Here is a 57,671-nt window from a genome sequence, read left to right as displayed (position 1 = left end):
CGAGTTGGAGAACCGCGCGGTCGCGTATCAGTACTGGAACTGCTCGAACGGCGTCACCTACGAGGCGCGATGGCTGGCTGGCCTCTCACCGGACGGCCGCGGCGAGTTCACCGTCGTCAGCCCCGCCGAGCCGATGGGCGAGGAACCCTATCCGGGTGCTGTCGATCCCCGCCTCCACGGTACGCCGCGCGGTCCGATGACACCAACGGCGTAGGGCGGCCAACGACGATTGCAGCGCTGCCGTTCGCGCGTCGCGCGCGCGACGTCCTACCCCGGGCCGTTCACCGCCGCCGCACCCACCGAACGTCGACACCCTCGCTCGCGCCGAGCGCACGCGTCAGCAGGTCCGCTGTCGCCGCGTTGACGCCCGCGGCGCGCAGCATGTCGATGGTGGGCTGATCGATGTAGACGTCCGTGTCGTCCACCGACTCGAGCTCGAGATGGCGCGTCAGCTCGGCGAGCTGCGCGTCGGTGATTCGGCCAATCACCGCGCCCGTCCGGGAGTCGACCAGCTCGAGCGCGCCATCCGATGCGCCAGCCGAGCGGGCCGTCGGACCAGGCCCGACCGGCGCCGCGGGCAGCGGTGGCTGCTCGTCGGCCGCTATCGCAATCGGCCCGGAGATCACGGGAGAGAGCAGCGTGGTGATGATCTCGCGCGCCCGGCCCTCGTCTTCCTCCCGCACCAGCACGGAGAGCGGCGGAGCCGTTTCACCGACGGTGAGCGTCGATCGATGGCCGATCAACTCGGACGCGAGCCCGCGATCCTGGACCATGTACTCGATCCCCGCCTGCTCGAGCGCCGCGAGCACGTGTGGAACGACGGTCGCCTCGGTCGTGCGCCAGACGGGAATGAGGGCCTCTTGCGGATCGGGTTGGTCGTGGTCGGATGTCATCTGAGGAGCCTCCTTCGGCATCATCGGCGCCGCTCGCGGCGACGGACTTCCGCGATCGCCTCGCGTTCGGCCCGGTCGTCGGCGCTCGCCGCCGGCAGCGTGTCGTGCTCGTCGATCTCGTGGACAGCCAGATCGGCGGCATCGCCAGGCAACGCCTCGACGTTCAGGTCGTCGCGCGTCGTGCCGGGCGCGCCTTGCCGGACGGCGGCGTCGTACCCCGCATTCTGCTCTGGCCGGTCCTGCACGTCATCCGGAAGTTCCTGCCCGCCGCGGCGTCTCGGCGGCGGCTGCTCGGCATCGCCTTCGCTGCCGTGCGGCGCCCTATCAGTGGAACGTGGGTGCACATCGCGTTGCACACGGTTCGCCATGCTTCCCTCCGCACCTCATGGTGCAAGAGCCTCGCCAGCACGAGACGCGCATGGCCTGTCTGCGGGCCAGCGGCGGTGAGCCGCCGTGCGATGCGACTACGCAATCAAATCACGCAGCCGTTGCGGCTCCTCGCCCAGCCAGGACGGGTGCGTGGCGGTCGCGTCGAAAAGCGACGAGACCTTGAACGGCTCGTACGCGCCGTCAGCGGCGGCCGCCACCGTTCGAGCCAGCAGCGACCGCACGCTCGCATCGTCGAGCGGCCTGAACGACCGCGCGACGTCACAGGCCTGGTCGAGCATCGCCATCGACTCCATCCCGGTGACGACGACCGACGTGGGGAGGTTCAAGGCGTACTGCAGGCATTCGACGGCCGACACGATTCCCGAGCGCAGGATGATGCCGTTGGCCATCGACTTCATGCCGAGCACGCCGACGTTGTCGCGCAGCAACGCCGGCAGCACGAGCCTCTCGAAGCTCCGATAGTGCGCGTCCATGACGTTCAGCGGCATCTGGACGGCATCGAAACGCACCCCGTGCGCCCGGGCGACGTCGAGCGTGTGCAGATGGATGGCGGGATCCTTGTGACCGGTGAAACCGACGTACCGCACCTTGCCCGCTCGCTGCGCGTCCGTCAGCGCGCGGTGGGCCCCCTCATCGTCGAAGATCCGGTGAGGGTCCTCGAAGCGGATGACCTCGTGATGCTGAACGAGATCGAGGTGGTCGATCCCCAACCGTCTCAGCGACTCGTCGAGCTGTCGAGCGGCTTCGGAGCGCGACCGCCCGTCGACCTTCGTCATGACGAACGCCTTCTGGCGATAGCCATCCCTGAGCGCCAGGCCCATTCGCACTTCGCTCAGCCCGTCGTTGTAATCCCACGCGTTGTCGAGGAAGTTGACCCCGCGGTCGAGCGCCGTCCGGACGATCCGGATCGCGAGCGCCTCGGACACGTCCTTCAAGCCGAGATGCCAGCCGCCGACGCCGATGGCCGACACGGATTCCCCGGTGTGGCCGAGGATGCGATGCGGAATCTCTGCGCTCATGCTCCAGTCCCTCCCCGCTCACGTATCATCACCTGAGTCGCTCCTGCACACGCATCGCCAAGGCGGATTCCGTGATTCCCTACCACGACGAGAACCAGACGCTGCGCACCGCGTGGGTCACGATCGCGCTCGTGGTCCTCACCGTGTGCACGTGGGTCTTCGTGCAAGGGGCGGGCGCGCCGATGCCGTTGGCCGCGTCCGTCTGCAATCTCGGGCTGATTCCCGGCGAGCTGACGCTTTCCGCCCCCGTGGGCTCGGAATTCCCGATGGGCGACCGCGTGGTGTGCGTCACCGATCCCGGCCGCCAGATGTCGACGCTCGTCACGTCCATGTTCCTCCACGGGTCGTGGATGCACCTCATCGGGAACATGTGGTTTCTGTGGCTCTTCGGCAACAACGTCGAGGACTCGATGTCCCGGCCGCGCTTCCTCGCCTTCTACTTGCTCTGCGGCCTCGCGGCCGCGATGGCGCAGGTGCTCGCGTCGCCGTCCTCGATCACGCCCATGGTCGGCGCATCGGGCGCCATCAGCGGCGTCATGGGCGCGTACTTGATGCTCTTCCCGCGCGTCCGGGTGTTCACGCTCGTGCCGCTCGGCTTCTTCATGTACTCGATGGCGCTGCCGGCCTGGGTGATGCTGATCTACTGGGCCGTGCTGCAGTTCTTCGGCGGCGTCACCAGCATCGCCTCGAACGAGGCCGGCGGCGTGGCGTTCTGGGCCCACGTCGGCGGCTTCCTCGCCGGCGTGGTGCTGGTGAAGATCTTCCAACGACCCGATCGCACGCTCGCGCACAGGTCGCATGTCTGGCGGCCCCAGCAAGCGGGCTGGCGGTGAGCCAGCGGCGCACGCCGCCCGTCATCGCACGACGATCGTTCCTTTGAGCATGTCCATCCCGCAGGCGAACGACAGCTCGCCCGCGGACGGCGTGATCTCGATCGCGACCGGCTGGTTGAGCGGCAACTCCCGCCGAATCGCAAGCGAGGGAAACACCACGGCCGTGGCGCAGGTCTGATCCGTCGTCCGGATGAACGTGAGGCGCGCCGGCAGCCCGGCACGCAGCGTGAGACGCGCGGGGCTGAAGCCGTCCGGCACGATTCGCACGGTGGCTTCCTGCACGGACGGTCCCGCGGCGGCGCCGGGCCCGCCGGCATCCGTCGCGGGCCGGGCCGACGACGATCCCGGCGAGGCGGACGGCGCGGCCGGCCCGAGCCCCAGCCGCTCCCGTTCCGCGCGGAGAAAGAAGCTCCCGCCGCTCACGACGACGTCCGTACGTTGCACGCCGGCTTCGATTTCGATCTCGTCCGCCCCGACTCGACCGATCGAGACGTCACGTTCGACGAACCGGCCGGGCGCGGACGCGTTCGCCAGGTACACGACCGTGCGGCCCCCGATGTGCTGCACCGCGCCGCGCGGCACGACGACCACGTCCCGCGGCTCGCTCGTGCCGACGACCACGTCGGCATACATGCCGAGCCGCAGCTCGCCGCGGGGATTCGGCACCTCGATCCGCAACCTGGCCGTTCGCGTTTCGCGATTCACTTGCGGATCGATGTAGCCGACCCGCCCGTGCAGCGACCGACCCGGATACGCGTTCGTCGTCACCGTCGCGGCGCTGCCGATGCGGACGTGCGCGAAGTCGCGCTCGTAGAGATCCGCCATCACCCACACCGTGGACAGATCCACGACGGTGAACAGCTTCATCGACGGGTCCACGTTGAGCCCGGGATTCGCGACGCGTTCGGTGACGATGCCGTCGATGGGCGCCGGCACGGTGGTCGTGGCGTCCACGGGCCTGCCCGGCGCCAACGCATCGAGCGCCGGCTCGGACATGCCGAGCAGCGCGAGCTTCGTGCGCGCGGTCTGCACGGTGGCGGTCTGAGCCGTGTGCTCGGCATGGATGCGCTCGAGCTCCTGCCGGCTGGCGGCGCCGATCGCGACGAGACGCTCCGTGCGCTGCAGCGCGCGATCGTGCGCCTCCAGCTCGGCCTTCGCCGAGACATACCGCGTCTGCGCCTCGGCGAGCTCGGGGCTGTAGACGTCCGCCATCGTCTGCCCGCGCCGCACGCGATCGCCGAGATCGACGGCGACGGACGTGACCCGGCCTGCGACGAGCGGCGTCACGGCCACCTGCCGGTACGCGTTGGCTTCGACGACGCCCGGGATCCTGATGGCGCTCGACGCGCGCCGCACGGATGCGCGCGTCGTCGTGATGCCCGCGCGGGCCGCCGCCTCCGGAGACAACGGCACGACCACGTCCGGAAGCCGTTGCTCCTCGGCAGGCGTCGACGCGGGCGACGCGCCCCGCGGCTCGGATGTCGACGCTGACGGAGCAGGCGCCGGCACCGACGTCGGCGCGGTGCTCGCGGACGGCCCGACCGTGACCGGCGGAGCCACCGGCACCTCGTGCCGGCCGATCAGAAGGAGGTAGGCGCCGACAGCTCCCACCAGCAGAAGCGCCGCGGCGGCGCCGGCCGCCACCACAGGATGCAGGCTCACGCGCCGCTCGCCGTTCATCGCGCCCCTCCCACGGCGCGCATCAGCGCCGTTCGCGCCTCGAACGCCGCGCGCAACGCCGCGGTGTAGGCGCGCTCGACGTCGAGGAACCGTCGCTGCTCCGCCAGAACGTCGAACACCGTCATCCGGCCGAGCGCATAGCTCTGCGTGACGACCGACAGCGTCTGCCGGGCCAGCGCGCTGGCGCGATCGCGGAAGAGCGCGACGGCGGCATCGGCCTGCGCCGCCTGGGCGCGCGCCGCGGCGATCTCGGCGGCAGCCGTCAGGCGTGCGGCCTCGTAGTCGGCCGCGGCCCCGTTCCTCGCGGCGCGAGCGGCCGCGACCGCACCCTGATTCCGATCGAGGATCGGCACGGTGACGGCCGCACCGAACGCGACGTAGTGGAAGACGCCCCGAATCGGCTCCAGCCGATCGTCGGCCGTGAATCCCCGCTGAGGGAACCCGGCGTCCATCCGCATGTAGCTGGCGAACAGGCGGGCGTCGATGCGCGCTTCGCGCCGCAGCACGTCGATGCGCGCATCGGCGAGGCCGACGCGTGCCCGTGCCTCCTGAACATCGGCACGGTCAACGCCGGCCCGCGCGTCGTCGACGCCTGCGGCGACGGCGGGCCCGCCGCCGACGGCGTCCTCCAACTGCTCGCGCAGCTTCACCGCGGCGTCCGGTAGGAGACCGAGCATCCGCTTGAGCTCGATCATCGCGAGATCCGCGCGGCCGACCTGGATCGCCCGGTCGGACTCGAGACGTCTGAGCTCCAGTTCGACGAGGTCGCGGTCGAGCGGTGGCGACGCGCCTTCCTCCACGCGCGCGCGCAGCAGCTCGAGCTGCCGCGCGGTCGTGGCGACGAGATCGTCGAGAATGCCCAGCTCGCGGACCGCGGCGAGCACCTCGCCGTACCGCGCGCGGACGTCGGCCGCGAACAGCCGCTCGCGGTTCGCCACCTCCAGCGCCGCGCCGCGGACTTGCTCGTCGGCAACGCGCGCCCGGCCGGCACGCCGGAACAGATCGAGCGGCCACTCCACGCTCCCGGTCGTCTGCCGATCGCGGCCGGCGGGCTCGGTCCGCTGCTCGAACGACACCGACGGGTTCGGCCGCAATCGCGCCTGAGCGCGCTGCCCGCGGGCCACGTCGACGACCGTCCGCGCGGCCTGCAGCCCCGGCTCGCGCGCGCGAGCGTCGGCAATCGCCTGTTCGAGCGACAGGCCGTCGACCGGATCGACATACCGCAGTGCCGACGGCGTCACGTGCGGCGCCTGCGCCGCCGGCGCGGCCGCAGAGAGCACGACGGCGCCGGCCATCGCGGCGATCCAGCGCGCGCTCATTGCACACCTCCGTCGAAGCTCGCGGTGCCCCGGCCGCCGGGCCCATCCCACTCCACGGCGAAATGCCACGTGCCGGCCATGCCGAAGTCGCCGACGATCGCGTAGCGTCCCGGAACGCCGGTCCGCCGCACTTCGAGCCCGCCCGACATCGTCATGCCGGGCATCGACATGCCGGCGCTCGCGTGCACCGCACCGACGTCGCGCAAGACGCCGCCGTCCGCCTCGCGGAACTCGATCACGAAGTCGTTGCGGCCCTGGCGGAGTGCGCCGGCCGGACTCCGCAGCACGACGTCCAGGTCACCCGCGCGCACGGTCGTCACGACCGCGCCGGATCCTTCAGTCGGGCTCGCCGCGTCGTCGCGGAGCGCCATCCAACCCCACAACGCCAGGACCACGCCACCGATCACCGCGGCGGCCCGCCACCGGCGCGGAACGCGGCGTTCGTGTACCGCCGGCGTCGCCGGCTCGGGCTCGAGCCGAAGGCGACGCGCGTGCAGCCAGAAGAACAGCACGGGCGTGACGATGAGCACGTGCAGCAGCGACGACACCATCCCGCCGAGCACCGGCGCGGCGAGCGGCTTCATCACCTCGGCACCCGCGCGCGTGCTCCACATGATCGGCAGCAGGCTGGCCACGATGGTCGACACCGTCATGACCTTCGGCCGCAGCCGCAGGAGCGCGCCCTCGACCACGGCGTCGCGCAGGAGCGCGCGCGTGAGCACGCCGCCGTGCGCCGCGCGCGTTCTCGCCACGGCCTGGTCGAGGTAGATCACCATCACGACGCCGGTCTGCACGGCGGTGCCGAACAGCGCGATGAAGCCGACCCACACGGCGACCGAGACGTTGTACCCGATGAGCCAGACGAAGTAGATCCCGCCGGTGAGCGCGAACGGCACCGCGAGCAGCACGTGTGCCGCCTCGGCGAACGATCCGTAGGTGAGAAAGAGCAGCACGAAGATGACCACCAGCACGAGCGGCACGACGAGCCCGAGCCGCTCGCGCGCGCGCACCTGGTTCTCCCACCGTCCGCTCCAGCCCAGGTAGTAGCCGGCCGGGAGCGGCACGGCCGACACGGCCGCCTTCGCGTCCTCGACGAACCCGCCGACGTCGCGTCCCTGGACGTTGAGCAGAACGGTCGCGAGCAGCAGCCCGTTCTCGGACGAGATCATGGCGGGGCCGCGCACGTGCTCCAGGCGCGCGACCTGCGCGAGCGGCACCTGTGCGCCGCCGGGAGCCGGCACGAGCACGCGGCCGAGCGCCGCCGGATCGCCGCGGAATTCCGGGCCGTACCGCACACGTACGGGAAACCGCCGCCGGCCTTCGATCGTCATCGTCAGCGTCGTCTCGCCGACGGCCGTGCCGAGCACGTCCTGGATTGCGCCAACGCCGATGCCATGGCGTGCCGCCGCGGCCCGGTCGATCGTCACGTTCAGGTACTGGCCGCTCGTCACCTGCTCCGGGTACACGTTCGCCGCGCCGGGCACGCGACGCAGCACGCCGGCAATCGATCGCGCCGTCCGTTCCAGCTCGTCGAGGTCGGTGCCGAAGATCTTCACGCCGACCTCGGAGCGGATGCCCGTCGTCAGCATGTCGATGCGATTGATGATCGGCATCGTCCAGATGGTCGACACGCCAGGCAACTGCACGGCGTCGCTCATCTCGCGGCGCAGCCGTTCGACGGTCATGCCGGGCCGCCAGGCGGCCTTGGGCTCGAGGCGCACGATCGTCTCCGTCATGTTCAGCGGCGCCGGATCGGTCGACGTGTCGGCTCGCGCGACCTTCGCGACGACCGACGCCACTTCCGGCACGCCGAGCAGGGCGGCGTTCTGCCGCGAGGCGATCGCTGCCGCCTCGTCGAGCGAAATGCTCGGGTCTGCGATGGGCATGAACATGAGATCGCCCTCGTCGAGCGCCGGCATGAACTCGTGGCCGAGCCCTCGCGCGGCCACGATCGCTCCGGCGAACAGCACGGCCGCGATCACGATCGTGACGGCGCCGTGCCCGAGCGCCAGGTCCAGAACGGGCGCGTACACGCGTCGCAACCCGCGCATCACCGGGTTGTCCTCTTCGCGGTGGAATCGGCCACCGAGCAGCACGGTGCAGAGCACCGGCACCAGCGTCACCGCGACGACGGCCGCGGCCAGCACCGCAACCGTCTTGGTCAGCGCGAGGGGATGGAACAGCTTCCCTTCCTGGCCGCTCAGCGCGAACACCGGCACGAAGGCCAGCAGGATGATCGCCATCGAGAAGAAGACCGGCCGGCCGACGAGCCGGGTCGACTCGAGCACGGTGGCCCACACGCGCGGCCGGTCCCGAGGATCCACGTGCCGCTGCTCCAGGAATCTGAACGCGTTCTCGGTGACGACGATGCCGGCGTCCACGAGCACGCCGATCGCGATGGCGATGCCGGCGAGGCTCATGATGTTGGCCGATACGCCGAGGTAATAGAGGCCCAGGAAGGACATCAGGACCGCGAGCGGCAGCGGCAGCGTGACGATGAGGATCGATCGGACGTGCATGAGGAACAGCACGTGCGCGAGCGTCACGAGCGCGATCTCCTCGAGGAGTGCCGTCCGCAGCGTGTCCACCGATCGCTCGATGAGCGCCGAGCGATCGTAGAAGGGCACGATCGCCACGCCGGGCGGCAGGCCGGGCGCGATCTGCGCGATGCGCGCCTTCACGGCATCGATCACCTGCTTCGTGTTGACGCCGGTCCGTGCGACCACGACGCCGCCGACGGCTTCGCGCGTGCCCTTGACGAGCGCGGCCGTGCGGAAGGCGTCGCCGAGCCGCACGTCCGCCACGTTCTCCACGTAGATCGGCACGCCTCCGGCCGCGCCGACGACGATCCGCTTCACGTCGTCGATCGAGCGGATCAGGCCGACGCCTCGCACGATCAGCCATGCGCCGTTCGCATCGAGCACGTTGCCGCCCACGTTCACGTTGCTCTCGCGGACGGCGGCGACGACGGCGCCGAGCGGCAGGTCGTAGGTGCGCAGCCGGTTGGGATCGACGTCGATCTGGTACTGCTGAACGAAGCCGCCGACCGAGGCGACTTCGGCGACGCCCGGCACGGCGTTGAGCTGGTACCGGATGAACCAGTCCTGGAGGCTGCGCAGCTCGCGAAGCGAGTGGCGATCGCTGTCGACCGTGTACCAGAACACGTGCCCCACGCCGGTGGCGTCGGGCCCGAGCGTCGGCACGACGCCGGCGGGCAGCCGCGTCGTCACCAGGCTCATGCGCTCGAGCACCCGCGTCCGCGCGAAGTACGTGTCGACGCCGTCGTCGAACACGACGTAGACCATCGAGAAGCCGAAGGCGGACTGCGAACGCACGACACGAACGCCGGCCAGCCCCTGAAGTCCGGTGGTCAGCGGATAGGTGAGCTGATCCTCGACCTCCTGCGGGCTGTGTCCCGGCCATTCGGTGAAGACGATCACCTGGTTCTCGGACAGGTCGGGAATCGCGTCCACCGGCGTCGCGCGGAGCGCCCACCAGCCCCAGGCGGCGAGGCCCAGGTAGATCACGATGACGAGAAAGCGGTTACGGAGCGCGAGATGAATGAGTCGGTTGATCATGGGTCACGACCGCGCCAAGGCGCGCGCACGCGCGCGCCCGTCCACGCCCGGGCGAAGCCGGGCAAGAGAGACGCGACGATCGTGACTAGACGAGGAAGACGGAGAGGAGCAGGTAGGTCGCGACGGCTTTCGGCGGCGCATCATCCGGCGCCCGGACGATGTCGGGCGGCGGAAGGGGCAGCACGAGGCCGACCCGGTAATCGGCCGGCTCGCCCGACATCGCCGTCGTGACGGGCGGCGCCGCGTGCGTGTCTTCGCGGCGCTCAGCGGGCGCGCAGCAACTCATCGCCGCGGTGTCTCCACCCGCTGCGATCGACGGCCTCGATGGCTCGGGCCGATGGAGAGGGCAAGTGGACGCGGCCGCCGTCGTCGTGGTCTGTCGTGCGAACGACGCCGCCACGCCACAGAGCCCGGCATGGCCTGTCGTGAAGACCAGCAGCACCGCGAGCACGGCGAGGCGTCGGACGACAGCCATCTCCCCTAGCATGCGCTCCGTACCTGCACCTGTCAAAGCGTCTAGTCGTTCGACGCCGGCCTCATCAGGAACGCCTGCAACCCCGGCAGATCGTCCGTGTTGATGAGATCGACGCCGGCATCCAGGCAGACCTGCCAGCCTGCCGGCGTGTCTGGGATGGCCCAGAACCGGATCTTCCGGCCCTGACCGTGCGCCCGCGCGACGATGGCGCGCAGCTTCTCGCGCTCGTCGTCCGGCATCACGCCGGCCCCGCGCCAGGCGAAGACGTTCTGCCAGTTGTCGCTGATCACCGGCACGAGGGATGCCGGCGGCGACGTCTCGAGGTCCGCGAGGCGGCCGTCGATCGCCGCGAAGCGCAGCGTCTCGCCGGAGAGAGTCTCGCGCGCGCGGTTGCCCGAGATGACGACCGTGACGGCGCCCTCGGTGACGCCATCGGTCCGAAACGTCGTCAGCATGCCGTCGTACCGCGCGAGCACGTCGCGCAGTGCGGCGTAGGTCGGCTCCGCCTCGGATTTCACGTCGATCCACAGCAGGAACGGAGCACCGGCGCCGCCGAGACGGCCGCCCGGCGCCGCGACGCGCTCGCGAAGCGGATCGAGATACAGCGATTCGAGCGTGCGGTCGACACGTACGGCCTCTCGGTCGTGCGCGACGAGCAGCCGGCCGCCGACGAGCCACACGTCGGCCTCGACGCTCGCGAAGCCGTGCGCGAGCGCGTCGAAGAGCGGCCGCGCGTGCTCGTAGTCGTTGTGCGCGTGCGCGCGCGGCAGCGGCGCATCCGGCCGGCCCATCGACTGGCCAACAGCGGCCGGGGCGACGATGGCGAGCCACGACAGACAGAGCGTCAGCATGCGGCACCTCATCATTCCATCCCGCCCATCCCGCGCGATCGCTTGGACCTGCTGCACTGGGCCGACGGCTCGCTCGTCGAACGCCGGCCCTGGCGATTCCGGAAACGCAGCTCAGTATCGGTCATGACGTGGAATCCGCTCCAGGGTATCGGCGAATGCGGGGCCGGTGGCTGCACGCTCGCCCGCGGTCATCGGCAGCCGCGCGCCCTCGTCGACGACTCGTGCGCTCGACTGATCTGCGCGGCCCGCCGATCGCTTACCATGGACGTGTCACCGCCGCGGGGCGCGCATCGTGCCCGCGGCATGCGGTCATCCGCGCCCGGCGAGAGCGGACGTCAGACTCGGCGTCCAAGGCGTTGCCCAAACGGCCCCTCGCACGGCGGGTCTTCACCAATGGGAGGCGATGTGTCGTCCAGCACCCGGCATTCAGCGAAGAGCGCGTTGCTCGTCATCGATCTGGCCAATGATTTCGTGTTTTCCGGCGGCGTGATCGCCGATGCCGGCGGCCCGGCGTACCAGGCGCGGGCGCAGGCGATCGTCCCGAGACTCGCGCGTCTCGTCGAGGCGGCACGGCAGGCCGGCGTCCTGGTCGTGTACGCGACGGATGCGCATCGCGAAGGCGACAGCGAGCTGGCGAAATGGCCGCCGCACGCGATGAAGGGCACGTGGAACGCGCAGATCGTGCCGGCGCTCGCGCCCCGTCCCGGCGACCTCGTGATCGAGAAGCAGACCTACAGCCCCTTCGTCAGCTCGGCGATCGACGCCGAGCTGCGCGCACGAGGCATCGAACGTCTCTACATCACCGGTCTGCACACGGACTGCTGCGCGCGTCACACGTCGGGCGACGCGTTCCAGCGGGGCTACGACCTCGTGTGGATCACCGACGCGCTCGACGCGTTCACCGACGAGGCGCATCGCCAGGGGCTCGAGTACTTCGCCGCCTGGTATGCGAACGACGCTGCACGCCAGATGCGAACGGCCGATCAGATCGTCGAGGAGTGGCGCGGCGCGCTCGTGTCGTAGCGGCCGCCGCGCGCCGAGCGTGCGGCGCGCCGCCGCCGGGACGGTCGCGAGTGCCGCACGCCTACCGCAGCTCAGCGCGGCCGAGACATCCTGAAGCGCACGTCTTCGCTGACGGCGAAGTAGTCGCCGCGGCCGCCGCCGCGGGCGATCGGGCCGGCCGCAACGGTGTCGTAGACGCCGTCCGCCAGCAGATCGCGGGCGATGTGCACGCCGACCACCTCGCCCATCACGAGCCAGGTGCCGATCGGCACGTCGGCCGCCGTGTGCAGTTGCACGATCTGCGTCCGGCGGCACTCGAACACGACGGGGCTTTCCGCGACCCAGGGCACGTCGATCCGGCGCGACGCCTTGGGCGTGAGGCCCGCGACGTCGAACTCGCTCACGCCAGCCGGCACGCTCGCCGACGTCGCGTTCATCGCCTCGGCCAGCGCCCGCGTGACCATGTTCCAGCAGAACTCGCCGGTTTCGCGGACGTTGCTGACCGTGTGCTTGAGGCCGTTGCTCGAGAAGCCGATGATCGGCGGGTCGTAGTTGAACAGGTTGAAGAAGCTGTACGGCGCGAGATTGACGTTGCCGTCGGCGCCGCGCGAGGAGATCCAGCCGATCGGCCGCGGCGCCACGATCGAGTTGAGCGGATCGTGCGCGAGCCCGTGTCCCGACGAGGGCTCGTAGTAGTACATCTCGCGGTCCATGGCCGATCAGTATGCGCCGGGCTCGCGGCAGGATCCAGCGGCCGCCGTGCGCCGCGCGATCGAGGCCTCGCGCCCGACGCCGGCCGGCGCGCGAAGGCCGCTATGATGGGATGAGCTCGCATGAGATGGGCGGCGCGGATCGGCACCGTCGCAGGGATCGCGGTCTACGTCCACGCGACGTTTCTGATCCTGATCCTGTGGGTGGCGCTCGGCCACTGGCAGGCGGGCGACGGTCCCGCGTCGGCCCTCGCCGGCGTGGTCTTCGTGCTCGCGCTGTTCGGCTGCGTCGTGCTGCACGAGTTGGGGCACGCGCTCACGGCGGCCCGCTTCGGCATCAGGACGCGTGACATCACGCTGCTGCCGATCGGCGGCGTGGCGCGGCTGGAACGGATGCCCGACGACCCGCGGCAGGAGCTGTGGGTCGCGCTGGCGGGTCCGGCCGTCAACGTCGTCATCGCCGGCGCGCTCTTCGTCGTGCTGTTCGCCACCGGATCGCTCGCGCCTCTCCCCGGCGATCCCACCGAACAGGGCCCGTTGCTCCAGCGCCTGATGCTCGTCAACGGCTTCCTCGCCGTCTTCAACCTGCTGCCGGCGTTTCCGATGGACGGCGGCCGGGTCCTGCGGGCCGTGCTCGCGCTCCGCACCGACTACGCGCGCGCGACGCAGCGGGCGGCGTCGATCGGCCAGGGCATGGCCCTCGTTTTCGGGCTGCTCGGTCTCTTCGGCAATCCGATGCTGATCTTCATCGCGCTGTTCGTCTGGATTGGCGCGTCGCAGGAGGCCGCCCTGACGCAGATGCGCGCGGCGCTCGGCGGCATGCCCCTCGCGCGCGCGATGATCACCGACTTCCGGACGCTCGCGCCCTCCTCTTCGCTCGACGACGCGGTGGCGCTCCTGCTGTCGGGGGCGCAGCACGACTTTCCCGTCGTGGAGCAGGGCCGCGTCGCCGGCATGCTCTCGCGCGCCGATCTGCTCGCGGCGCTCCAGCGGCTGCCGCGCGACACGCCGGTGAGCGCGGTGATGCGGCGCGAGGTGCCGGCGGCCGACGTCGCCGAGATGATCGAGGTCGCGGTGGCCCGGCTGCAAGGCTGCGATTGCCACACGATGCCGGTGCTGCAGCACGGCACGCTCGTCGGCCTGCTCACGATGGAGAACGTCGGCGAGCTCGTGAGCGTGCAGGCGGCCGCCGGCCGCTCGACGCCGCGTTGACGCGCGCCGTCACGCGCCGGCGATCTCGACGCCGATGTCGTGCGCGCCGATCGGACCTCGGACCACGACGCGCGCCGATGTCGACGCGATCAGACGGCCGGCCGGGCGCGGCGTGACCAGTGCTGCTGAATGGCGTTCGTCCAGATCGCCTGCTCGCGCCGGCTCATCCGCCCGAGCGGCTCGACGCGCGGATCGATGAACCCCCAGCGCTCGACGTCCACGAGATACTGCGCGCGCGACAGCAGCGTCCCCCGGCACAGCCGAAGGCCGGGCGGCGCCGTCTCGATCGGCGCGGCGGCCAGTTGCCGCAGCACCCACGCGGGCACGATCGCCGCTTCGCCGGGATACACGTAACCGAAGAGCAGCAGGTGCGCGAGCAGCACGCGTTCGTGCCCGGCGAAGCGGCGCACGAGATGGGGCCAGTCGAAGGAGCGGCCGGCGCGCAGCACGAGATGCAGCACGTCGGCGCCGTCGAACCGCTCGCGTTCCATGATGAACGCTTTGCTCCACAGCAGCTCCTCTGGCGGGCACACGAGCACTCGAAATCCGAGCACGCGCGCATCGACGGCCCGCTCCAGCCATCCGTGTTCGACCGGCACGAGGCCGTTGCCGCTGCTGAAGATGATGTCGACGAGGCCGCTGCCGCTGATGGCCTTGCCGAGCCAGTGCGGGAACGGCAGCCGCGTGTAGATGCCGGCGCGCCGGAGCGCGCGCGCCACGGCCGGCCAGTCCTCGCGCATGACCATCAGATCCAGGTCCTTCGTCGCGCGATGGATCTGCGTGTGGTGCGCCATCGCGTACGTGCCGCCGACGAGGAACGGAAGGCCCTCGGCCTTCAGCGTCCGCAACACAGCACGGTAGAACGGCACCGGATGACTCACCCCGCCGGTCGTCGCAATTCACGTACCACGGACGTGTCGACGGGGCATGTGTCTTGCTACATCGGAGCGCATGACGATGGCACCCGCGAGACCTCGATTGCCGGTCGTCCGAGTAGCAGCCACGGGCGACCTGCACTACGGCCGCTACTCACCGAGCCGCTTGCAGCGCACGCTCGCCGCCATCGCCGAAGCCGCCGACGTGCTGGTCGTCTGCGGAGACCTCACCGACTATGGCCTGCCCGACGAAGCGCGCGCGCTCGCGCGCGAGCTGTCGCAAGAGCTCAGCCTCCCGATCGTCTGTGTGCTCGGCAACCACGACTTCGAGTCTGGCGATCCGTCGACCGTGCGCGACATCCTGCGCGACGCCGGCATCATCGTCCTCGACGGCGACTCGTGCGAGATCCACGGCGTGGGCTTCGCCGGCGTGAAAGGGTTCGGCGGCGGGTTCGGCCGCCGCGCGCTGGGGTCGTGGGGCGAGCCAGTCATCAAGCAGTTCGTGCAGGAGGCGCTGAACGAGGCGCTGAAGCTGGAGACCGCGCTCGCCCGGCTGCGGACCGCCGATCGCGTCGCCGTGCTGCACTACGCGCCGATTGCCGCGACGGTCGCCGGCGAGCCGGAGGAACTCTATCCGTTCCTCGGATCGAGCCGTCTCGAGGATCCGCTGAACCGGCTGCCCGTGTCGGTCGTGTTTCACGGGCACGCCCATCGCGGCCATCCCGAGGGCCGCACGTCGTCGGGCGCGCCGGTCTACAACGTGTCGCTGCCGCTGCTCGAGCGGCTCACGCCGGATCGGCCGTTCAAGGTGATCGAGTTCAGGCCGGGCGGGACGGCTGGCAGCGACGGCGATCCGCTCGCCGACGAGGCGACGCCGACGTCGACGTCGGGCACTCCGTGACGATCGCCAGCGCCTCTCGAACCCAGGAACGCGCGCCACCAGGGTCGCGTCGCCGACAACGGCGAGGTGCCGGGATCGCTGGCCGGTCGTGGCTTTGGTCGAAGTGGGACGAGCCACGCGACGTGCTCGGCCACCACGTGGCGGCCACAACCGAGGTCGTCGTGCGTTGCTCGAGGCGGGAGGAGCCATGCGACAGACGACACGGACGTGCACCGCGCGATGGCAGCCTCAAGCGGGCGGGAAGAACCGGCGCAGATCCGCACCCGTCATCGCGGTGTTGTAGCAGGGTGTGCCGGGCTCGAACTCGCGCCCGCGCGCCAGGGGACCCACGATCACCGGATCGAAGCCCGCGTCACGAACGAGCGCCGCGGCGACGTCGAGCGCGTCTCGATCGTCCGACGCGAGCGGGATGCCGATGCGATCCCCCTCGCGATGCGCCTCGATCTCCATGACCTTGAAGTAGACGGTGTTGAACGCCTTGACCCATCGCGCGCCCGGGAACTGAGCCGCCGCCCACCCCGCCGAGCCGCGAGGATGGGCGGTTGCTTCGCGCGCGATCGCACCATCGCGGTTCTCGTACGCATTGCCGGTATCGAGCACGACCTTGCGCGCCACGAGCGGCGCCAGCTCAGCGGCGAGCTGCGGCACCGCCCCGAGCGGGACGGTCAGCAGCACGGTCTCGCCGTAGCGCGCCGCCTCGGCCGGCGTGCCGACGGACGCCAGATCGCCAATCCGATCGGCCAGCGCCCGGAGCTCGTCGGGGTGGCGCGACGAGAGCATCACTTCGTGCCCGGCGTCGACCCAGAGCTTCGCCAGCGTCGAGCCGATCATCCCCGCACCGATGAGCCCAATCTGCACGATGCCACCTCCAGGCGTCATCATCGCCCGCGGTACCGAACGCCCGCAATGGTCGCATCCGCGTTATTTCCCGATCCGCATGACGTGTTCGAGAGTGCGGGCACGCCTCTCCGCCTCTCGTCGCAGGCGGTGGGCCCGCGATGGTCGGTGGCGTGACCGGCGTGTCGTCGCGCGCCGGGCCGAGGTCGCCGCAGCGGCCGCAGGCTCCGTGTCGTCCCGTTCAGAGGAGCAGGCGCTCGAGCACGCGCTCGTAGATGGCAGACAGCGGATCCAGGTCGCCGATGCGGATGTGCTCGTCGACCTTGTGGATTGACGCGCTGCTCGGACCGAATTCGACGATTTCGCCGGCGATGGCCGCGAGGAACCGCGCGTCCGAGGTGCCGCCGCCAGTGGACAGCACCGGCGTCACGCCGGTGATCTCGCCAATCACCTCGGAGACCACGCTCGTGAGCGTGCCTCGGCGCGTGAGGAACGGCGTGCCCGAGAGCGTCCACTCGAGGTCGTAGTCCAGCCCGTGCCGATCGAGCGTCTCCCGCACGCGGCCCTGCAGCGCTTCGGCGGTCGACGCCGGCGAGAATCGGAAATTGAAGAGCACGCTCATCGTGCCCGGCACCACGTTGGTCGCGCCGGTACCGGCGTGGACGTTCGAGATCTGGAAGCTGGTCGGCGGGAAGTCCTCGTCGCCGTGATCCCATTCGGCTGAGACGAGCTCCGCGATCGCCTCCGCTGCGAGATGAACAGGGTTCCGCCCGAGGTGCGGGTAGGCGATGTGGCACTGGACGCCGCGCACCGTGAGCGCGCCGCTGAGCGATCCTCGGCGGCCGTGCTTGATGGTGTCGCCCAGCCGCTCGGTCGACGACGGCTCGACCACGATGCAGTGATCGATGTGCTCGCGACGGGAGCGCAGCGCGTCCACCACGGCGGCGGTGCCGTCGACGGCGTCTCCCTCTTCGTCGGACGTCGTCAGGAGCGCGATCGAGCCGCCCGCGGCCCGATGCCGGCTGACGAAGCGCTCGATCGCGGTGACGGCCGCGGCAAGCGGCCCTTTCATGTCCGACGCGCCGCGCGCGTACAGCAGACCGTCGCGCTCGGTGGGCCGAAACGGCTCGCTGGTCCATCGATCCAGCGGGCCGGGCGGCACCACGTCGGTGTGGCCGGCGAAGCACACGAGCGGCCGGCCGGCGCCCCGGCGCGCCCAAAGATTGGTCACACCGCCGCGATCCAGCCGCTCGCAAGTGAAGCCGGCCGCCGCGAGCCGCGACGCGATCAGATCGGCGCAGCCGGCGTCGGCCGGCGTGATCGACGCCCGGCCGAGCAGGTCGATCGCGAGCGCGAGCGTATCTGCCGGCCGGCTCACGAGCGAAGCAGCTCGTTGATCGAGGTCTTGGCGCGCGTCTGGGCGTCGACGCGCTTGACGATGACGGCGCAGTACAGCGAGTGGCTGCCGTCAGGCGCGGGCAGGCTGCCGGGCACGACGACGGATCCCGACGGCACGCGGCCGTACGAGACCTGGCCGGTGGCGCGGTCGTAGATCTTCGTGCTCTGCCCGATGTACACGCCCATCGAGATCACCGAATGCGCTTCGACGACGACGCCTTCGACGATCTCGGAGCGGGCGCCGACGAAGCAGTGATCCTCGATGATGGTCGGCGTCGCCTGCAGCGGCTCGAGCACGCCGCCGATGCCGACGCCGCCCGACAGGTGCACCTGCTTGCCGATCTGCGCGCACGACCCGACCGTGGCCCACGTGTCCACCATCGTGCCCTCGTCGACGTACGCGCCGATGTTCACGTAGGAGGGCATGAGAATCGCGTTCGGCGCGACGAACGCGCCCCGGCGCGCCGCCGCGGGCGGCACGACGCGCACGCCGCCGGCGCGGAAGTCGGCCTCGGTCGATGCCGCGTACTTCGGGGGAACCTTGTCGAAGTACCGCGTCTCGCCGCCTTCCATGACGCGGTTGTCGTGCGTCCGGAAGTACAGCAGCACGGCTTTCTTGATCCACTGGTGGGTCACCCACGTGCCGTCGATCTTCTCGGCGACGCGAAGGCGGCCGGCGTCGAGGTCGGCGATCACCTGTTCGATCGCGCCGGCGAGCTGCCGATCGGCCGTCGCGGGCGAGAGCGTCGCGCGCGCGTCGAACGCGGCGTCGATCAGCGGCTCAAGCGCGTGTGTCTGCATAGCGGCTGTGCTCCGACTGCGCAAAAGTCACGATCCGGCGCGCCGCGTCGATGCAGTCGTCGACCGAGGCGACGAGCGCCATCCGCACGTAGCCGTCGCCCGGGTTGGTTCCGTGGGCATTGCGGCCCAGGTAGCGGCCCGGCAGAACGGCGACGTTCGTCGCGGCGAGCAGATCGCGCGAGAACCGATCGTCCGCGTCGCCCCAGGGGGCCGGGACGCGGGCCCAAAGGTAGAAGCCGGCATCCGGCCGCGTCACGCCCATCACCGGTTGCAGCATCGGCACGAGCGCGTCGAACTTCCGCCGGTAGAGCGCGCGGTTCTCGCGCACGTGTGCCTCGTCGCGCCACGCGGCCAGGCTGGCGTGCTGCACGGCCGGGCTCATCGCGCACCCATGATACGTACGGTAACGCAGGAACTCGCGCAGGATCGCGGCGTCTCCCGCGACGAACCCGGACCGCAGGCCGGGCACGTTCGATCGCTTGGAGAGGCTCGAGAACACCACGAGGCGGCGGAAGTCGCTGCGGCCGAGCCGGTGCGCGGCCTCGAGCCCACCGAGCGGCGGCCGGTCTTCGTCGAAGTAGATTTCCGAGTAGCACTCGTCGGAGGCGATGACGACGCCGTAGCGATCGGACAGCTCGAAGAGGGCCTGCCACTCGGGCAACGTGAGCACGCGGCCCGTCGGATTGCCCGGCGAGCAGACGTAGAAGAGCTGCACGCGCTGCCAGACGTCGGCCGACAGCGCATCGAGATCCAGGCCGAAGCCGTTCGCCGGCGTCTGGTCGAGGAAGACCGGCCGTGCGCCGGCGAGCAGGGCGGCGCCTTCGTAGATCTGATAGAACGGGTTCGGGCACGCGACGAGCGCGCCAGGGCCGCCGGCCGTCACGCACTGCCCGAACGCGAACAGCGCCTCACGCGACCCGTTCACCGGCAGCACCTCCGCGCCGGGATCGAGCCGGGCGAGGCCGTACCGCCGCACGCACCACTCGGCGATCGCCTCGCGCAGGCGGTCCATGCCGGCCGTCGTCGGGTAGATGGCCAGGCCGTCGAGATGCTCGACGAGCGCTGCCCGGATGAACGCGGGCGTCGCGTGTTGCGGTTCGCCGATCGACAGCCGGACGGGCGGCATGGCCGCCGGCGTCACGCCGTGCAGCAGGTCCCGGAGCTTCTCGAAAGGATACGGCTGGAGATCGTGCAGATTCGGATTCACGCGCGTGCGCCCCTGGGCGGAACGGTCAGCATACCCGAGCCGGGGCGCCGCGTGCAGGCCGTCGCGCCATGCTGAGGATCGGCGCGCACATGTCGGTGGCGGGCGGCGTCGCGAACGCCGTGGAACGCGCCGCCCTGCACGGCTGCGAGGCGCTGCAGATTTTCAGCAAGAACGCGAGCCAGTGGCGCGGGCGCCCGCTCGACGCCGCCGACGTCCGCCGCTTTCGCCGGCGCATCGACGAAACCGGGATTTCACCCGTCGTCTCCCATGCGAGCTATCTGATCAATCTCGCGACCGCGACGCCAGCGCTGCGCGAGCAGTCGATCGCCGCGCTCGTCGACGAGCTGGATCGCGCCGACACGCTCGGGCTCATGGGCGTCGTGCTCCATCCCGGCGCCTGCACGAGCGGCGCGGTCGACGCTGCACTCCGCCTCGTGGCGGACGCGATCCGATCCGCATTCGAGGCACGGCCGGCGCAGCGGGCCATGCTGCTGCTCGAGCACACGGCCGGCCAGGGACGCACGATCGGCCATCGGTTCGACGAGATTGGGACGATTCTGCAGCACCTGCAGGGTGACCCGCGCGTCGGCGTCTGTCTCGACACGTGCCATCTCTTGGCCGCCGGGTACGACATCCGATCGGCCGCCGGCTACGCCGAGACGTTCGAGGAGTTCGACCGCACGATCGGTCTGGCGCGGCTGCGCGCGCTCCACGCGAACGACTCCAAGACGCCGCTCGGCAGCCGTGTCGATCGCCACGCGCACATCGGCGAGGGCCACCTCGGCCTCGAGCCGTTTCGGCGGCTGCTCGGCGACGGCCGGCTCGCCGGGCGTCCGCTGCTGCTCGAGACGGCGAAGACGACGCGGTCCACGCCGCCGGGCGCCATCGTGCTCGACCCGCTGGACGTCAGGAATCTTGCGGCGTTGCGGGCGCTCCGAGCAGACGGTGCCTCGCCTGCCTGATGTCGCTCGTCACGTGCTCGAGCGCCTGCTGCACCTGATCGATCTGCTGGCAAACGTCCCGCTCGATCTGCAGGTACCGCTCTGTGACGTCGTTGCGCAGGCGGCGGAAGGTCGTGTCGAGCCTTCGCCGCATCACGTCGCCGCTCGCGGGCGCGTAGAACAGCGCAATCGTGGCGCCGATCGCGATGCCGATCATCAGGCCGGCCTCGAACTCGGCGTCGTCGGTTCCGTCGTCGAACATGGTCAACTCCTCGTGCCGCTGCTGCTCGCGGTGACGTGGCCGGCGGAACCGAGCCCGCGGAGGCGAGTGTTCTCGGCTGCGGCCGACGGGCTCAATCCGCGCGTCGATCCCGTCACGGTCACGTGCGTTCCGCGAAGGTAGAGCACAGAGGATGCCATCGGCGAAGGGGTGTCGGCGACGGACGGGGGCACGAGGAGAGCGGCCCTCACACGAGGCATGGCGCGCCCCCTCAGACAGATGGTGCACGACGATTCCCTACTCGCCCACCTTCCATGCCGTCCCGTCGCGCACCATTCGCAGGCGGTAGGCGACCACGATGCCGCGGTCGTGCCCTTCGACGTTGGCGATGACGGACCCGTCCGTCTGCGGCTCGAGCGACACGACGCGGCTGTCGGCCGGCATGTCGCGGCCGAGCTGATCGAAGGCCGCCCGCCCGTCAGCCGCGCGGTACGGCGCGCCGGCCGTGGCGGTCAACGTTGAGAGGAAGACGTCGAACTGACCCGCGCGAACCGCCGCCACGTGGCGCGCTGCCGCCTCGGCCGGAGGGCTGGCCAGCGCCGCGGCCAACTCTTCCGGCGTCGGCGGCCGCGGAATCGGCGCGGCGAACGTGACGTCGTACTGCCAGGTCAGGCCCATGAACGTCCGCGGCTCGCCAGCGGTCAGCCGTCCCGCGATGCGGCGCGGCTCGAGCGTGTCGCGCGTGAACACGTGCATCCCGGCGGCCGAGATCATGCCGTCCGCTTCGGGCACGTAGATGGACCCGCTGATCGGACGGCCGGCCGCATCGATCACGACCTCCACGATGTGGGCGCGCGCCTCGCGGGCGAGCTTCAGCAGCTCGAACGTATCGGCGCGGCTCGCGTCGTCGATCGGCCGGTCGCTGAAGAGCACGTGCACGTCTTCGGCGTTCCGATCGAAGAAGCCCGTCTGAGCCGACGCGTAGACGTGGCGGACCGGGACGACGACGCCGTTGAAGGTCATCGTCCCGGTCACGGTGCCTTCGCGCCCCGCGGCCTGGACCGCGAGCGCGAGCAGCAGGACTAGCGGAGAGACGATTTCCAGTCCTCCTTGTCGACCTTCCAGGCGGTGCCTTCGCGCACCATCGTGATCGTCCCGGTGGCCTTCTGACCCTCGTCCGTGCCTTCGACGCTCAGCGTCGCGGTGGCGCCCGAGCGCGTCTCTTTGAGGATCTTGACGTTCCGGTTCGTGTCGAACATCTTGATCATCTCGAACATCTTGCCGCGCTCACCGGCCGGCGTGCTCTCGATGTCCTTCCGTCGCGCCGCCGCCATGTAGGGCAGCAGATCCTCGACCTTCTTGGCCTTCTCGAACGCCGCACGGTACTCGAGATAGGCCTGCGACGCGGTCTTCTCCCCGGCGGCGGGCGCCTGCGCCGCACACACGATACCGGACACGACGAGCACGAGCGAGCTGGCGATCACCACGCGCAACCACGATTGCCGCATAAGGACTCCATTCTCCGGGTCATGACCACCACGGGCGGGGTGGTCCAAAGGAAGCACTATACGCCGACCTCGCGACGGGCACCGGATATTCGCCGCGACGCCACGTCCCGACACCGCCGGCCCCCGCGGTGCCGCGGAGGAGGCGAGCGCCCGGCGGCCGTCCGGCAGCCGGTTGCGCGTCCCGGCAGGTTGCGCGGCCGTCCGCCGCGGGGTACAAACGAAGTGTATGGGGACCAATACATCTACCGCGGGCGAGACGCAGGTGGTGCTGGACGCGATCCGCCGGATCGTGCAGGCGCTGCGCGAGTCGTCGCGCCGGGCCGAGCAGCACTCCGGGCTCAGCGGCGCACAGCTCTTCGTGTTGCAGAGGCTCGCCGATGCGCCGGCCTCGTCGGTGAACGAGCTGGCGGCCCGGACGCACACGCACCAGAGCAGCGTCTCGATGGTCGTCGCGCGGCTCGTCGACCAGGGGCTCGTGCGGCGAGCGCCCTCGGCCGTCGATGGCCGCGCCGTCGGGCTCGCGTTGACCGCGCGCGGCCGCCGCGCCGCGGAGGGCGCGCCCGACCTCGCGCAACAACGCTTGATTCAGGCGATCGGAAAGCTCACGCCGGCCCGCCGTCGCGCGCTCGCCGCCTCGCTCCGTGACGTCGCCGAAGGGCTGGCCGTACCGGAAGGCGCGCCGGCGATGTTCTTCGAGGACGGCCAGCGCCGCCGGGGCCCCGCGCGTGCATAGCCCTCGAACGGACGCCGTCGACGCCCTCGGCGACTTCACCGCGAGCCCTCGCCTGCTCCTCGTCGCGGCGCTCGCCGTCGGGATCGGCCTGGTGGGGGCCGTGCTCGCCAAGGCGCTGCTCACGCTGATCGCGATCGCGACGAACCTCTTCTTCTTCGGCCGGCTCTCGACGGCGTCCGTGTCGCCCGCCGACGCCCACCTTGGAGCGTCCGTCGTGGCGATTCCGGTGATCGGCGGCCTCGTCATCGGCCTGATGGCGAGGTACGGATCGGATCGCATCCGCGGGCACGGCATCCCGGAAGCGATCGAGGCGATCCTCATGAACGGCAGCCGCGTGCAGCCGAAGGTGGCGCTGCTCAAGCCGTTGTCGTCGGCGATCTCGATCGGATCCGGCGGGCCGTTCGGCGCCGAAGGGCCGATCATCATGACGGGCGGCGCGTTCGGCTCGGTCATCGCCCAGTGCTTCCACCTGACGAGCGCCGAGCGCAAGACGCTGCTCGTCGCGGGCGCGGCCGCCGGCATGTCGGCGACGTTCGCGTCGCCGGTCGCCGCCGTGCTGCTCGCCGTGGAACTGCTGCTCTTCGAGTGGAAGCCGCGCAGCTACGTGCCGGTCGCGCTCGCCAGCGCGACCGCCGCGACGGCGCGCCGCTGGCTGCTCGGCATGGGGCCGCTCTTCCCGGTGACGCCGCATCCCGCGTTCATCGGCCTCTCGGGACTCGGCGGCTGCGTGGTGGCCGGCCTGCTCGCCGGAGCGGCCGCGGCGGCGCTCACCGGCGCCGTGTACGCGGCGGAGGACGCCTTCGCCATGCTGCCGATCCACTGGATGTGGTGGCCGGCGATCGGCGGGCTGGCCATCGGCGCCGGCGGACTCCTCTTCCCGCAGGCGCTCGGCGTCGGCTACGAGACGATCGGCGCGCTCGTCCAGGGCGACGTGCCCGCTCGGACGATCCTCGGCATCCTCGTCGTCAAAGCGACGATCTGGTCCGTTTCGCTCGGATCCGGCACGTCGGGCGGCGTCCTCGCTCCGCTCTTGATGATCGGCGGCGCGCTCGGCGGTGTGGAAGCCTGGATGCTGCCCGACTTCGGCGCCGGTTTCTGGCCGCTCGTGAGCATGGGCGCGATCCTCGGCGGGACGATGCGCGCGCCGCTGACGGGCGTGGTGTTCTCGCTCGAGCTGACGCACGACGTGAACATGCTGCTGCCGCTGCTCGTCGCCGTCTCGATCGCGCACGCCTTCACGGTGCTGGCGCTCAAGCGATCGATCCTCACCGAGAAGATCGCGCGGCGCGGATACCACGTGAGCCGCGAGTACTCGCTCGATCCGCTCGAGATCCTCTTCGCGCGCGAAGTCATGCGCACCGGCATCGTCGCGCTGCCGATCGACGCGCCCATCGAACGGCTCACCGCGCCCGTCAAGGTGGACGCGCTCGGCGGGCCGCAGCGACTGTACCCGGTCGTCGCGGCCGATCGGTCGCTCGCCGGCGTCGTCACGCGCTTCGACCTCCACGACCTCGCCCGGCGCGCCGCGGCGGATCCGAGAGCGCGGCTCGAGCAGATCCTCCGGACGGCTCCAGCCGTCGCGTACCCGGACGAACCGCTGCGCGTCGTCGTCCACCGCATGGCTGACAGCGGGCTCACCCACTTCCCCGTCGTCGAGCGCGGCGACGCGCGCCGGCTGCTCGGCATGATCTCGCTCGAGGATCTGCTCAAAGCGCGGACGCTCCACCTGGAAGCGGAGCGGCGACGGGAACGCGTCGTACGCGTGCGCTTCGGCTTTCCCTTCGCCCTGCGCGGTGCGGCCGCGCGGGCCGAATCCGCCGGCGAAACGCCCGCCGGTCCGCGAGATGGCGCGGCCTGATGTCCTTCGACAATCCGCTGGGATCGACAGGCGTCCCGATCGCCGCGCCCCCGCTCGCCACCGCCCGGCCGGTCGAACGTGCTCCGTGGGATATACTGAACCGTCACCATCGACTGACGCCCGCCTGCGCTCCACAGCACCCCGTGGGGATGCGCGCCGACCGGCATCGCAGTTCGCCGGGTTCTTCGCGCCCCACCAATCCCGATGGCGCGTGAACGATCCGAAGCCTTCGGAGACCGTCAGCGTCTTCCAGGAGAGTCACGCATGACCTTCAACACACCCGGAATGGGCCGATTCGAGTTCGTCAAGATCGCGGCGCTTCGCACGGCCCAGCTCGTGCGCGGCTCCACGCCGCGCGTCGCGACGTGCCTCAAGCCGACGACTACGGCGCAGCGGGAAGTGGCGGCCGGCAAGATCTGCCGCGACCTTCCGGCGGCGATCGCGCCGTAAGCGGCCGCCAAGGTTCGCCGACGGGCCCGTCCGGCTCGCGCCGCGCGCCGCCGATGCGCACCACCGGCACCTCGCCACCGCGCTTCTGCCGGTAGACGAGTCGGTCCGACATCACACGGATCTCCCGTCACGCGCCCGTCGTGACGTGGTCGACGCTCGACCGGATCACCCGCGCGAGGTGTTCCGAGCTCGCGCGCTTCGCCGCGGCGGCGACGAGGCCGATGAGGAGCGCCGCGAGCACCGTCACGAGACGGCTGCGATAGATCCCGCTCTGCAGCGCCCAGCCCACGCCGAACACGACTGGACCGAAGACGAGGAACGGCAGCATCATCAGCGGCCGCTCGGCTTTGGGCGCCGCGCCGAACGGCAGCGCTTCGACGAGGAAGATCTGCAGCGCGAGGAGCAACGACGCGACGGCCAGTCCGTACGCGGTGAAGAGTGCGGCATCGATCGGTCCCCAATCCCGCGCGAAGTAGACGCCGCTTCCCACGAGCGGCATCGCGACACACGGCAGCCACAACGCCCAGTAGATGCCACGCGCGAAGGCCAGCAAGGCCGGCGCCGGTGCGGTGGCGAACACCCACGAGGCACGGAAGTGATCCGAGAAGGCGACGACCATGCACACCATCAGGCTGCAGAGCGACACGATCTCGGGCAGCAGGCCGGCCACGCGGAAGCCAGCCGGGACGAACGGCGATCCCTGCCGGCCGCTCATGACGACGGTCGGCACGAACATGAAGGCCACCAGCACGAGCGGCGCCGCGGCGCGCCGGAACTGCCAGTCTCGGCGCATCATCCGCAGGACGAACGCCATCCCGGCCTTCGTCGCCGGAACGCATGGCAGATGACGCCACGCGGCCGCAACCGCGCGCCGCATCGGCCCGCGTCGCCGGCTCGAGGTCCGCATCACCGCGACGATTCGCGAGAGATAGCCGGCCGAGAGCGAGCGGATGCCGAACCCGACGAACACCAGCACCCCTCCAACGCCGATCGCCAGCGGCCATCCCATCGACACAGGTGACGGACCGTGGCCGGCCATGGCGATCGCATGGAACCAGACCAGCGGCGAGAACGACCAGTCCTCGAGCGGCAGCGCGGCACCGAGCGCCGCGCTCCAGCGGCGCAGCGTCCTCTGCGCCAGGTTCGCCCCGACGGGCAGGAGCGTGGCGACGACCTGCATCCAGAGCCCGACGCTGCGCAGCCTCGACGCCGGCACGATGCGAAACAGCACGCCGAGCGTGGCGCACGCGATCAGCGCGAGGACGATCCCGCCCACATAGGCTGCGGCCAGGTGTGTCATCGGGTAGAACCAACGCGCCTCGGCTTTCACGAGGCCGGCCAGGGCCGCTGGGCCGTTCAGCGCGGTCTGGGCTCGAATCACGAGCTCGACGAGATACGCGAACTTTGCCGCGAAGTACGTGCGGCCGTCGATCGGCTGGGGCGCGAGCACGATCACTTCGGCCGGATTGAGGAAGGAGTTGAGCGCCTCCGGCACGAGCAGCAGGACCAGCATGATCGACGTGATCGACAGCGTGATCAGATCGTACGAGGCGAGCGTGCCTCCGCCGAACGCGATGAGCGGGAGCAGCGCGCCGGGCAGCACCAGCATGTACGTCGTCAGGCGAAGCGCGTGCGGATCCGTCGCGAGGCTCCCCAGCATCTCGCGGCGTTCGCCGAGCATTCGAAACAGCGCCATCAACTGGCGCCACTGCGCCGGCGACACGCCCGCTCTCGTCAGCAGCGCGTCCGTCATCGTCGACACGATGGTCATGGAGCGAGGCCGCTCATGATGCGTTCGACGCGCGGCGCGGCGCTCCCACGGTGCGTGATCTCCCGGAACACGTCCTCGAGCGTCCTGTCCGCCGCCTGCTGCTTCAGCGTGTCGGGACTGCCGTCCGCGACGACCACACCGCGGTCGATGATGACGACGCGCGTGCACACGCGCTCGACGACGTCGAGGACGTGGGAGCTGTAGCAGATCGTGCGGCCGCGGGCCGCGAGCGCGGCGAGCAGCGTCTTCACCAGCACCGCCGCGTCGACGTCGAGACCCGTCAACGGCTCGTCGAGCAGCACGATCGACGGATCGTGGAGCAGCGCGGCGGCGATCAGCACCTTCTGCCGCATGCCCTTTGAGTAGCTGCCCAAGGACGCGTGGCCGTGGCCGGCGAGATCGAAGGCATCGAGCGATGCCTCGATGCGGCTGGCCAAGAGGTCGTCGTCGAGATCGTGGAGCCGGCCGCAGAGCTCGAGGAACTCGACGGCACTCAGCGTTTCGTACAGCTCGGCGGCCTCGGGCACGTAGCCGACGCGACGCTTGAGTTCCACCGCGTCGCCGGGAAGACGCAGGCCGTCGACCTCGACCACGCCGGATCCCGGTTCCAGGATCCCCGTGAGGATTTTGATCGTCGTGGACTTCCCGGCTCCATTGGGGCCGAGCAGGCCGACGATCTCCCCGCGCGTGATGTCGAAGCTGACGCCGTGGAGCACTTCGGCGCGGCCGTAGCTGAATCGCAGGTCTTTGACCGACAGGACCGTCCCGGCCATGGTGGCAACCGGCGTCAGCTTACTGCCTCGCTTGCACGCGTCAATCACCCGGAAGAGTGACGATGCGCTCGCGCGCCGACGGACGCGCGGCCGATCGCGGCGCAGCCCAGCCTGTCCAGAGGTTCAAGAACCAGCGGCAGACCGCCGTCGTGCCTCGTCGTGGCGGGGCGGTCCCGAAACCGGCGCGGCCTTCAGCACGGTGAGCGCGAGGACGGCGAACCAGGACTGGTACGAGTACCAGAAGATTCGCTCCTTGACGCCGACCCACGGCGTCGGCAGGCCCTGTCCCACCCGTGCCGTGTCCATTGCGGACCAGGCGCCGAACGCCAGCGTCAGCATCACCGTCGCGATCGTGTACCAACGGAACCTGACGCCGAAGGCGGTCGCGGCGATGCCCATCGCGGTGAAGATCACGACCATCGCTGCCGCACCCTCCGCGAGATGGAGGGCGCCGGACAGCCCCTGCTCGACGCCTCGCAACTCCATCGACGCGAGCTGCCCAACCGTCAGCGCCATCACGCCGAGGGCGACGAGCAGGGTGCCGACGATCCGGAGGCGGCGATTCGGACCCGCCGCTCTCCGGATGCCGATGCCGAACGCCACGATCAGCGAGTAGACGCCGACGAGGAGCACGGCGAAGAGCAGCCTGGACGGAGCGCCCTTCGCGCCAAGCTCGCTGATCGTCTGGTCGCGGAAACTGTAGGCGTCCCACGACACGCCGGCGGCCAGGTCGGCGACGCCGTAGAGCAGCGGAGCGGCGATCCCGCTGATCAAGAGCGCCTTCGGCGGCCGGCCGGCGTCTCGTGCGGCCAACGACGGCGTGCGCGTCATCGGCGCCATGAGGGCAACGCCAGAACGCGCCGATGAGGACGGGCGACCGGCTCGCGCATCTGGCCGTCCGCACAGAGGAGCGCAGGCGTCAGCGTCGGCGACATCGGGTCGCGGCAATGACGAGCGCGCAGCTCTGGACGATCACCGACGCCTGCAGCTTCACGAACCGCGCTGTCGGCAGGAGAAACGTCAAGACGGTCAGATAGCAGAGCAGCGGCCAGACCCGGCCGCCGGCGGAGCTGCCATCCGATGCGGCGCCGAGCCACACGTAGGCCGGGACGAGAATCGTGGCGTCGTAGAGCAGCGCGTGTGGGCTCACCAGGAGCGTCGCCAGCAGCACGACGCCGAGGCTCGCTCCGGGTTCGCGACGACGCCAGCATCGGACCGCCAAGCCAATCGCGACGGCGCTGACCGCGATCTGAGCGGGCCAGCCCATCCAGGCCGGCAGCAGGCTCGTGACGGCGCGGAGCGAGTGCACTTGCGCAGGGTGCGATTCCAGTTGCGACAGCACCACCGACGGATCGCCGAAGGCGTGCGCGTACCGCTCGAACACGCCGGTGCCGAATACGGCAGCGGCCAGCGCGGCTTGCGCCGCGATCGAGACCAGCGCGCCGGCGAGGATGACGAGCTCTCCGCGCAGCAGCAGCACGAACGCCAGCACGACGCCGAACTGCGGTTTGACCGCCAGGAGACCGAACGCCAGGCCAGCAAGGAACGGCCGTGACGCGACGAGCGCGCGCCAGCCCAGCACGAAGGCTCCCAGCACGAGCGCCGTGGTCTGGCCCGTCACCAGCAGGTTGACGAATGGCGGGAAGCCGGCCGCGGCCATCGCGACCAGAACGGCGTCCGGCAGAGCCGCCCTGACTCGACGCCACGCGGCGCGCACTGCCCACGCGTAGACCGAGAGGGTCGTCAGGCTCCACGTGAGCAGCGCGAGTCCATACGGCAGCGTGGCGAGCGGTGCGAAGATCAACGACGTCTGCGGCGGGTAGACGGACGGATACCAGACGTCGGCCGACTCCGGCACGAGATCGACCTGCAGGCGATGAAGACGCTCCGCGTCGTACACGCGATCGGCGTCGCGCGTGAGGGCCGCTGCGCCCAGCGCGTAGAAGTGGACGAAGTCCGCTCCCTTGAGGTACCCGAAGAGATCCCTGCGCCCGGGAGTGGCGGCGAAGAGCACGACGACCAGCACGGCCGATACACACGCGAGAATCGTCGCGTGGTGCCTGGCCTCCCTGGCGCTGACGCGGAACATGCTCGTGGGCCGTCCACGCCGAGTGACTCCGGCCTGCCGGTCGGCGCATTCCGGCTCGGGGCGTTGCTCGTCCTGCAAGTGCCGCCAATGTTCTCACGCCTCGCATCTGGCGATCCGGGCGCGCCGCTCGGGCCATCGGTGCCGGTTCAACGTGGACGGGCCTCATCCCGCGGCGAGGCCGGCGGCGCGTCGAAGTACCCCTTGCGCGCGCGCACCTCGGCCGCGCGCTCTCGCGGCACCGACACGTCGAGCCGGTGCCAGCCTCCCGCCGCGGTGCCGGCCGGCGTGTAGCGCAGCACGTAGCTCGTGCGGAAGTCCTCGAGAGCGCGCACGAACGACGCGCCGAGATCCTGGTCGCGCTGCACGACCGCCACGATGCCGCCGGTCGCGTCCGCGAGATGCTGGAGCAGCGGCAGGTTCGCCGGCGGCTGTGGCGCGCGCGCCGTGCCGTCCGTCACGCCGACGATGAACACGGCGACCCCGCTGCGCGATGCGACGTCGATGAGCTCCGCTTCATCGAGAAAGCTCCCCTGATCGCGCCCCTCGGTGAAGACGATCGTCATGCGCCGCCTTGCCGGATCCAGCGGCTTGACCAGCGCCGCCGCGATCGCGTCGAACAACCGCGCGGGGCTCGACGCGGTCCACGTCGAGTCCACGGTGATTTGCAGCCCGCGCGCGCTGACGTCCACCTCGCGAATCCGCTGGTCGAACACGACGAGGCTGGCGTGATCGTCGGGATGCAGCCGGCCCAAAACGTCGCCGATCGATCGTCGAAGCGCATCGAGTGCCGACCCGTCGGCCGTGGCGCTCAGATCGGCGACGACCGTCAGATCGATCGGCAGCGTCTCCTGGCTGACGTCGACGAGCGTCTGCGGCACGCCGTTGTCGGCCAGGTGGAAATCAGCCGCCGCGAGTCCCATGACGGGCCGCCCGTTGCGGCTGACCGACACGTCGACGACGACGGTCTTGGCGGTGGCACGGAAGACAGGGGCCTGCGGCGCGGCGACGGCGACGGCGACAATCATCGGCAACGACACCAGCGGCCATGCGCGCACGATCATGGCCGCCCGTGCCGCAGATCGGCGATCCACGCGGGCAGGAACCGGCTGTCGGCGGTCCAGTACGTCGTCCATGGATCCGGTTCCGCCGTCATCGTGCGGGCGATGGCGGCCCAACGCTCGGCGCCCTCGCGGTCACCGAGCCGCAGCCTGATCGACGCCAACGCCACGGCGGCCGTCTGCGCCCCAGGAGCGAGACGCGCCGCCTGCTCGTACGCGGCCGCGGCATCATCGAGCCGGTTCAACGCGGCGAGCGTGCGGCCGCGCAGCAGGTCGCGCCACGAGGCGACGAGCGGATCGGCGGCCGGATGGCCGTCGAGGATCGCGAGCGCCTCGGCGTAGTGCCCGAGGCGGTACGAAACGAAGGCGCGCCTCACGGCGATCTCGTCGCGCGTCGCGGCATCCGGTGTGCCGACCAACGCCGCAACGTCGAGCAGGTCGAGGACGTCCTGGAGCCGCCTCCGCTCCTCGCGCGCCTCGGGGGTCGCGACCCAGGACCAGGGCGCGCCGGCGGCACTCGCCCGCCGCGCGGACGTGGCCGGCAACGTCAGTCGTTCGCGCGCCGCCGCGCGGGCCAGCGACAGCCGGCTGTCGACGAGCCGCGCCGCCGTCGGCGGCCGCCCATCGGTGGCCACGCGATCCGCGATGGCCTCGAGATAGGCCTCGACTTCGCGGGGCGCGTCCACCGACGCGAGCACGGCCACCGCGCTGCGATGGAACAGCATCTCGAATCGGTCGTCCTCCGGATTGCGGCCCGGAGGATCGGGACGGGACGTGACGATCTCGCGCGCCGACGTCACGAAGCCGAGCGGGTTCGGCCAGTGCCGGGCGATCGCCGCGATCGAGAGCTCGAGCGCGAAGGCCGCGCGACGAGGCGTCCAGTCCTGCCGCCACCGCGCCAGGCCACGCATCACGTCCGGCCGAATCCGCTCGAAGTCCTCCCGCGTGCGCAGCCGTTCTCCGATGACGGAGCTCTGACCGGCGGCATACGCCGCGTAGATCTCGTCGAGCGCGGTGACGCGCGGCGGACCATCGCTGGGGGGAACCGGGTCCCAGATCGATCCGCGCTCTCTTGGCCGCTCGCTCGGCGTCGGCGGAACGGGATCCCAGATCGAGGCACGCGCCGGCGGAGGCGCCGCGGCGGCGGCCGCCGCCGGGCCCGCCGGTGCCCGTTGCGGCACCACGACCCACGCCCGCGCGCGCACGACCGCGCCGCGCGGCAGGCCTTTGACCTTCACGGTCAGATGGCGCGGCTCGCCATCGCGATCGGCATCGGCCGGCTCCACGCCCAGCAGGTAGTGGGCGGACGTCTCCGACAGAATCCGCGCGAAGAACGGCTCGCCACCGCCTTGGACCAGCGTGAACACCCGGCCGCCGGATGGTCCGGCGATCTGGTCGAGCGGCCGCGCGAGGATGCCACTGTCGCGCTGCGGGTTGTCGATGGGCCGCCGGCGCGCACCGCTGGCAGCGGCCGCGAGGTCGGTGCGCTGCCGGTCGACGTACAGCGCGTAGATCGTGGCATCCGCGCGCGCGGCTTCCCTGCCGACCAAGAGGCCAAGGTCGCCCAGCTCCGGCCGGCCGCCGGGGACGTCGGTCTGGAGGATGCCGTCGCTGATCAGGACGACGGTCTTCGGCCCCGGCTGCGTGGCGAGCCTGCCGAGCAGGCCGCGCAGCGCGCCGATGCGCTGGAGCGCCAGACCTTCTTCGTACACCGCCAGCTTCTCGGCTTCGGCGACCAGGACCAGCTTGCACTGCTCCGGATCGCGATCGAACGCGCACACCTGGTTCACGATCCGGCCGAGGGTCGTGTTCGCCGGCGGATTGCGGATCGACACCGACGGCTCGCGCTGCCGCGCACCGGTGATGTCGGCGAGCTGGGACGGCAGCAGTTGATACGGATTGCCGATCCCGAGCGGCGCGTCGCCGATCCCTGCCGTGCGCTCGAGCGCCTTCGCGACCGCGCGGCGGTCGATCGTGGGATCGAGGCCCGCACCTCCCGGAAACGTGAACACGCCGACGCGATCGGCCGGCGGCAGCGCGCCGACGAACTCACGCGCGGCGGCGAGCACGGTGCCGATCGCATCGGACCGCAGGCTCATGACGTCGAGCGCAATCACGAACGTCCGCCCATCCTGCGTCACCGCCGGTGCGGGCGGTGCCACACCGCCCGGCGGCGTCGCGACGGCGCCGTTCGACGCGCCGGCTGTCGCCGCGCGAGGCGCGCCGACGAAGTCGGCCGTGACGAGCCGACGCCGGCGGCCGTTGATCGAGACGTCGAACGCGTCCGGCGCGAGACCGAGCACCGGCTCACCGGCGGCCGTTACCACGCGAACGTCCACCGCGACGAGATCGGCCGCGGCGCGAAAGACGGGCGCCTGTCGCGCGCGCGGCAGGGCCGGCATCGCGCAGATCGCGACGGCCATCGCGGAGGCGAGCTTCAGACGCCGGACGCTCACGATCGCCGCCTCATCGTGTCGGGATGCCCCGATTCTATCGCGCGGCGCACGCGGCCGCCGGCCGTCTACCGGCGGAACGGATCGGAGAATCGCGGATCGGCCAAAAGCGCCTGGTCGGTCAACGACTGGAGAAATGCGATGAGGTCCCGGCGGGCTTCGGCGGTCAGGACGAACCCTCGCACGGCCTCGGCCTTGTTCGGGTTGTCGTGACCGATGCCTCGGGACGGACCATTGGAGATGGTTCGCCCGCCGGCGGCGTAGTGATCCAGCACCTCGTCGAGCGTCGCCACGCTGCCATCGTGCATGTAGGGTGCGGTCACGGCGATGTTGCGCAGCGTGGGCGCCTTGAACCTGCCGACGTCGCCCGGCCGTTTCGTGATCTCGTAGGTGCCGAGGTTCTCCGGCGGATAGGAAAACGCGCCGGCGAGGTTGTAGAGGCCGGTGTTGTGGAACGTCGTCGGCTCCCGCGCCGGCCCGCGCCCCATGGCATCGGAGAAGTGCACGCCGCCGTGGCACGTGAAGCAGGAGAACGGACGACTGTGGAAGAGAATCTCGCCGCGCTTGGCCGACTCGGAGATCGCCGACTCGTCGCGATCGAAATGGTAGCGATCGTACGGCGAGCGCGCGGAGACGATGGCGCGCTCGAAGGCGGCGATCGACTTGACGACACGATCCCTGGTGATCGATGCCGGTTCGCCGGGGAACGCTGCCGCGAACATCTCCCGATAGCGCTCGTCGGCGCGAAGCGGCTCCAGCCACCGGTCGGCGGGATCCAGGCCGAGCTCCACGGGGTGCTCGCCGAACATCGGCACGAGCGCCTGATCCTCGAGGCGCGTCACGCTGGGATTGGCCCACGTCAGCACGCGCGCGTACGCGACGTTGACCAGGCTCATGCTGCCGCGCGGATGCTCCTGGCCGGTCGACCCGACACCGCGCGGCCGGCCGTCGGCGAACGCCCGGGCCTGGTCGTGGCACGTCGCGCACGACTGCGTGCCGTTTCCCGACAGCCGCCCGTCGTAGAACAGATGACGGCCCAACGCGACTTTGGCCTCCGACATCGGGTTGTCGGCAGGCACGTCGGGCGGCGAGAATCCCGCCGGCAGCGTCCACCCGTACTCCGGCGCGGCGAGCGGCCTCGCACCGTTCGCCAGCGCTGCGGCCAGCAGCGCGACCGTGACGACCAACGACGTGCGCCGCACGATCACTTCTTCAATCGCACGACGTCGATCCGCTGCAGCATGCGAACGGATCGCGCCTCGCGCGCGTCCTTCGGCGCGACGATCCGCACCGGCCCCTGATAGGCGAAGAGCGGCTTCCCGTCGACCGTGTCGGCGACGATGACGTCGTTGTGCGTGAACGCGGGATCGACCTCAGCCAGCGAGAAGACGGCGCGATAGCCGTCCGACGCGCTGGCCACGATGTAGCTCGCCACCGCGTCGCCGCGCAGATCCGCGCCGAGCGGCACGCCGGCCCGCGCGAGGAGCTCGGCGAGCAGCACCCCTTCGTAGCGCAGCGTACGGCCGTCCCCCTGCACTTCCACCGTGGTCCGCGGCAGGGTCTTGAGGGCGTCGACGCCGAGCGTGAGCGGCGTCGCGACGTCTCCGCCGATGCTCAGCGTCCGATCGGGCGCCTGGGCCAGCGGCCACGCCGGCACCACGAGCGCCAGCAGCAGGACGGCGGCGACATCCCGAGCGAAATGCGATCGAGTCATGAGTCTCCTCAGAAGCGCACGCGCGTGCGCAGATAGAACGTGCGCCCGGGCTGCGGATAGCCCCAGGCGAGCTCGTAGTAGTCGTCGAGCAGGTTCTTGAAGCCGCCGCTGATCTCGACGCCCGACGGCAAGGCGTACGTGACGTCGAGGTTCGCCAGCGTGTGCGCGCCGGTCTTGACGTACGGAAACGCCGGCGCCGGGTTGACGTCGCTCCATCGATCGTCCGCGGCCTCGACGCTGGGCGTGAAACGCAGCGCCGCGACGGGCTGCCAGGACGCGTAGACGAACGCGCGGTTGCCCGGCACGCCGGTCGGCCGCAGGTTCGGCTGCAAGGCGTCGCGAACGACGCGCCGGATCGCCGTGTAGTGGCCGCCGATCCGCAGGACCGTTCCCACCGGCGCCTCGGCCGACAGCTCGATGCCGCGGAAATCGCCCGTCCCGACGTTCTGCGTCTGCGTCGTCGTGTCGGCGAGCACCACCGTCTGGATCAGGTCGCGGACGTCGCTGTAGAAGCCCGTCGCCGACAGCCGCGCGCCGCCGAACGTCCTGGACCATCCCAGCTCGACGTTCGTCGCCCGTTCCGGGCCGAGATCCGGGTTGGGCGTCGCCGTGCCGAATCGGGTGCTGTACAGCTCGAAGAGCATCGGGAACCGCGCGCGATCCGAGACGCTCGCGTGCCACTCGCCGCTCGGCGCGTGACGCCAGACGACGGCCGCCTGCCAGTTGAGCGCGTCCGAGCCGCCGAGCGGATAGGTGAAGATGCCTCGGGCGGCGTTGAAGTCTTCCGCCTTCGTCACATCGTAGCGGTCGTAGCTCACGCCGGCCGTCAGATCGACGGTCTTCGACACCCGAACCGTGTCCTCGAAGGCGACCGACCAGGTGTTCTGCGCCTGCTCCTGCACGGGCTCGGCCGAGGCCAAGGTGGGATGCGTCGGACGCGACGTCTGATCCTCACCGTGCACGTCGGTCCGATAGTGCACGGCGGCTTTGAGCGTGTTGATCGCGGCCGCCGTCGCGCCGAACTCGATCGACGTGCCGTAGGCGTGATCGTCGTAGGTGCTCCGAAAGCGCCCGGCCGCCGACTGCGTCGTGTACGTCACGTCGTCGAACGCGTCGAGGACGTTCTGGAAGATGTTGTAGTACGCCTTCGCCTTCACGTACGAGGTGCCGGTGAGCTGGGTCGTCGTCAGCAGCGCCACGGTCTGCACGTCCCACTGCGGCCAGCGCCAGTAGCTGTTGGGAGGCACCGGGGGATTGTTGTAGACGTTGAGCGGCGCGCCCTTCTCGCCGGCCTGCCGCGTGTAGTTGATCGCGTACTCGTTGGCGGCCGTGGGCGTGTAGGCCGCCTTGACGTTGACGCGCCAGTCGCGGGAGTCCGAGCCGATGCGGGCGCCAGCCGGCTGCAGCGACGTGGCGGTCGGGCGGTAGTCGTGCGACAGCGACCATGAATCCCGATCGGAGACCGCGACGCCGCTCTGCAGGTAGTAGCGCCGCTGGCGCGTACCGACCGTCGCATAGGCGTTCCAGCCCTCCACGTCGCGGCCGCCAGCCGACACACCGCCCTCGCCTTCGAAGGCCCGGCTCGGCTTCGCGGTCACGAGGTTGATGGCGCCGCCCATCGCGCCGGGACCGTCGAGCACCGACGCGTAGCCCTTCTGAATCTGGATCGCGGCCACGTCAGCCGTCAGGAACCGCGCGAAGTCGAGCCGGTTGTCCGCAGGCAGGTAGATGCGCACGCCGTCGATCATCAGCGGCACCTGCCATCGGCCGAATCCGCGCACGAAGATGTCGGACTCGTTGCGGCGGCCGTTCGCGTCGAAGGTGCTGACGACGCCAGGCACGAGGTTGACGGCCTGATCGATGCTGTTGCGCTCGTACGTCCAGATCTGGTCGTGCGTCAGCACCTCGCCGCCGACGCCCGGCGTTCCCAGCTCGGTGCCGAGGACGTGCACGATCTCCCCGAGCCGGAACGTGCTGGCGTCCTGCGCTGGAGGCGGGGGCGCCGGCTTCTCTCGATCGCTCTCGGCCGCGGGCTTCTGAGCCGGCTGCGGTGCCGCCTGCCCCTGCGCGTGCAGCGTGCCGGCCGAGAGCCCGATCGCTGCGATCGCCGCTCCGTACAGGCAGGCTCTTCTCATCCGTTTGTCAAGATCCATTCGCATGTCAGCTCCCGTGAATGCGCCGTCAGATGACGGCTCGGACGTCGCCCGTGTGCGCGCTGCTGCACCCCGGGACGTCGGCGAGGAGCTGGCGGTACTCAGAGGAACGCAAGGTGGACATCAACGCGGACACGCGCGGGTCGTCGGCGATCGCGTCGGCGACGACGAGCTCGTACGCTTCCCGATGGACCGGGATGAAGCCGAGGTGCGCCTCGGCGGCCACCGGCTGGATGCACACGCCCGCTTCCGCCCATCCGCTCGCCACCGTCGTCGCGACGGCGCGATGATCGCGGACGACGCGCTGGTAGCCGTCCGGACGCCGACGATGGGAGCCGAGGAGCGCGTCGAAGGTGTCGCGAGCCGCCGAGCCTTCCTCGCGGTTCACCCATCTCACCTTCGCGCGCATCAACGCGGTGACCGAACGCTCGCGCCGCGCGGCGTCGACGGCGACGCCGGACTGCCACTGCGCCTGGTGCAGCAGGCGGTAGCCCGGACCGAGCCCATGGCGCACGGCCGTGTCGTTGGTCGATCGCCCGTCCGCGTCCGTCATGTGCACACCGGCGACGTGGATCAGCCCCCGGCGAACGAGGTCGAGCGCCTGACGGCTGGAGCGCAGGAGCGGGATGACGCGGATGCGGTGGCGCAACGCCAGGTCGCGCGCGACGAGCCCGACGAGCGGGTCGCAGCCGGCCATGACCAGCGTCTGCTCGGGCGCCGCGGCCGCCATGCGCGGCTGCACGCGCTCGCCGTCGAACCAGCCATCGTGCGCGAGGGGGCCCGCTGCCGTGAGCTCGACGGGAAACGCGAGCGCGCGGCCGTTGACGCTCGCCTGCCACACGCGGCCGTCGGCGTCGGCGGGCGGCGTCCAGGCCCATTCCACCGGGGTGTCAGCCGCACCCGACGCGAAGACGTGCTCGACGTCGGCGCCGAGCGCCCGGGCGAGACGAAGGGCCACGGCCACCGACGGCATGATCCGGCCGGTCTCGATGGCGCTGACCTCCGCCCGCGACACGCCGCTCTTCGATGCGAGTTGCTCCTGCGACCAGCGCCGATCGCGGCGGAGCGCTGCAAGCTTGTTAGACACGATCCTGTCCATATTGCGACAGTATCGTATCAGAAGTCACTCGGAGGCAAGAAGCAAGGAGGACGTTCGACGCGCCGGTGCCGACGCGCCGTGACATCGATCCCGTGACCGCAGCGGCACGAGCCCGCGCGTCGTGAGGTTCGACGCACGGCGGCCGCAGCGTTCGGGAATCGGGCTTACGACGGAATCGGCGCCGCGGCCGCTTGCGCAGGCAGGTCGGACCGGGCCGGGAGATCGATGCGGAGCGTCGTGCCGGCCTCGGATGAGGACTCGACGAATACCTGGCCCCTGAACAGGGCGAGCACTTCTCGCGCGATCGCGAGCCCGAGCCCGAATCCGCCGGTCACGCGGTTGCGCGACTGGTCGACACGGTAGAAGCGATCGAACACGCGCTCGCGATCCGGCGCCGGGATGCCGGTGCCGGTGTCGGCAATCCGGAGCGAGAGCGTCCCGGCGGCCCACTCGTCGGGCTCCGACTCGGCGAACGCGCCGGTGATCTCCACGCTGCCGCCGTCGCGGTTGTAGCGAATGGCGTTCTCGATGACGTTGTCGAACACCCGGCCGAGCAAGCCGGGGTCGGCATACGTGACGCACGGCGTGACCGTCGAGACGGCGACGCGCACCTGTCGAGCCGCCGCTGCGCTCCGCAGCCGGTCGATCGACGCTCGGACGACCTCGTCGACGCGCACTTCCCGCAGCCGGACCTGCGTGCGCGACTCCTGGGCCCGCACGAGCAGCATCAGCTCGGCGATGAGGGTCGTCAGGACCGACAGCCGGCTCTGCACGATCGTCAGCGTGTTCCGGTACTCGTCGGCCGTCCGATCGCGCCGGAGCGCGACGTCGATCTCGCCGGCGATCGCCGTCACCGGGCTGCGCAGCTCGTGCGCGGCGTCCGCCGCGAAGCGGCGATTGGCCTCGAGGGCGATGTGCAGCCGGTCGATGAGCGCGTTCAACGCCTGCGTCATCTCCGAGATCTCGTCCCGGCCGTGCGGCGGATCGAGGCGCTCGCGGATGTCGCCCCGCGCGATCTCCAGCGCCCTCCGCGTCATCGTCCGGACCGGGACGAGCGCGTTCGACGCCAGCGCGAAACCCGCCGCGCCGGTCGCCGCGGTGCTGACCATCCAGACGATGACGAGCAGCCACCGGATGTCCGCCAGGCTGCCGGCGACGTCCTCCATGCCGACGGCGACGACCATCGCGTACCACTGCCCCTCGGCAGCCAGCCGCACCGTCACGGTGCGATAGGCCTGGCCTTGGACCACGACGGTGGCAATCGGCGCCTCACCGGCGAGCGCGAGCTTCAGATGATCGGGATCCGACAGCGGCAGGCTGGCCCGTTCGACCGGCAGCGCCTGGAGCGGCCGTCCGGTGGTGTCGAAGAGCTGCACGACCTTCGTCGTGAAGGTGCCGCCCGCGAGCGTCGGCACGGGAAGCTCGTGGAGGTGAGGCGCAGACGACGGCCGGTCGACGGCCGACGTCACCTCGGTCGCCGCGAGGGTGCGCAACTGCCGATCGAGCGACCGCAGGATCGTGGCGCGGATGCCGACGTAGATCCAGATGCTGCCGGCCGCGAGCAGCGCGCTGAAGACCACCGTCCACCGGAGCGTCAGCCTGACGCGGAAGTTCAAAAGCGGCAAGGGCATGCCACGCGCCTAGACTTTCAGCATGTACCCGAACCCGCGCAGCGTCTGGACGAGCGGGGCGGGATGCACGGCCTGCAGCTTGCGGCGAATGTACCCGATGTAGACCTCGACGACGTTCGATCCTGGGTCGAGGTCCCCTCCCCACACGCGCTCGGCGAGCTCTTCCCGCGACACGACCGTGTCGGCGTGGAGCACGAGCTGCTCCAGCACGCGGTACTCCGTGAGCGACAGGTCCAGCCGCGTGCCGTTGACGCGGATGATGCGTGCCTTCGTGTCCATTTCGACCGGACCGTGGCGGACGATCGAGGTCAGCGTCCGCGTGCGGCCGCGACGCGTCACGGCCCGCGCGCGCGCCAGCAGCTCGTCGAACGAGAACGGCTTCGTCAAGTAGTCGTCGGCGCCCGCATCCAGACCCGCAATGCGATTCTCGATCTCTTCCCGGGCCGTGAGCATCAGGATCGGCGTGTCGATCGCCTCCGCGCGGAGCTTGCGGCACACGTCGACGCCGTTCATGCCGGGCAGCATGATGTCGAGCACGATGAGATCGTAGTCGTCGGTGGCCGCGCGTTCCTGCGCGACGAGGCCGTCCTCGACGACGTCGACGACGTGCTTCTCCTCGCGCAGGCCGTTCACCAGGAAGTGGCTGATCGTCCGATCGTCCTCGACGAGCAGGATGCGCATGGTCTCGCGTGGCTACGCCTCGGGGTTCAGTGCCGCTCGGCGACGCGCTTCTCAATCATCTCGTACAGCGTCGGCAGCACGACGAGCGTCAGCAGCGTGGCCGACACGATGCCGCCGCTGATCACCGAGGCGAACGGACGCTGCACCTCGGCGCCGGATCCTTGCGACAGCACGATGGGCGACAGCCCGATGACCTCGACGAGGGCCGTCATGAGCACCGGCTTGAGGCGGGTCGAGGCGCCGGTCAGCACCGCGGTCCGGATCGGCTCGCCGTGGCTGCGCAGGCGGTTGATCGCCGACACCAGCACGACGCCGTTGAGCACGGCGACGCCGAAGAGCGCGATGAACCCGACGGCGGCGGAGAGGTTCAGCGTCAAGCCGCCAATCCAGAGCGCGGCGATGCCGCCGATCATCGCGAAGGGCACGTTGAGCAGCACGAGCGTCGCCTGCCGCAGCCGCTGGAACGTGACGAAGAGCAGGAGGAAGATGATCGCGATCGAGAGCGGAATCACCAGCGTGAGCCGAGCCATGGCCCGCTGCTGATTCTCGAACTGGCCTCCCCACGTCAGGTAGTAGCCGCTCGGCAGCGTCACCGTGGCGGCGATCCGTTCGGAGGCCTCGCCGACGAAGCTCCCGACGTCGCGCCCGCGCACGTTGGTCTGCACGACGATTCGGCGCTCGCCGTTCTCGTGGTTGATCGCCTCCGGCGCGCTCATCTCGCTGAGCCTGGCCACGCGTTCGAGCGGAATCCGCTCGCCGCCGTGCGCCGCCAGCGGCAGCCGTCTCAGCGCGTCGAGATTGGTCCGCACGTCCGCCGGGAAGCGCAGCACGACGTCGAAGCGGCGCGCGCCGTCGAGCACCTCCGTCACCGCCATGCCGCCGACGCCGGTCTCCACCACGTGCTGGACGTCCTCGACGTTCAGGCCGTAGCGCGCGATCGCGTTCCGATCGATATCGATCTGCACCTGCGCCGCGCCGCTCAGGATCTCCATCTGCACGTCCGCCGATCCCCGGATGGCGCCGAGCACCTGCCGGATCTCGTCGCCGATCCGCTGGAGCTCGCCAGGGTCGGGGCCGAACACTTTCACGGCCACGTCCGCCTTGACGCCGCTGACGACCTCGTCGAGCCGCATGGCCATCGGCTGCGTGAAGTTGAACGTCATGCCCGGGAAGTCCGTCAGCGCCTGCGCCATCGCCTCGATCAGCTCCTCCTTGGTCTCCCGGCCGGTCGTCCAGGCCTCGGCCGGATGGAGCTGCACGTAGATGTCGCCCTGGTAGATGCCCATCGCCTCGGTCGCCAGGTCCGGACGCCCGAGCTTGGTCACGATCTGGCGCACTTCGGGCAGCGTGCGGAGCTTCTGCTCCACGCGCGTCGAGATCTCGACCGAGTCGGCGAGCGACACCGACGGGTACTTGCGGCTCTCGATGAGGATCGATCCCTCGTCCAGGCGAGGCATGAACTCCGTGCCGAGGAACGGCACGGATCCGACGGCGATCGAGACGACGGCCAGCGCCACCGCAATCGTCCGCCAGCGATGGTCCATCGCGTCCTCGAGGTGGCGGAGGTAGCGGGCCTTCAGGCGCTCGAACCACGCGCCCTCGTGATGGCCGCTGTCCAGGGCGACGAGATACGACGAGACGACGGGCACGGCCGTGAGCGACAGGAGCAGCGCGCCGAAGAGCGCCGAGCAGATGGTGATCGCCATCGGCCGGAACATCTTGCCCTCGAGCCCTTCGAGGGTGAACACGGGGATGTAGACCGCGATGATGATCAGGACGCCGAACAGGATCGGCCGCGCGACCTCGATGGCCGGGCCGGTGAAGAGCCGGCCGCGATCGTGCTCGTGGTGGGCGCCCGGATCGCCGGCCGCGAGGACGGCGGCCATGTCCGGCCGGCGCCGCACGAAGTTCTCCATCATGACGACCGCGCCGTCCACGATGAGCCCGAAGTCGACCGCGCCGAGCGACATCAGGTTGGCCGACACGCCGAAGATCCGCATGCCGATGAAGCCCGTGAGCATGGCGAGCGGAATCACGGCGGCGACGACGAGCGCCGCCCGCACGTCGCGGAGGAAAAGGAAGAGCACGACCGTGACGAGCAGGCAGCCCTCGATCAGGTTCTTGCGCACGGTCGACGACGTGCGCGTGATGACCTCGCTCTGGTCGTAGAAGGGCACGACCGTCAGGCCGTCCGGCAACTGCTGCTCCACCTCGGCCATGCGCGCCTTGACGCGCGCGGCCACATCGCGGCCGTTCTCGCCCTTGAGCATGATGACCATGCCGGCCACGGACTCTCCGCGGCCGTCGCGCGTCACGGCGCCCTGCCGCGGCATGGGCGCGATCACGACGCTGGCGACGTCCGCGACCGTGATCGGCGAGCCGCCGGACGCCTCGAGGACGATCCGGCTGAGATCGTGTTCGCTCGCGACGAGGCCGACGCCGCGGACCGTGTACCGCTCGGAGCTGTGCTCGATGTAGCCACCGCTGAAGGAGGTGTTGTTCGCCGCGACCGCGGCGTACACGTCGCGCAGCGACAGGCGGTGCTTCTCGAGCCGCGCCGGGTCGACGACGATCTGATACTGACGGGTGAGGCCGCCCCAGGAGTTGACCTCGCTGACGCCGCGCACCGAGCGCAGGCGCGTCCGGATGTCCCAGTCGTGGAGCGTCTTGATCTCCATGGGATCGGCCTCACCGCCCTCGATCAGGTACTGGTAGATCTCGCCGAACGCGGTGGCGACCGGGCCCAGCACGGGATCGACGCCGTCGGGCAGCCGGCCGCGCGCGTCCGCGAGGCGCTCGGTGACGAGCTGCCGCGCGAAGTAGATCGGCACCGCATCGTCGAACACGACGGTGACGATCGAGAGCCCGAACTTCGAGATGGACCGCACCTGCTCCGTGTTCGGCGCGCCCATCATCGCGATCTCGATCGGATAGGTGATGCGCTGCTCCACCTCCGGCGCCGCGAGGGCCGGCGCCTCGGTCACGACGACGACCTGGTTGTTCGTCAGATCGGGGAACGCCTCGACCGGCAACTGCTGGTACGCGACGATCCCGGTGCCGATGAGCGCGGCGAGGCAGAACAGCACGAAGAGGCGCTGCCGGAGCGCCGCGGCCACGACCCGCTCGATCAGCCCGTGCTGGGTCATTCGGGCCGCTCCGATTCGAGAAGCTTCGACTTCAGGAGAAACGTGCCGCCCACCGCAATCCGCGTCCCCGGCGCGATCCCCGTCAGCTCGACGCGGCCGTCGCGCTCGGGACCTCGGCTGACCGGCTGGCGGCGAAACGTGCCGGGTGAGGTTTCGACGAAGACGATGGCCTGCCGATCGAGCTGCTGGACGGCGGTCGCCGGCACGACGACGACCTGGCGCTCCTCGCCGGTCGACAGCCGCACGGTCGCGAACATCTGTGGCTTCAGGAGGCCCTGCGGATTGTCGACCTCGATCCGGGCGGTCACGCGGCGGGTCTCGGGATTCACGGTGTCGCCGATGGCGCGCACGCGCGCGGGAAACGCCCGGTCGGGATACGCCGCGACGGCGATCGTGGCGGCGCGGCCAACGCCGAGCAGCGGCAGGCGCGCCTCGTCGACGTCGGCGATTGCCCACAGCGTGGTCAGGTCGCTGACGACGTAGAGCGGCGCGCCCATCGTGACGGCCGTGCCGGACGTCACGAGCCGTTCGAGCACGACGCCAGACAGCGGCGTCGTCACCGGCACGGCATCCTGACGTTCAGCGGCGTCGACGTGATCGGCCTCGATGCCGAGATGCTCCAGCTCGTCCAACGCGCGGCGCACTTCGCTCTCCGCGACGGCGAGCGCCTGCTCGGCCGCCGCGCGGTCGGTCGCGGCGCGCTCCATCTCCTGCGGCGAGACCGCCTTGGTCGCGAGCAACCGCGACGCGCGCGCTTCGGCAGACCTGGCGTAGGTCAGTTCCGCCGTCGCCCGCTGGCGATCGGCCATGGCCTTCCGATAGCTCGCCCACGCGTCGTGGACCGTGTGGCTGTGGATGCTCACGACGCGCTGGCCTTGTTCGACGCGCTCGCCCACCTGGACGTCGGCGCCCGTGACGACGCCGTCGACGAGCGATCCGAGGCGGGCGGTGCGCGTCTCGTTCACCTGCAGGACCGCGGGCGTTTCGAAGTAGCCCGTGCGCGTTTCGGCCGCGGCGGCCGCGACCGAGATCCCGCTCGAGTGCTGCGCCTCGGACGAGATCGTGATCTCGTTTGCTTGCCGTGTCGTGGCGGGCGCGGATTGGGGCGGTGCGCTGGAACCGGCGGCCGGAGACGAGCCGCAGGCGATCGTCGAGGTGGCGCCGGCGAGAACGGCGACGCAGGTGAACGGCACGGCGACGCGCGTGACGATGACGGTCAGCATGGTCATGGCAGCGGGGACTCCCCGAGCGAAAGCCTGGCGTTGATGTGGGCGGCGAGCGCGTCGAGCTGCAGCTCGATGACTTCCCGCGACGCTTCGGCGAACACGCGTTCCGCGTCGACGAGCTGCAGGACGTCGCCGCGGCCCTCGGTGTAGGACGATCGCGCCGCGACGCGGACGACCGTCGCCGGCTCCAGCAGGTCTTGACGTGCCGACGCGGCCTCGATCGTCAACCGCGCGGCGGCGTCGAGGTACGCCTGCGCCTCGGCGTACGCGAGCTGCTGCACGCGCTCGAGCTCGAAACGCGCCGCGGCGATCTCGCCGCCCGCGAGCGCCGTCGCGACGCGATTGCGATCGAACAGGGCGATCGGCATCGTGATGCCCGCCACCGCCGTGTCGAGCCCTCCGGTGCGCTTGTAGCCCGTCGTGAGCGTCACGTCGGGCACCCCGCGGGCGCGCTCGACGCCGAGAGCCGCCTCGGCACGCGCCACGCGCGCGCGCGCCGCGCCGACGTCCGGCCGCTTCGCCAGCCGCGCCGGATCCGCGATGGCTGGGAGCGGCGTCACCGGCAACGGGACCGGCACGAGCTGGTCGAGGCGCACGTCGATGCCGACGATGGCCGACAGGCGAAGGATGGCGGCGCGGGCGGTGATCTCCGTCCGGCTGACCTGGCGCACCAGGCGCTGGTGCTCGGTCTGGAGCTTTCGCCAGTCGGCCTCGGCGGTCAGGCCTGCCTGCACGCGTTGCGAGAGCGTGGCGACGAGCTCAGCCAGGCCCTCTCGCTGCTGCGTCAGGGACGCCAGCAGCTCGCGCGCGCGCAGCGCATCGAGGTAGAACGATGCGACCTCGAACGCCAGCGTCCACTCCGACACGCGCCGCTCGGCGTCGGCCATCGCCACCACGGCGTCCGCGCTCGCCACGCGCGCCGCTCGTTTGCCGCCGAGCTCGAGCGGCTGGCTCACGGTCGCGAAGACGTCGCGCGTCAAGAGCGCCGTCGAGTGCGGTCCGAAGTTCTCGCCGCGGAGCTCGACGAACGGGTTCGGCAGGGCGGGGACGGCGGCGCGGGCGCCGAGGGCGGCCTGCTGGCGCGCGCGCGCCGCTCTCACGAGCGGTGTGCGCTCGGCGGCCAGCGCGAGCGCCTCGCCCAGCGGGATCGACGCGGGCGTCTGGGCCGAGACCGATCCGGCGCCGAAGAGGGCCAGTGCCGTCCACGCCAGGATCGCGAGGCGTGCGTGTCTGGCGGCGTGGCGCCCGAGAGCGAGCAGCGACATGGCGCATCACGGTACTCAGCGGCGCGTAAGAACCACCTAAGACCGTTTCTCATCCTGGTCTCAGGCGCGCGTCGTGGCGGCCGGCGACGGTATCGCCGGCGGGAGGCTGATAAACTAGCGGGAACGGAGAGGTACCGAAGTGGTCATAACGGGGGCGCCTCGAAAGCGTCTTGCCTCACAAGGGCACGTGGGTTCGAATCCCACCCTCTCCGCCACTGCAACCCGCTGACCCAACACAAGTTACGGGCTCGCCACTTTTCACTGTACCTAATTTGTACCTGAACACCCGCCACGTGGGTGGGCTTTCCACCCGCTCAACCTTGCCGCGGTCCTGACGCGCCCCGCTAGTTCAGGCCAGACTTGCGATGCTGTGGAGTCGTTCGACGAGTTTCGATCGCCTCGCTTGACTGCCGGCGTCTGGCAGGAGAAAACCAGGGAGGGCGTCCACAAAGTCCTGCGAATTGAGAAGCGTCCGAACCTCGGACGCGATGTACTCGCGGACCGCTGGCCCGGCGGCGGCGATCTCGGCGATGAGTTCTGGTCGGCCGTCGACGAGTGTAATGACGTCTTCAAGGTCGTGGCTCATCGCCAGGTCATCCGTCCCGCGCCCGTGAAACGCCTCGAACTTCGTCGCCACGAAATAGACGGGCGTGACGAGCCGGAAGTCCATTCCTCCGATTGACCGTCTTTCTGCGGACGCGATCGCCTGCTGGTACCAGCGATTGCTGAAGCCAAGAATCTCTTCGTCAATCGGCATCACGTCGACGATTAGCTCCTGGTAGCGCCAGCGGCAGAGAGGGGCGCCCTTTGTCGAGTCTTCTGCGAGGCCCAGTGCCCGGAGGCGCTCGGATAGGGCCGCGTATTTCGTATAGGAGGTGACATCGACGATCGCATCCACATCTTTCGTTGGTCGAATCCCGCCAGCGGCCGGATCTGAGACCAATAGGCCGGTCGCACAGCCACCAACGAACACAAGTTCCTCGAGAAGCGGACGAAGCAGATTTAAGACGGTCTCGAATAGCGCCCGATTTGGATCAACCACGCAGACACTTTCGCAGCAAAGCGGTCAGCTCCCGTTCCGCGGCTTGTCGCTCGCGCGCGCGGCCGTCTCGCAACGCATCGACCAATGCGAGAAGTTGATAGAGCAGCGGGTCCTTCGCTGCCGCGGCAGGCACAATCTTGTGAAGCGGCTCGAAGGTGCTTCCGCGGACGCGACCTTCGGGAGATGGCCAGACTGGTGGAGGATCGGAACTCTCCGCAAACGCTTCACTGAGTGGCGGCGCGGCGTGAGCGGTCGGCATGCCGCGAGTCACTTCACCGCGTTGGGGCGGGAATGCGTACTTCACGCCGTGGACGAGGAACTCCTCGACGGGTTGCAGGAGGGGTCGCGAATCCCCATTGATCAGGCGAGCTTGCTTGAGTCTCTTGAGGGATAGATGAATCTGCGAGGAGCTCATCGAGAGCTCGCCAGCGAGCTGGGCGATGGGTGGCCGTCTGCCGCTCAGGCTGACGAGCTTGGCAAGCACCACTACGTCCTGCGGAAGCAGTGCGCGAGGCATTCCATATTCTAGAATCTAGAATGCAGAATGACAACTGGGGTCCGCGATGCAAGAGACATCGTAAAGTCACTATTAGTGACTTTCAGCACCACAACATATTGACTCGGGGTCGAGGACCACCTAGACTTACTGGCGATCATCCGAACCGGATGAGCGACCGTGCTCTTTGAAAACATGGTCCCGACGAATGTCGGGGGAAGGTTCATAGGACGGGTCCGATAGGGCCCTCTTGATGGCGGCGAACGCGAGTTTGTTCGCCGCGCGGCTCGGCGATCGTGCCGGCCGTGAACCTGCGAACGGAGAGAGGGAGACGAAGTCTCTCGGCCGAATCATGGCCGGGAAGCATTTTGCAGTACCGGGAATGCCGGGAGGCCGCAAGCAATCGCCGTCCTGACCTCAGGCCCTTGAACCGCCAGCAGAAACGATTCCGCTTCATTGCGGAATCTGGAGTGCTAGACCAACGCTTCACCCTCTTGCTATACGGAACCTTCCCGGACCCGCCAGACGGGACAGCAACGGACTTCTCCGTTGTCTGGAACCGTTGGAGCGCGAAGACCATGAAACTGTTTCAGGGTGCGGACGAGATGTTGGCGATGGTTCATCGCCTGCTCTCGTCGAGAGGGGCGGAGCTAGTTCAGCAGAACCAACTTCGGTGCGTGTTTCACAAGTTGGAAGCCGAAATGAAAGGGGGATCGCGATCGAAGGCTTCCCGCAAACGAGTCACCGAGCTGATCGCGGAGATCAGCAAGATCGTATGCGAAGAACTGTTGCGGAAATAGCTGCGACGGTTGTTGAGGGAGTGAAGACGACGGAGCGCGAACGGGCGAGAACAGAGTTGGTCTAGTAACTGCATTTTGGTACACAGGAAGCCCGATGAATTTTGGTCGAGCAATCAGGATCGTCAGAACCGCGCACGGTTTGACGAAGGCCCAACTGGCGAGACAGCTGAGCATCGGTGCGAGCCACCTCAGTCTCATCGAACGCGGGCAGCGAAAGCCCAGTGTGGAAGTGCTCGACGAGATTTCTGGCGTGCTCAGGATTCCACCGCATCTCCTGGCGTTGCTGGCTTCCGAACCCGGCGACCTCGACGATCCGAAGAACGCGGAGCAGGTCGCCGAATTGGCTCGATCGCTCGTGCGCGTGCTGGTCGCCGCCGGAGAGCAGCCGGTGCTGCCTTTGTTGAAAACAAGCCGGAAGAAGAGACCCGCCTGATGCGTTCACCGGTGGACCACTACTCGGACGCCTGGTTGTCTTTTGAACTTCGGCATCCGGTCGACCGGCTGCGGCTGCTCGCCGGGATGGTGCCCGAGGACCTGTATAGCGTCAGGAGAGTCGAGATCAACCGTAAGGTCCGAGACATCTCGAACCCGTGTGATGAGTTGAAGGCAGTCCAGCGGTCCATCCGCGAGCGACTCCTCCTGCCGATTCCGCTCTCCCCGATCGTCTACAGCGATGTGCCGGGTCACTCGGCAGCCCAGAATGCTGAGCGTCATCTCCATCAGGCGAACGTCGGCTCTGCAGATATCCGAGACTGCTACAACAGCATGACAAACGCGATGGTCTTTCGCGTGTTTCGTCACACACTTCGGCTTGGCGACAGTCTCGCTGACTTGCTCACGGGGCTAACGACCTCTCGCGGTCACCTTCCGCATGGCGCGCCCACGAGCGGCGCCCTTGCCAACCTCATCCTTTCGCCGATCGACGTCGAACTCGAGCGCATTGCGGTCGAATTGGACCTGAAGATCACGCGGTATGTGGACAACATCGATTTTTCCGGCCAACGGACGCGACACGCGTTCCTGCCCATCGTTGCGTTGATACAGTCGCTCGGCTTTGCGGTGAAGCGTCGCAAGGTTTTCAACGCCAGCCGTCAGCGCGTGCAGATTGTCACCGGTCGAACTGTGAGTGGACGGGTCCTTCGCCTTCCGCGTGCCAAGCGCGCAAACGTTCGGGCGAATGTCCACGAAGTCTTGTGCCGCCGGCGTGACGGCCTGCCGATCCAAGACAAGCAGATCAACAGGCTGCGGGGTCGACTGAACTACCTGCGAACTCAGGGGCATCCGAAGGAGGCGCGAGACCTAGCGACACGACTTGCGGCCGTTGGCATCAACATCTGACAGTGCGATGCCAGCGCCTTGCGCTGTACCTGTTTTGTACCTCATACTCGGGATTCGAGTGGATTTGAGCGGTTCTGGCGTTTCCGATCACGCCTAAACCATTGATAGGAGCGGGTTCGACGAGAACGAATCCCACCCTCTCCGCCAATCATTCTCCGCCAAATCCCTAAAAGAACGCACAGCAGCCGTAAGGTTTCGGCCGCTGTACCTGTTCTGTACCTAGAGGGCCCTTTTCTTTCGGTATCTGAAACAGCTCAGCGTCGAGCAGATGCGGCAGTTCCGCGCAACGTGGACCGATGGCGCGAACTACGCGACGAAGAATCTCGAGCGGCTGCGCGCGTTCTTTCGATTCTGCATGGAGGACGATTGGGTGACCAAGAACCCGGGTCGCCGGGTGAAGGCGCCGAAAGTCAAGGCCACGCCGACGCTTCCGTTCACCGACTCGGAGATGCGGCGCATCCTCGAGGCGTGCGATCGCTATCCCGGCAATCGCGACCGCGTGCGCGCGTTCGTGCTGGTGATGCGGCAGTCGGATCTGCGGATCGGCGACACGATTGCGCTCGACGACGCACGTGTGGACGGCAACAAGCTTCTTCTCTACACGGCAAAGACCGGGACGCCCGTCTACGTGCCGCTGCCGGAAGTCGTCATCAGCGCGCTGGCCGCGCTCGACACGAACACGAACGGACGGTACTTTTCGACGGGCGATGCCAAGCCGCAGACGGCCCGCGCGAACTGGTCGCGCTATCTGGACACGCTGTTTGAACTCGCCAACGTCGGGAACGCGCACTCGCACCGGTTCCGCGACACGTTCGCGGTATCGCTCTTGCTGAACGGGTCTCGCTGGAGAATGTCTCCAAGCTCCGCGGGCACAGCTCGATCAAGGTCACCGAAGGGCACTACGCGCCGTGGGTGAAGGCGCGTCAGACGATGTTGGAAGCCGAAGTCCGCCGGGCGTGGGAGAGCTCGGGACAGTCCGTTGGCACCGACGCGGACGCCGATCAGGGATCATCGGACCGGACCACTGCGGCTCGCCAAACACCGACCACGCTCGCTCGGACGAGTCGGGTGCAAGGCCGTCCCGGCCGCAGCGTTCGCGGGTCGGCGCAGGCGCGAGATTCGGCGGAGTTCTCCGGCGCGCGAGGCCGGCTTCCGTGCAATTCCATCTCGTCAGTTCCCGTCATTGACGGAGTCCGTCAATGACGTATAATCCCATGTTGACGTTCGTCGAAACGGCGCTCTTCACGAGGCTGATCGACAAAGAAGATCAAGGAGGAGATCGATGGCTAGGCGTTCGCGGAACATCGGTCTGGAGATTCTTGCGGGGATTCGTCAGCTCAAGCGAGGCGAACACGGGCGCATCACCAACGTGCCGTCCGTCGCCAGCGTGAGGAAGAAGACCGGGCTCTCGCAGTCGAGATTCGCTGAACTGCTCGGCGTGTCGGTGCGGACGCTTCAGGAGTGGGAGCAGGGGCGCCGGGCGCCTTCCGGAGCCGCGCGGACGCTCTTGCTGATCGCCGCAAGGAACCCTCGGGCGCTGATGGAGGTCGCGTAAGCGACGTGGCATCGCCGCCCGGTGCGCCACGACTTGTAGCCGCTGCCTCGGCGGTTCGACCCTGCTCCGCAGCTTGTCCATTGCTTCTACTCCCGTCAGATTAGGCACTCCATCCACCGACGCGCACTCTCGTTCATATACGCACGTTCAGCGCGTCCCAACTCTCGTGCGAACCTGGTTCGCGTTGGGCATACAGGAACGTGCCACATGCGGATCGGCATCGACATTGGCCCTCGCTACCACGCCATCTCGACCGAGTGCCTGCGCGGGCTCGTGGCGCGAAGCGTCGCAATCAACAGGCTCGGTCGGGCGGCCACCGCGTGAGAACGTGACGCACGCTGCAGTGCGATGTGTCACGCAGCCGCGCTATCGCTCGGACGCGGATCGATCGCTCGCTTGCGCAGGGCCCGCCGCGCACGCGCCGCTGCGCGCCTCACCGATCACCTCCACGTCTGGCACCAAGCGCAGGACGCCCGCGAGAAGGTGTCGCGCTGGGCGATCGTCGTCGGCAATCAATACGCGCAGTCGATCCGCTCCACGTCCCCAGGCTCCTTCATAGCCGGCACATCGAACAACGCCTGCACGTATCCGACAACTGATTGATGGTCGGCGATGAACGGCAGGTCGAGACGTGGCGTCACCCGCCGCGGATCACCGGCCGCGAGGCTTCGCGCCAGCCAGAACCGCTGGCACGCCCGGTGCCGCAGCATGCCGCCACGTGGTGAGACCTGCCCGTGTCCTCCTGACGGGCGGTCGAGTTCCTCCGGTCGTAAAGGAACCACGGACCGCCCGTTCACAGGAGGAGACATCAGGACCGCCGACACGCTCAAGCAGTTCACGACCGACGCCCTCGATGGACTTGCCGCCTTGCTCGATGCGGGACCGAGCGACCAGCTCACCGCGCTCTTGAAGGCGATGGCACGCTTCCATCGCTACAGCTTCCACAACGTTTGCTTGATCGCGGCGCAGCGCCCTGCGGCCACGCGCGTGGCCGGCTTCCACACTTGGCGTTCGCTCGGTTGCTTCGTTCGCAGAGGCGAGAAGGGTATCGTCATCCTTGCCCCGATCGTCACGCGCCGCCGACGCGACGACACTGACGACGAGACGTGCGTGGCCGGCTTCAGAGCTGCGCATGTGTTCGACGTCGCGCAGACGGACGGTGAGCCTCTACCCGAAGCGTCAGCCGCCTTCGGCGATCCCGGCGACCGCACGCTCGCCCTTGTGTGCCGCGATCGTGAAGCAGGGAATCGCGATCGAGGTTACCGCCGATCTGGACGGTGCGCACGGTGTGTCACTCGGCGGGCGCATCAAGATTCTGAGCGGTCTGTCCCACGCCGAAGAGTTCGTCGTGCTCGTTCACGAGTACGGCCATGAGCTGCGGCATCGTTCCGCCAACCGTCCCACTTCACGCGACCAGCGTGAGCTCGAAGCCAAGCCGTCGCGTTCGTGGTCGGTGAAGCCGTCGGTCTCCAGGTTGCCGATGCAGCCCGTGACTACATCCACCAGTACCGCGGCGATCGTGACGCCCTGCTGGCCTCGCTGGAACGAATCCGCGGCGCGGCCGTGACGATTCTGAACGCTCTTGAACCCGCGCCGCAGACGTCGTGCGGCCGGGCCGAAAGGAGGCCGATGCGCTCCTTTCAACAATCCCTGCCGGGGCAGTCGCCGCGGCCCCCCCGGCTCACAACCCTTCCAATGTCCTGGTTCTTCCCTGCGCCATCCCGATGAGCACGCGCGCCGGTTGTGCGTATTTCGCACATGCACTCCCGGCTGGTTCTTCCGTTCCAAAAGCGCCTGCGGCGGGGTCACGTCGTTCAGCGCAAACCGGTCACGCCGTCGTCAAACAGTCTGAATGGTAGGCAATCTACCAAATATGGTAGACTATCTATCATGGCGGAACGAAAGGTCGTTCAAGGCACCCTCGAGTTGCTGATCCTGCAGACACTGCTGTTCGGCCCGCTCCACGGCCACGGCATCGCCCGGCACATCCAGCGCACGTCAGAGGACGTGCTGCAGGTGGAACACGGGTCGCTCTATCCTGCTTTGGCCCGTTTGGAGAAAAGCGGGTCTATCACCTCCAAGTGGGAAGCGAGTGACCGGGGGCGCGAGATGCGCATGTACAGGCTGACGGCCAAGGGACGCAAGCAGCTGACGATCGAGCAGAGCCGGTGGAACGCGGTGGTGCGAGCAATGGCCCGCGTACTGAAGCCCGTGTGAGGCGGCTGTGACCAAGGACAGAGACGAGGAACTCGAACGAGAGATTCGCAGCCACCTCGAGCTCGAGGCCGAAGAACGCGTCGCGAACGGGATGTCCGGACAAGAGGCGCGAGACGCCGCGCGGCGCGCGTTCGGCAACGTCACCCTGACGCGCGAGGACGCACGAGCGGTGTGGACGCGGCGCTGGCTGGACGAAATCGTCCAGGACGTCCGTTACGCCTGTCGCACGCTCCGCAACAGCCCGGGGTTCACGATCACGTCGGTGCTGACGATCGCGCTCGGCATCGGGGCAAACACCGCGATGTTCTCGGTGGTGAACGCCGCGATCCTGCGGCCGCTCGGCTACCCGCAGCCGGAACAGCTGCAAATGGTGACCGCCGGCTCCGGAGACGGCAACCCAGGCTCGCTCTCGCCGGCCGAGTACTTCGAGCTGACCGAGATAAGTCAGTCCTTCGCGGTCGCTGGCGCGTTCGTGACGGGCGAAGCGAACCTCTCGGCACTCGATCGCCCGCGGCGGACGGCGTACGCACGGGTGAATGCCGAAGTGTTCGAGGCCCTCGCCGTGGCGCCGGAACGCGGTCGGTGGTTTCGCCGCGACGAGACGCGCGTCGGTGGTCCAGCAGTCGTCATCCTGTCGCACGGCTTGTGGCGCTCGGCCTTCGGCGACACTGACGACATCATCGGCCAGTCGGTCGACATTGATGGCATCCGGCACGAGGTGATCGGCGTGATGCCGCCAGGCTTCGACGTCATGGACAAGCGGGCCGAGCTCTGGCTCCCGCTCCAACTCGCACCCGCGATCCGTCGATTCCGGGCGAGCCACTTTCTGTCAGTGCTGGCCCGCCTGAAAGGCAACGTCACGCTGTCGCAGGCCGAGTCGGAGCTGACCTCGCTCATGACGAGTTGGGGTGAACGCACCCACGCCAGCGGACATCTGTTCGTTCCCGGCGAGCACGTCCTGCAGCTCACCCCCATGCTGGACGCCGTCGTCGGACCATCCCGACGTGCCTTCTGGCTACTGCAGGCCGGCGTCGGCCTGGTGCTGCTGATCGCGTGCGCGAATCTCGCCAACCTGCTCGTGGTCCGCGCCGAAACGCGCGGTCGCGAGATCGCGCTGCGCACCGCTCTCGGTGCGGGTCGGCGTCGGCTGCTCGCGCAGTTCGTCGCCGAAGGACTCGTGCTCCTCGGACTCGGCGGCGCGCTCGGCCTCGCAGCAGCCTGGGCCGGGATCGGCGCGCTGACGGCCGCCTATCCGGAGAGCGTGCCTCGCGTCGCCGGCATCGGCATCGATGCATCGGTCCTTGGCTTCACGCTACTCGTCTCGGCCCTCACCGCGCTGATCTTCGGCCTGGCGCCGCTGCGTTATCTCTCCGGACGCACCGGTGGACGTCTCCTGAACGATAGGGCTTCAGGCGCAACGGCGATTCGGCCGACGATGCGCCGTGTTCTGGTCGCTGCTGAAGTCGCCCTCGCGGTGCTCCTCGTGGCGGGCGCGGGTCTGATGGTGCGAACGGTTCACAATCTGATGAGCGTCGATGCCGGATTCGATCGATCCAGGCTTGTGACGTTCGGCATCGCGTTGCCCGCGGCGACCTACCCGGCGTTTGATGGACGCGTGCAGATGTACGATCGCTTGCTCGATCGCCTGCGCACGATGCCAGGAATCGAGGGCGGCGCGGCCGTGTCCGGCCTTGCGCCACAGCGTGCAGCCAACGGATTCGGGACCGACATCGAGCACTACACGCCGCCGCCGGAAGGGGCGGAGCTGGTCGCGTATTACCAGACAATCACGAATGGCTACTTCGATGCGATGCGGATCCCGATTGTGCGTGGTCGCGCGTTCGAGGCCGCCGACCGCATCGGCGCGCCGGTGGCGATCGTGAACGAAGCATTCGTGCGCACGTTCTGGAAGGGCGTCGATCCGATCGGCCGGCGTGTGCGCCCGCGCTTCGGTGACGAGACGCCGTGGGTCACGGTGGTTGGCGTGGCGAAGGACGTGAGGCAGGCTGGGGTCGATCAGCCGGCTGGCACCGAGCTCTACGTGCTCTTGGACCAGATCCCTCGCATCTTCCCCGCCGTTCAGGGCGGACGACTGGGCAGCGGCTTCGGGGACGCGAGCATGCATGTCGTGCTACGCACCAACATGTCTGCCACCGCGCTGCAGCCGTCGATCGCGAACGCCGTGCGCGAAGTTGATCCCGGTCTGCCAGTCATCCGGCTACGCGACATGGAGGAGGTGTTCCGCGACTCGGTCCGTCGTCCGCGCATGCTGATGCAGTTTCTGACAGGGTTTGCCGGCCTGGCGCTCTTGCTGGCCGCCACCGGCACCTACGGCGTGCTCTCGTACATGGTCGCCCAGCAGCGGCGCGAGATCGGGATCCGGATGGCGCTCGGGGCCGAGCGCAGCGTCGTGCTCCGCGCGATCCTGGGCCACGGACTGAAGCTGGCGTGTGCCGGCCTCGTGGCCGGCCTCGCCGGCGCGCTCGTGCTGACGCGGCTGATGGGGACGCTGCTCTTCGCGGTCCGGCCGAATGACCCGGCGACGCTGGCCGGCGTGGCGGCGCTCATCGCCGCTGTCGCTGCGGCCGCCAGTCTAATCCCAGCGTTCCGCGCCACGCGCGTCGATCCGCTCGCGGCGCTCAAGGACGACTAGCGCTCAGCACTTCCGCCGTGGCCGGCACCGCCGCGTGACCGGTCGCGCGCCCGATCCTCGCCGCCGCAGGCGGTCGCCGTGCGGCCGTGGCGGCGCTCAGCGGCCACAGCGACGCCTGTGAGCAGAAGCGGTGTCCGAAGTATGTATACATCTTCGGACATCCTACATGCGGACTTTGCCGGTAAGTTCAGGCCATTCTTGCGGTTGTCGAGGACTCGGTTCACGCCGCAGTGACGAGCCAGTTGCGGATTCCGTCCCTGACACCCCAGCCGACACGCGTTGACGGCTCGACGCCACACGTTTGGCTCAGCCGGCACGTTCCGAATCGTCCGACGGTACGCGACAGATTGCCGGCGATGCAGCGGCTTCTGTCTAGACATGCGGCGCACTCGTCGGCGACGCGTCATTCGAGCGCGCTACAGATCTGCCTCCCCGCAAACTGGATGGTGCTACCGAGGCGTGAGGAGAACGCGTTGCCTTTGACGTCTCGTGCTTGGTCAGGTTCGACGTCCAAGTGGCGTTCATCGGTACAAGCAAGGCCGATGAATGGAGCAGCGGATGCACGCATACCACGTCCGATTTACTTCGCGGCTGCGCGGGGAACTTGTCGCATGAGGCGATGCCATGTGCCGCCCGAGCATGGCCCCGCGCATCGCGTTCGCCGATCGTGTGGCCACACTGTGCCGCTCGGTATAGCTACTTTCCGGTGAAGAAATGACCTCTGGCGATGCGCGTTCGCGGCCTCGGTGGGTCCGGGAATGTGGCAGGGCGCTTCAATTCTGTTTGTTCACGGGTTCCGACTACGCGGCGGCTCGCCGGT

General features: G+C 69.4%; 52 protein-coding genes and 1 tRNA gene (1 of these 53 running past the window's edge). 18 read left to right on the top strand and 35 right to left on the bottom strand.

From position 1 onward, the window contains the following. Window positions 1-214: the 3' portion of a manganese catalase family protein gene (locus tag IT184_14270; protein ID MCC7009968.1), read on the top strand. 656 nt of this gene lie to the left of the window's left edge; only the last 214 of its 870 coding nucleotides appear in the window; its start codon lies beyond the left edge, outside the window; it ends in the stop codon at window positions 212-214. A 67-nt stretch (window positions 215-281) separates the two neighbouring features. Here the strand turns inward: IT184_14270 and IT184_14265 are convergent, their stop codons facing one another. The 3 genes from IT184_14265 to IT184_14255 all read right to left on the bottom strand — a co-directional run bounded on the left by IT184_14265 (window position 282) and on the right by IT184_14255 (window position 2,302). Next, window positions 282-893: a DUF2007 domain-containing protein gene (locus tag IT184_14265; GenBank protein MCC7009967.1), complete on the bottom strand. Its 612-nt coding sequence runs from the start codon at window positions 891-893 to the stop codon at window positions 282-284. Between the two features lie 20 nt (window positions 894-913). After that, complete coding sequence (locus tag IT184_14260) at window positions 914-1,138, bottom strand: hypothetical protein (GenBank protein ID MCC7009966.1); 225 nt, start codon at window positions 1,136-1,138, stop codon at window positions 914-916. Between the two features lie 219 nt (window positions 1,139-1,357). Further along, entirely contained in the window at window positions 1,358-2,302 is a 945-nt protein-coding gene (locus IT184_14255) for an aldo/keto reductase (protein MCC7009965.1), read from the bottom strand. A gap of 71 nt (window positions 2,303-2,373) precedes the next feature. Between IT184_14255 and IT184_14250 the strand changes: the two genes are divergently transcribed. Next, window positions 2,374-3,135, top strand: coding sequence for a rhomboid family intramembrane serine protease (locus IT184_14250; GenBank protein ID MCC7009964.1), 762 nt, complete (start codon window positions 2,374-2,376; stop codon window positions 3,133-3,135). A 21-nt stretch (window positions 3,136-3,156) separates the two neighbouring features. Here IT184_14250 and IT184_14245 read toward each other — a convergent pair whose 3' ends face one another. From IT184_14245 to IT184_14225, 5 genes are all read right to left on the bottom strand, one after another. After that, window positions 3,157-4,797 carry an efflux RND transporter periplasmic adaptor subunit gene (locus IT184_14245; protein MCC7009963.1) on the bottom strand — a complete coding sequence of 547 codons (1,641 nt, stop codon included), beginning with the start codon at window positions 4,795-4,797 and terminating at the stop codon, window positions 3,157-3,159. Between the two features lie 14 nt (window positions 4,798-4,811). Continuing rightward, a complete protein-coding gene (locus tag IT184_14240) occupies window positions 4,812-6,134 on the bottom strand; it encodes a TolC family protein (protein ID MCC7009962.1) in 1,323 nt (440 codons plus the stop codon). Then, a complete protein-coding gene (locus tag IT184_14235) occupies window positions 6,131-9,712 on the bottom strand; it encodes a CusA/CzcA family heavy metal efflux RND transporter (GenBank protein ID MCC7009961.1) in 3,582 nt (1,193 codons plus the stop codon). The genes IT184_14240 and IT184_14235 overlap by 4 nt, the downstream gene beginning before the upstream one ends. A gap of 85 nt (window positions 9,713-9,797) precedes the next feature. Beyond that, window positions 9,798-10,187 (bottom strand): hypothetical protein, encoded by a 390-nt coding sequence (locus tag IT184_14230; protein ID MCC7009960.1) that lies wholly within the window; start codon window positions 10,185-10,187, stop codon window positions 9,798-9,800. Between the two features lie 41 nt (window positions 10,188-10,228). Then, a complete protein-coding gene (locus IT184_14225) occupies window positions 10,229-11,038 on the bottom strand; it encodes a phosphatidylinositol-specific phospholipase C/glycerophosphodiester phosphodiesterase family protein (GenBank protein MCC7009959.1) in 810 nt (269 codons plus the stop codon). Window positions 11,039-11,431: 393 nt separating this feature from the next. Between IT184_14225 and IT184_14220 the strand changes: the two genes are divergently transcribed. Further along, window positions 11,432-12,061 carry a cysteine hydrolase gene (locus IT184_14220; GenBank protein ID MCC7009958.1) on the top strand — a complete coding sequence of 210 codons (630 nt, stop codon included), beginning with the start codon at window positions 11,432-11,434 and terminating at the stop codon, window positions 12,059-12,061. A 71-nt stretch (window positions 12,062-12,132) separates the two neighbouring features. Here the strand turns inward: IT184_14220 and IT184_14215 are convergent, their stop codons facing one another. Next, a complete protein-coding gene (locus IT184_14215) occupies window positions 12,133-12,753 on the bottom strand; it encodes a flavin reductase family protein (GenBank protein ID MCC7009957.1) in 621 nt (206 codons plus the stop codon). Between the two features lie 120 nt (window positions 12,754-12,873). Between IT184_14215 and IT184_14210 the strand changes: the two genes are divergently transcribed. Continuing rightward, window positions 12,874-13,962 carry a site-2 protease family protein gene (locus IT184_14210; protein ID MCC7009956.1) on the top strand — a complete coding sequence of 363 codons (1,089 nt, stop codon included), beginning with the start codon at window positions 12,874-12,876 and terminating at the stop codon, window positions 13,960-13,962. 89 nt (window positions 13,963-14,051) lie between these two features. Here IT184_14210 and IT184_14205 read toward each other — a convergent pair whose 3' ends face one another. Then, on the bottom strand, window positions 14,052-14,831 hold the full coding sequence (locus IT184_14205; GenBank protein ID MCC7009955.1) for a hypothetical protein: 780 nt from the start codon (window positions 14,829-14,831) through the stop codon (window positions 14,052-14,054). 88 nt (window positions 14,832-14,919) lie between these two features. On the opposite strand from IT184_14205, the gene IT184_14200 reads away from it, so the two are divergent. Further along, a complete protein-coding gene (locus tag IT184_14200) occupies window positions 14,920-15,738 on the top strand; it encodes a metallophosphoesterase (GenBank protein MCC7009954.1) in 819 nt (272 codons plus the stop codon). Between the two features lie 228 nt (window positions 15,739-15,966). Here the strand turns inward: IT184_14200 and IT184_14195 are convergent, their stop codons facing one another. From IT184_14195 to IT184_14180, 4 genes are all read right to left on the bottom strand, one after another. Then, window positions 15,967-16,596 carry an NADPH-dependent F420 reductase gene (locus IT184_14195; protein ID MCC7009953.1) on the bottom strand — a complete coding sequence of 210 codons (630 nt, stop codon included), beginning with the start codon at window positions 16,594-16,596 and terminating at the stop codon, window positions 15,967-15,969. A gap of 220 nt (window positions 16,597-16,816) precedes the next feature. Next, a complete protein-coding gene (dapE, locus tag IT184_14190) occupies window positions 16,817-17,953 on the bottom strand; it encodes a succinyl-diaminopimelate desuccinylase (GenBank protein ID MCC7009952.1) in 1,137 nt (378 codons plus the stop codon). Further along, window positions 17,950-18,774, bottom strand: a complete 825-nt coding sequence (dapD, locus tag IT184_14185) for a 2,3,4,5-tetrahydropyridine-2,6-dicarboxylate N-succinyltransferase (GenBank protein MCC7009951.1) — start codon at window positions 18,772-18,774, stop codon at window positions 17,950-17,952. The genes dapE and dapD overlap by 4 nt, the downstream gene beginning before the upstream one ends. After that, window positions 18,755-19,981 (bottom strand): succinyldiaminopimelate transaminase, encoded by a 1,227-nt coding sequence (locus IT184_14180; GenBank protein ID MCC7009950.1) that lies wholly within the window; start codon window positions 19,979-19,981, stop codon window positions 18,755-18,757. The genes dapD and IT184_14180 overlap by 20 nt, the downstream gene beginning before the upstream one ends. 68 nt (window positions 19,982-20,049) lie before the next feature. Here IT184_14180 and IT184_14175 point away from each other — a divergent pair, with 68 nt between their 5' ends. Next, window positions 20,050-20,943 carry a deoxyribonuclease IV gene (locus IT184_14175; protein ID MCC7009949.1) on the top strand — a complete coding sequence of 298 codons (894 nt, stop codon included), beginning with the start codon at window positions 20,050-20,052 and terminating at the stop codon, window positions 20,941-20,943. Here the strand turns inward: IT184_14175 and IT184_14170 are convergent. The 3 genes from IT184_14170 to IT184_14160 all read right to left on the bottom strand — a co-directional run bounded on the left by IT184_14170 (window position 20,888) and on the right by IT184_14160 (window position 22,650). After that, the gene (locus IT184_14170) at window positions 20,888-21,184 is read right to left on the bottom strand and encodes a YtxH domain-containing protein (protein MCC7009948.1); all 297 of its coding nucleotides are present in this window, start codon (window positions 21,182-21,184) and stop codon (window positions 20,888-20,890) included. The genes IT184_14175 and IT184_14170 overlap by 56 nt on opposite strands. A 255-nt stretch (window positions 21,185-21,439) precedes the next feature. Continuing rightward, window positions 21,440-22,177: a hypothetical protein gene (locus tag IT184_14165; GenBank protein ID MCC7009947.1), complete on the bottom strand. Its 738-nt coding sequence runs from the start codon at window positions 22,175-22,177 to the stop codon at window positions 21,440-21,442. Between the two features lie 47 nt (window positions 22,178-22,224). After that, window positions 22,225-22,650, bottom strand: coding sequence for a DUF4878 domain-containing protein (locus IT184_14160; protein ID MCC7009946.1), 426 nt, complete (start codon window positions 22,648-22,650; stop codon window positions 22,225-22,227). Window positions 22,651-22,918: 268 nt separating this feature from the next. Between IT184_14160 and IT184_14155 the strand changes: the two genes are divergently transcribed. From IT184_14155 to IT184_14145, 3 genes are all read left to right on the top strand, one after another. Beyond that, window positions 22,919-23,383: a winged helix-turn-helix transcriptional regulator gene (locus IT184_14155; GenBank protein ID MCC7009945.1), complete on the top strand. Its 465-nt coding sequence runs from the start codon at window positions 22,919-22,921 to the stop codon at window positions 23,381-23,383. After that, window positions 23,376-25,241, top strand: coding sequence for a chloride channel protein (locus tag IT184_14150; protein MCC7009944.1), 1,866 nt, complete (start codon window positions 23,376-23,378; stop codon window positions 25,239-25,241). Before IT184_14155 ends, IT184_14150 begins: the two co-directional genes overlap by 8 nt. 264 nt (window positions 25,242-25,505) lie before the next feature. Continuing rightward, window positions 25,506-25,691, top strand: a complete 186-nt coding sequence (locus IT184_14145) for a DNA-directed RNA polymerase subunit omega (GenBank protein MCC7009943.1) — start codon at window positions 25,506-25,508, stop codon at window positions 25,689-25,691. A gap of 127 nt (window positions 25,692-25,818) precedes the next feature. Here the strand turns inward: IT184_14145 and IT184_14140 are convergent, their stop codons facing one another. From IT184_14140 to IT184_14070, 15 genes are all read right to left on the bottom strand, one after another. Then, window positions 25,819-27,462, bottom strand: coding sequence for a hypothetical protein (locus IT184_14140; GenBank protein MCC7009942.1), 1,644 nt, complete (start codon window positions 27,460-27,462; stop codon window positions 25,819-25,821). After that, window positions 27,459-28,235: an ABC transporter ATP-binding protein gene (locus IT184_14135; GenBank protein ID MCC7009941.1), complete on the bottom strand. Its 777-nt coding sequence runs from the start codon at window positions 28,233-28,235 to the stop codon at window positions 27,459-27,461. Before IT184_14135 ends, IT184_14140 begins: the two co-directional genes overlap by 4 nt. 123 nt (window positions 28,236-28,358) lie before the next feature. Then, window positions 28,359-29,066: a DUF998 domain-containing protein gene (locus IT184_14130; GenBank protein ID MCC7009940.1), complete on the bottom strand. Its 708-nt coding sequence runs from the start codon at window positions 29,064-29,066 to the stop codon at window positions 28,359-28,361. A gap of 88 nt (window positions 29,067-29,154) precedes the next feature. Next, window positions 29,155-30,324: a DUF2029 domain-containing protein gene (locus IT184_14125; protein ID MCC7009939.1), complete on the bottom strand. Its 1,170-nt coding sequence runs from the start codon at window positions 30,322-30,324 to the stop codon at window positions 29,155-29,157. Window positions 30,325-30,470: 146 nt separating this feature from the next. After that, the gene (locus tag IT184_14120; protein MCC7009938.1) at window positions 30,471-31,415 is read right to left on the bottom strand and encodes a VWA domain-containing protein; all 945 of its coding nucleotides are present in this window, start codon (window positions 31,413-31,415) and stop codon (window positions 30,471-30,473) included. After that, the gene (locus IT184_14115) at window positions 31,382-33,838 is read right to left on the bottom strand and encodes a VWA domain-containing protein (protein ID MCC7009937.1); all 2,457 of its coding nucleotides are present in this window, start codon (window positions 33,836-33,838) and stop codon (window positions 31,382-31,384) included. The genes IT184_14120 and IT184_14115 overlap by 34 nt, the downstream gene beginning before the upstream one ends. Before the next feature lie 65 nt (window positions 33,839-33,903). Next, complete coding sequence (locus IT184_14110; protein MCC7009936.1) at window positions 33,904-35,037, bottom strand: di-heme enzyme; 1,134 nt, start codon at window positions 35,035-35,037, stop codon at window positions 33,904-33,906. Window positions 35,038-35,039: 2 nt separating this feature from the next. Then, window positions 35,040-35,549: a molybdopterin-dependent oxidoreductase gene (locus tag IT184_14105; GenBank protein MCC7009935.1), complete on the bottom strand. Its 510-nt coding sequence runs from the start codon at window positions 35,547-35,549 to the stop codon at window positions 35,040-35,042. Window positions 35,550-35,557: 8 nt separating this feature from the next. Next, window positions 35,558-37,684, bottom strand: coding sequence for a TonB-dependent receptor (locus tag IT184_14100; GenBank protein MCC7009934.1), 2,127 nt, complete (start codon window positions 37,682-37,684; stop codon window positions 35,558-35,560). A gap of 46 nt (window positions 37,685-37,730) precedes the next feature. After that, window positions 37,731-38,789, bottom strand: coding sequence for a helix-turn-helix domain-containing protein (locus IT184_14095; protein ID MCC7009933.1), 1,059 nt, complete (start codon window positions 38,787-38,789; stop codon window positions 37,731-37,733). A gap of 176 nt (window positions 38,790-38,965) precedes the next feature. Next, entirely contained in the window at window positions 38,966-40,432 is a 1,467-nt protein-coding gene (locus IT184_14090) for a HAMP domain-containing protein (GenBank protein MCC7009932.1), read from the bottom strand. Between the two features lie 9 nt (window positions 40,433-40,441). After that, a complete protein-coding gene (locus IT184_14085; GenBank protein MCC7009931.1) occupies window positions 40,442-41,113 on the bottom strand; it encodes a response regulator transcription factor in 672 nt (223 codons plus the stop codon). A 26-nt stretch (window positions 41,114-41,139) separates the two neighbouring features. Further along, window positions 41,140-44,259: an efflux RND transporter permease subunit gene (locus tag IT184_14080; GenBank protein ID MCC7009930.1), complete on the bottom strand. Its 3,120-nt coding sequence runs from the start codon at window positions 44,257-44,259 to the stop codon at window positions 41,140-41,142. Then, on the bottom strand, window positions 44,256-45,488 hold the full coding sequence (locus tag IT184_14075) for an efflux RND transporter periplasmic adaptor subunit (protein MCC7009929.1): 1,233 nt from the start codon (window positions 45,486-45,488) through the stop codon (window positions 44,256-44,258). The genes IT184_14080 and IT184_14075 overlap by 4 nt, the downstream gene beginning before the upstream one ends. Continuing rightward, window positions 45,485-46,750 carry a TolC family protein gene (locus IT184_14070; protein ID MCC7009928.1) on the bottom strand — a complete coding sequence of 422 codons (1,266 nt, stop codon included), beginning with the start codon at window positions 46,748-46,750 and terminating at the stop codon, window positions 45,485-45,487. The genes IT184_14075 and IT184_14070 overlap by 4 nt, the downstream gene beginning before the upstream one ends. Before the next feature lie 125 nt (window positions 46,751-46,875). Here IT184_14070 and IT184_14065 point away from each other — a divergent pair. Next, window positions 46,876-46,965 (top strand) — tRNA-Ser (locus IT184_14065). Window positions 46,966-47,099: 134 nt separating this feature from the next. On the opposite strand, the gene IT184_14060 is transcribed toward IT184_14065, so the two are convergent. Both IT184_14060 and IT184_14055 read right to left on the bottom strand, forming a co-directional pair. Then, window positions 47,100-47,792 (bottom strand): hypothetical protein, encoded by a 693-nt coding sequence (locus IT184_14060; protein ID MCC7009927.1) that lies wholly within the window; start codon window positions 47,790-47,792, stop codon window positions 47,100-47,102. After that, a complete protein-coding gene (locus tag IT184_14055) occupies window positions 47,785-48,309 on the bottom strand; it encodes a hypothetical protein (GenBank protein ID MCC7009926.1) in 525 nt (174 codons plus the stop codon). The genes IT184_14060 and IT184_14055 overlap by 8 nt, the downstream gene beginning before the upstream one ends. Window positions 48,310-48,713: 404 nt before the next feature. On the opposite strand from IT184_14055, the gene IT184_14050 reads away from it, so the two are divergent. The 5 genes from IT184_14050 (at window position 48,714) to IT184_14030 (ending at window position 51,981) form a co-directional block, all read left to right on the top strand. Next, entirely contained in the window at window positions 48,714-49,088 is a 375-nt protein-coding gene (locus IT184_14050) for a hypothetical protein (protein ID MCC7009925.1), read from the top strand. Window positions 49,089-49,182: 94 nt separating this feature from the next. Next, on the top strand, window positions 49,183-49,521 hold the full coding sequence (locus IT184_14045; GenBank protein MCC7009924.1) for a helix-turn-helix transcriptional regulator: 339 nt from the start codon (window positions 49,183-49,185) through the stop codon (window positions 49,519-49,521). After that, window positions 49,521-50,426, top strand: coding sequence for an RNA-directed DNA polymerase (locus IT184_14040; protein ID MCC7009923.1), 906 nt, complete (start codon window positions 49,521-49,523; stop codon window positions 50,424-50,426). Before IT184_14045 ends, IT184_14040 begins: the two co-directional genes overlap by 1 nt. Window positions 50,427-50,694: 268 nt before the next feature. Next, a complete protein-coding gene (locus tag IT184_14035; GenBank protein ID MCC7009922.1) occupies window positions 50,695-51,342 on the top strand; it encodes a tyrosine-type recombinase/integrase in 648 nt (215 codons plus the stop codon). A gap of 366 nt (window positions 51,343-51,708) precedes the next feature. Beyond that, window positions 51,709-51,981 carry a helix-turn-helix domain-containing protein gene (locus tag IT184_14030; GenBank protein MCC7009921.1) on the top strand — a complete coding sequence of 91 codons (273 nt, stop codon included), beginning with the start codon at window positions 51,709-51,711 and terminating at the stop codon, window positions 51,979-51,981. A gap of 512 nt (window positions 51,982-52,493) precedes the next feature. Here IT184_14030 and IT184_14025 read toward each other — a convergent pair. Beyond that, a complete protein-coding gene (locus tag IT184_14025) occupies window positions 52,494-52,691 on the bottom strand; it encodes a hypothetical protein (GenBank protein ID MCC7009920.1) in 198 nt (65 codons plus the stop codon). Between the two features lie 449 nt (window positions 52,692-53,140). On the opposite strand from IT184_14025, the gene IT184_14020 reads away from it, so the two are divergent. The 3 genes from IT184_14020 to IT184_14010 all read left to right on the top strand — a co-directional run bounded on the left by IT184_14020 (window position 53,141) and on the right by IT184_14010 (window position 56,851). Further along, window positions 53,141-53,548 (top strand): hypothetical protein, encoded by a 408-nt coding sequence (locus tag IT184_14020; GenBank protein MCC7009919.1) that lies wholly within the window; start codon window positions 53,141-53,143, stop codon window positions 53,546-53,548. Between the two features lie 323 nt (window positions 53,549-53,871). Further along, entirely contained in the window at window positions 53,872-54,198 is a 327-nt protein-coding gene (locus tag IT184_14015) for a PadR family transcriptional regulator (protein ID MCC7009918.1), read from the top strand. A 7-nt stretch (window positions 54,199-54,205) separates the two neighbouring features. Continuing rightward, entirely contained in the window at window positions 54,206-56,851 is a 2,646-nt protein-coding gene (locus IT184_14010) for an ABC transporter permease (GenBank protein MCC7009917.1), read from the top strand. Window positions 56,852-57,671: the final 820 nt, after the last annotated feature.

It is taken from the genome of Acidobacteriota bacterium (assembly GCA_020853395.1).
Taxonomy (GTDB): Bacteria; Acidobacteriota; Vicinamibacteria; order Vicinamibacterales; family SCN-69-37; genus JADYYY01.
Note: the sequence above shows the minus strand (reverse complement) of the source record. Positions and strands in the feature narration are given on the sequence as shown.

What these genes read in the sequence shown, in the direction of transcription:
- IT184_14240 (MCC7009962.1), bottom strand. Translation starts at nt 6,134, where the DNA reads ATGAGCGCGCGCTGGATCGCCGCGATGGCCGGCGCCGTCGTGCTCTCT.
- IT184_14130 (MCC7009940.1), bottom strand. Translation starts at nt 29,066, where the DNA reads ATGACGCGCACGCCGTCGTTGGCCGCACGAGACGCCGGCCGGCCGCCG.
- IT184_14135 (MCC7009941.1), bottom strand. Translation starts at nt 28,235, where the DNA reads ATGGCCGGGACGGTCCTGTCGGTCAAAGACCTGCGATTCAGCTACGGC.
- IT184_14160 (MCC7009946.1), bottom strand. Translation starts at nt 22,650, where the DNA reads ATGCGGCAATCGTGGTTGCGCGTGGTGATCGCCAGCTCGCTCGTGCTC.
- IT184_14055 (MCC7009926.1), bottom strand. Translation starts at nt 48,309, where the DNA reads ATGCCTCGCGCACTGCTTCCGCAGGACGTAGTGGTGCTTGCCAAGCTC.
- IT184_14175 (MCC7009949.1), top strand. Translation starts at nt 20,050, where the DNA reads ATGCTGAGGATCGGCGCGCACATGTCGGTGGCGGGCGGCGTCGCGAAC.
- IT184_14215 (MCC7009957.1), bottom strand. Translation starts at nt 12,753, where the DNA reads ATGGACCGCGAGATGTACTACTACGAGCCCTCGTCGGGACACGGGCTC.
- IT184_14045 (MCC7009924.1), top strand. Translation starts at nt 49,183, where the DNA reads ATGAATTTTGGTCGAGCAATCAGGATCGTCAGAACCGCGCACGGTTTG.
- IT184_14070 (MCC7009928.1), bottom strand. Translation starts at nt 46,750, where the DNA reads ATGTCGCTGCTCGCTCTCGGGCGCCACGCCGCCAGACACGCACGCCTC.
- IT184_14075 (MCC7009929.1), bottom strand. Translation starts at nt 45,488, where the DNA reads ATGACCATGCTGACCGTCATCGTCACGCGCGTCGCCGTGCCGTTCACC.
- IT184_14200 (MCC7009954.1), top strand. Translation starts at nt 14,920, where the DNA reads ATGGCACCCGCGAGACCTCGATTGCCGGTCGTCCGAGTAGCAGCCACG.
- IT184_14015 (MCC7009918.1), top strand. Translation starts at nt 53,872, where the DNA reads ATGGCGGAACGAAAGGTCGTTCAAGGCACCCTCGAGTTGCTGATCCTG.
- IT184_14265 (MCC7009967.1), bottom strand. Translation starts at nt 893, where the DNA reads ATGACATCCGACCACGACCAACCCGATCCGCAAGAGGCCCTCATTCCC.
- IT184_14255 (MCC7009965.1), bottom strand. Translation starts at nt 2,302, where the DNA reads ATGAGCGCAGAGATTCCGCATCGCATCCTCGGCCACACCGGGGAATCC.
- IT184_14105 (MCC7009935.1), bottom strand. Translation starts at nt 35,549, where the DNA reads ATGACTCGATCGCATTTCGCTCGGGATGTCGCCGCCGTCCTGCTGCTG.
- IT184_14145 (MCC7009943.1), top strand. Translation starts at nt 25,506, where the DNA reads ATGACCTTCAACACACCCGGAATGGGCCGATTCGAGTTCGTCAAGATC.
- IT184_14125 (MCC7009939.1), bottom strand. Translation starts at nt 30,324, where the DNA reads ATGTTCCGCGTCAGCGCCAGGGAGGCCAGGCACCACGCGACGATTCTC.
- IT184_14080 (MCC7009930.1), bottom strand. Translation starts at nt 44,259, where the DNA reads ATGACCCAGCACGGGCTGATCGAGCGGGTCGTGGCCGCGGCGCTCCGG.
- IT184_14230 (MCC7009960.1), bottom strand. Translation starts at nt 10,187, where the DNA reads ATGGCTGTCGTCCGACGCCTCGCCGTGCTCGCGGTGCTGCTGGTCTTC.
- IT184_14140 (MCC7009942.1), bottom strand. Translation starts at nt 27,462, where the DNA reads ATGACCATCGTGTCGACGATGACGGACGCGCTGCTGACGAGAGCGGGC.
- IT184_14035 (MCC7009922.1), top strand. Translation starts at nt 50,695, where the DNA reads ATGCGGCAGTTCCGCGCAACGTGGACCGATGGCGCGAACTACGCGACG.
- IT184_14220 (MCC7009958.1), top strand. Translation starts at nt 11,432, where the DNA reads ATGGGAGGCGATGTGTCGTCCAGCACCCGGCATTCAGCGAAGAGCGCG.
- IT184_14210 (MCC7009956.1), top strand. Translation starts at nt 12,874, where the DNA reads ATGAGATGGGCGGCGCGGATCGGCACCGTCGCAGGGATCGCGGTCTAC.
- IT184_14085 (MCC7009931.1), bottom strand. Translation starts at nt 41,113, where the DNA reads ATGCGCATCCTGCTCGTCGAGGACGATCGGACGATCAGCCACTTCCTG.
- IT184_14030 (MCC7009921.1), top strand. Translation starts at nt 51,709, where the DNA reads ATGGCTAGGCGTTCGCGGAACATCGGTCTGGAGATTCTTGCGGGGATT.
- IT184_14100 (MCC7009934.1), bottom strand. Translation starts at nt 37,684, where the DNA reads ATGAGAAGAGCCTGCCTGTACGGAGCGGCGATCGCAGCGATCGGGCTC.
- IT184_14025 (MCC7009920.1), bottom strand. Translation starts at nt 52,691, where the DNA reads ATGCTGCGGCACCGGGCGTGCCAGCGGTTCTGGCTGGCGCGAAGCCTC.
- IT184_14170 (MCC7009948.1), bottom strand. Translation starts at nt 21,184, where the DNA reads ATGTTCGACGACGGAACCGACGACGCCGAGTTCGAGGCCGGCCTGATG.
- IT184_14225 (MCC7009959.1), bottom strand. Translation starts at nt 11,038, where the DNA reads ATGCTGACGCTCTGTCTGTCGTGGCTCGCCATCGTCGCCCCGGCCGCT.
- IT184_14090 (MCC7009932.1), bottom strand. Translation starts at nt 40,432, where the DNA reads ATGCCCTTGCCGCTTTTGAACTTCCGCGTCAGGCTGACGCTCCGGTGG.
- IT184_14235 (MCC7009961.1), bottom strand. Translation starts at nt 9,712, where the DNA reads ATGATCAACCGACTCATTCATCTCGCGCTCCGTAACCGCTTTCTCGTC.
- IT184_14040 (MCC7009923.1), top strand. Translation starts at nt 49,521, where the DNA reads ATGCGTTCACCGGTGGACCACTACTCGGACGCCTGGTTGTCTTTTGAA.
- dapD (MCC7009951.1), bottom strand. Translation starts at nt 18,774, where the DNA reads ATGCAGACACACGCGCTTGAGCCGCTGATCGACGCCGCGTTCGACGCG.